Origin of the sequence: Nocardioides sp. J54 (assembly GCF_000519005.1) — a bacterium.
Taxonomy (GTDB): Bacteria; Actinomycetota; Actinomycetes; order Propionibacteriales; family Nocardioidaceae; genus Nocardioides.
Genome location: NZ_JAER01000038.1, coordinates 1 through 42,185, shown reverse-complemented (window position 1 = coordinate 42,185; position 42,185 = coordinate 1). Strand labels below are relative to the sequence as shown.

Sequence of the window (42,185 nt, the reverse complement as noted above, 5' to 3'; positions counted from 1 at the left end):
ACTGCACGGTAGAGCTTGCCGATCTCTGTGGAGGTCAGCTCTCGGGGGGAGTGGTCCCGCAGGATCGCTGCCGCCTGATCGCACTCGATCGAGGCGACAGCCCGGAGGTGGTCCCGCTGCGGTGCGCCCCAGCTGCGCTCGAGAGCGCTCATCGCGATGCCTCCTCGATCGCCGCAGACAGGGCCTCCAGCAGCTCGCGGGCCTGCTCGATGGTCATGCCGTCCTCCGCGCGCGGGTGCGTCACCTGGATCAGCGGCTCCTCGGTCTGGTCCGGGGTGCCGTCGGGGTAGGCGACCCGGCTGTGCCAGACCGGCCCCTCGGTCGAGCGGTGGATGACGAGCCCTTCCCACTGGCCGAGGTCGGCCACGTGTGCGTCGTACCCCTCGGTGCACCAGTCGGGACAGACGATCGTCGGCCGCACGCCCGGCGGGATCGCGAGGACGGGCGGGCGGAGGGGGCCTTCCATTTCAGGCATACCCGTAGTACGTTCTGTGGTGTTCATTCTTTCCCCTTGTGGGACCTGGGCCCCGTTGGAGCGGCAACTCCGGCGGGGCCGTTCTGGTTTTCTCTGAGTCGAGAGGACGGCGGCAACCGCCCCTGAGGCTGGCGAGGGGGCCACGCTAAGCCGAGGTCTGGCTTCGCGTGCCCGTTTCTGGAGGATTCAGCGAAGGGCACCCCTCCTCGCGGTCGACGCGGCAAAGAACTCCTCGTAGGCGGCGACGTGCTCGGCACCTCGGTCGACGTGCCAGTCCCGCCCCTCCGGGTGCCTGTGTGCGCACACCATCGCGAGGCCAGCCTCCTCGAGGGCCAGGTCCTGCCGGCGGTAGAGCTCGTCGCGCGTCAGCGGCGAGAACGGGAGCGCGTTCACGACGCGTCCCCGGTGGCTCGGGCGATCGAGTGGTCGACGCGCTCGATCAGCGGCTCGGACTCCATCGAGGAGGCGAGCAGCAGGCAGGTCGCCATGACTGCGGCGAAGATGGTCACGAGGACCAGTGCGGTAACGAGCTTCATTGGGACCTCGGATCTCACCCGATAACCTGACCCACAGCGCTTGTCCTACGGCCCGCTTGTTCCGCTCAGTCGCACAGCGCTTTCACGGTAGGCACCCCGAAGATGCCGGGCGAGCCGCCGCGGGTGCAGCCCAGCAAGAAGGTCGCCGAGCACTGGGACGAGGACGGCAACCGCATCGAGGGCACCTGACCGAGGGTGTCAGCCGGGGTGGCCGGCGCCGCGCACCGCGACGACCTCGCAGGAGCGGGCCAGCTCGTCGCGCGCGCCGGCGGGCAGCTCGGGCACGGCCTCGGCGAGCAGCAGCTGGAGCGCGGTGCGGGTGGTGCGGCCGAGGTGGGGGAGGCCCAGGGCCGGGACCTCGGCGAGCGTCCAGCGGCACAGCTCGATGACGAGCTCGATGCGCAGCGGCTCCAGCGGCGCCCCGTCGATCGTGTCGACGACCTTGCTCCGGAGCTCGCGTGCGGTGACCATGCCGGGTCAACGACCGCGCGCCGGCTGCCGTTACGTGGCCCGGCCGGCGGCGCGGGTCACAGGCCCTCAGGCGCCGGTGACGCCCTCCCCGCCGCCCGCCTGGGCCGCGGGTGCCTCGTGCTCGAGCAGGTGCAGCACCGGGACGCCGAGCTTGCGGCGCGCCCGCGAGGTCCAGTCGACGTGGAAGAACTCGGCCACCAGGTGCGGGCGGGTGAGGATGATCGCCTCGCGCCCGTCGACCTCCCGGACCTTGCGGATCAGCGCGTCCACGGGCGGGTCGGTCACGATGCAGCGGCTCGCCACGTGCGCGCCGGTCGCTGCGAGGACGTCGGCGGTGGTGGCGAGGTCGCGGTCGGCCTGCTCGCGGTACTCCTCGCGCAGGTGGTCGATCTCGTCCGGCGAGGGCGTGATCGGGGGAGCGATCAGGTCGGCCCCGCCGATCACCCCGAGGGAGGCCTCGACGGCTGCGGCGGCGTCGGCCATCGGCAGCAGCACGTGGTAGACGACCTCGATGGTCGGGTCGTCGTCCAGCTCGACGTGGAGGCTCCGGACCTGTTCGGCGTCCGCGGCAGTCAGCGCCTGCTCGACCAGCAGGACGACGTCGTACGGCTCCTCGCGCGGAGCGGGCTCGGTGGTCATGCCACCATCCTGCCGCGCCGCCGGGCGCGGGTCGAGGATCAGCCGCCCAGCACGTCGGCCAGGTCGTAGCGCACCGGCTGCTCGAGCTGCTCGTAACCGCAGGACTCCGGGTCACGGTCGTTCCGCCAGCGCTTGAAGTGCGCGGTGTGCCGGAAGCGCGGGCCCTCCATGGCGTCGTACTTCACCTCGATCACCCGCTCGGGGCGCAGCGGGGTGAAGGAGAGGTCCTTGCCCTGGCTCCAGCGGCTCTGCGTGCCGGGCTGGCGGCCCGGGTTGGCGACGAGGAACTCCTGCCACCGCCCCCACGGGTGCTCCTCGATCGGGCAGACCAGCGGCTGCAGCTCCTGCCACAGCTCGGCGCGCCGCTTCGCGGTGAAGCTCGCGCTCACCCCCACGTGCTGCAGCTCGCCGTCCTGGTAGAGCCCCAGCAGGAGGCTGCCGATCAATGGGTTCTCGGGCGTGCTCGTCTTGTGCTCGCGGTAGCCGGCGAGCACCACGTCGGCGGTGCGCTCGTGCTTGATCTTCAGCATCGTGCGGGCGTTCTGCGCGTACGGCGCACTCATCGGCTTCGCGACGACGCCGTCGAGGCCGGCGCCCTCGAACTGGTGGAACCACTCCTCGGCGACGGCCGGGTCGGTGCTGGTGCGGGTCAGGTGGCAGCGCCCGCCCGTCGCGCCGAGGTGGGCCAGCGCCTGCTCGAGGGCCGCGCGCCGCTCGGCGAACGGTCGGTCGACGTACGACTCGTCGCCCAGCGCCAGCAGGTCGAAGGCGACGAAGTCCGCCGGCGTCGTCTCCGACAGCATCGTGATCCGCGACGCGGCCGGGTGGATGCGCTCCTGCAGGACCTCGAACTGGAGGCGGCCCTTGCCGTCCTCGCCGTCGAGCGCCACGAAGATCTCGCCGTCCAGCACGCACCGCTCGGGCAGCTCGGCCCGGGCGGCCTCGACGAGCTCGGGGAAGTAGCGGGTCAGCGGCTTGGTGTTGCGGCTCGCCAGCTCCACCTCGTCGCCGTCGCGGAACAGGATGCAGCGGAAGCCGTCCCACTTCGGCTCGAAGCTCAGCCCCTGCGGGTCCACCTTCGCCGGGTCGGGCACGCCCGACACGGACTTGGCGAGCATCGGCTGCACGGGCGGCATCACGGGGAGGTCCACGCACCTGAGACTAGTCAGCCGCCCGACACTCATCGGTGCGTCGCGGCTGGAGTCGCGGATGACCGCATGTCGACGAAGGGTGGCCGAAAACCGGGTGCTGCGACGTGGTGGTGCCCCCTAGATTCGTCAGGTGACCTCGCCTGCCACCGACACCGCACCCGACGGCACCGACGGCACCGAGGTCACCGGCCCGCCGGCCTGGCAGCCGGTCGCCGCGCTCGGCGTCACCCTGGTCTTCTGGGCCTCGGCCTTCGTCGCGATCCGGCACCTCGGTCACGAGGTCACCCCCGGCGCGCTGTCCCTGGGCCGGTTGCTCATCGCCGCCGTCGTGCTGTCGGCGCTCCTGGTGCGGGCGCCGCGCCACCGGTTCACCCGCACCGAGCTGGTGCTCCTGGCCTGCTGCGGCGTCGCGTGGTTCGGCGTCTACAACCTCGCCCTCAACGACGCCGAGCGACGCATCGACGCCGCCACCGCCGCGATGGTGGTGCAGGTCGGCCCGATCCTCATCGCCCTGCTCGCCGGCCTCTTCCTCGGCGAGCGGCTGACCGGCTGGCTGCTGCTGGGGATGGCGGTCGCCTTCGGCGGCGTGGTCATCATCGGCAGCGCCATGCGCGGCGACGGTGGCTCCGACCTGGCGGGCGTGCTGCTGGCCCTGCTCGCCGCCGCGACGTACGCCGTCGGCGTGGTCTGCCAGAAGGTCCTGCTGTGCCGGCTCTCCGGCCTCGAGGTCACCTGCTACGCCTGCTGGATCGGCGCGCTGGTCTGCCTGCCGTGGCTCGGCGACCTCGGCGACGTCCTGAGCACGGGCAGCACCGAGACCCTGCTGCTCATCGCCTACCTGGGCGTCTTCCCGACCGCCGTCGCCTTCAGCACCTGGGCCTTCGCGCTGCGCCACACCGACGCCGGCAAGCAGTCGCTGACCACCTTCCTGGTGCCGGTCATCGCCGCGGTCATGGCGTGGGCCCTGCTCGACGAGGTCCCGCCCCCACTGGCCTTCCTCGGCGGCGCGCTGTGCGTCGTCGGCGTGCTGCTCACCCGGCGCAAGCCGCGCGTCCCGGCGGCTGCTGCCTGACAGCGGGAGGCCGGACGGGCGTGGAGCCGCGTGTCGGAGTCGAACCGACGACATTCGCATTACAAGGGCGACGCTCTGCCAACTGAGCTAACGCGGCGTGCACTCCTCGGAGCGCGCGCCAATCCTAGTCAGCGCAGGCGGCGGGCCTCGAACCGCTCCTGCGGGTGGGCGATCGCCTCCTGGGCGTCGATGAGCCGCAGCTCGCGCTCGCCGGACTCGAGGGTCATTGCGAGCACGTCGTACACGGACGCGACGGTGCGGCTCAGCGCGGTGGCGGGGGAGCCGGTGCTGTGCAGGTGGGCGGTGAACAGGGCGGCGGTGATGTCGCCGGAGCCGTTGGCCTTCATCGGCAGCCGCGGGGTCTGCACGATCCACGCGCCCTCGCCGGTGACGGCGACCATCTCGATGACGTCCGCGGGGGCGTCGGCACGCTCGACCGAGGTCACCAGGATCGTGGCGGGGCCCATCGCACGGACCTCGTCGGCGGCCTCGAGCACCGCCTCGATCGGGGCGGGGGAGCCGAGGGTGTCGCGGCCGGTGATGAAACCGAGCTCGAACTGGTTCGGGGTGAGGATGTCGGCGACCGGCACGACCTTCTCGCGGATGATCGGCGGGATCTCCGGGTTCACGAAGCAGCCGGACTTCGCGTTGCCCATCACCGGGTCGCAGGTGTACGACGCCGCCGGGTTCGCGGCCTTGACCCGCTGCACGGCGTCGACGATCACGCCGGCGACCGCGGGGGAGCCCTGGTAGCCGGAGAGCACCGCGTCGCAGCCGGGGAGCACGCCGCGCTCCTCGATGCCCGTGATCACGTCGGCGACGTCGGCCGGGTCGAGCAGCGGGCCACGCCAGGCGCCGTACCCGGTGTGGTTGGAGAAGTGGACGGTGAACACCGGCCACACCTCGTGCCCGAGGCGCTGGAGGGGGAACACGGCGGCCGAGTTGCCGACGTGGCCGTAGGCGACCGAGGACTGGATGGACAGGATCCGCACGGGTCCATCCTCCCGCCAGCGCCGGAGATCACGAAATGTGAAACCCTTTCGTGAAAGAACTAGAACGCGTTACAGTGAGCCGTCGCCAATGACGCACGTCACAGATCGAAGGATGGATGCCCCCATGGCCAAGCGCCCGTCGTACAGCAGTGAAGCCGACTACGTCGTCGTCGGGTCGGGCAGCTCCGGGGCCATCGTGGCGGGTCGCCTCGCGCAGTCCGGGGCGAGCGTGATCCTGCTCGAGGCCGGTCCGTCCGACGACAAGGGCCTGCACGGCTACATGGCGAAGGTGCCCGGGATGATCGGCCCGATGCACTCCGAGCCGAAGCTGGAGCGGCTCTTCGACTGGGGCTACCGCTCCGTGCCGCAGCCCGGCCTCGACGGCCGCCGGATGCCGGCTCCGCGCGGCAAGATCGGCGGCGGCTCGTCGTCGGTCAACGGCATGGTCTACGTGCGCGGCAACCGCGCCAACTACGACTCCTGGGCCGCCGAGGGCAACACCGGCTGGGACGCCGACTCCGTCAACGCCGCGTTCAAGCGCTACGAGGACTTCGAGGACGGCGAGAACGAGTTCCGCGGCGCCGGCGGCCCGATCAAGATCACCCGCAACAAGACGCCGCAGGAAGCCACCCTGCAGTTCATCCAGGCGACCGCCGACACCCTCGGCGTGAAGGTCCTCGACGACTACAACGCCGCCGAGCAGGAGGGCATCGCCCGGATGCAGCAGAACGCTGCCGACGGCCTGCGCTACTCCTCGACCCGCGGCTACGTGCACCACCTCGCGCCGCGCACCCTGGAGTTCCAGACCGAGGTCCACGTGACCAGGGTCGTCATCAAGGACGGTCGCGCCACCGGCGTCGAGGTCGTCGACCAGGGCCGCAAGGGCGGCACCCACCGCTTCATCAAGGCAGGCAAGGAGGTCGTCCTCTCTGCCGGCTTCATCAACAGCCCGCAGCTGCTGATGCTCTCCGGTGTCGGCCCCGCGGACCACCTGTCCTCGCTCGGCATCGACGTGGTCGCGGACCTGCCGGTCGGTGACAACCTGCACGACCACCTGTTCCACCCGCTGTCGTTCCACATCCCGACCATCACCCGCAAGGGCAACCCCTGGACCTTCGCGAAGGGGACGGCCCGCAACCTCGCCGGTCGCAAGTCCTTCCTCGACAACTCGGTCTTCGAGTCGGTCGGCTTCGTCCGCTCCAGCCTCGCCGCCGACGTCCCGGACATCCAGCTGCACGCGCTGCCGTGGACCTACCCGAGCCCCAACCAGGACGAGCCGATCCGGCACATGCCCGACCCGCGCCCGGGCCTGACCGTCTTCTCGACGCTGATCTACCCCAAGAGTCGCGGCACGATCCGCCTCGCGTCCGCCGACCCGATGGCCGCGCCGCTCATCGACTACGGCTTCTTCCAGCACCCCGACGACGTCGAGGTCCTCGCCCAGGGCACCGAGATGATCCGCGAGATCATGGCGTCGGCCGCCTTCGGTGGCTCGGTGAAGGCCGAGATCCACCCCGGTCCGTCGATCCCGAACGGCAAGGAGCTGCGGATCGCGCTCAAGGAGCGCTCGACGTCGGTCTACCACGGCGTCGGCACCTGCCGGATGGGCGTGGACGACCGTGCGGTCGTCGGGCCGGACCTCAAGGTGCGCGGCATCGAGGGCCTGCGCGTCGCGGACGCCTCGATCATGCCGAGCATCACCGGCGGCAACACCAACGCGCCGTGCTACATGATCGGCGAGAAGGCCGCCGAGCTCATCCTGGGCGGGGCGGACTGGTGACCGGCGACGAGCGCCGCGTCCTCGGCACGGGTGCCGACGTACGCCGTCCGGCGAGCATCACCGAGGACCTGCTGCAGCGCCTCGTGGGCCGGGTCCGCGGCTCCACCGGCAACACGTGGAAGCTCACCGAGGTCTACACCGGTGACGTCCTCGTCGAGCTGCCGCAGTCGTCCCCCGAGGACATCGAGGCCGCCTTCGAGGAGGCCCGCGAGGCGCAGCGCCTGTGGGCGCGGTGGCCGGTGGAGAAGCGGTTGGAGGTGTTCGACCGCGCGCACACGCTGCTGGTCGACAACGCCCACACCACTGCCGACCTGATCCAGGCCGAGAGCGGCAAGAACCGGCGGATGGCCATCGAGGAGACCTGCGACCCGCCGATGATCATCAGCTACTACCTCAAGCGGGCGGCGAAGCTGCTCGCGCCGAGGAAGCACGGCGGCCCGGTGCCGTTCGTGTCCTCCTCGACCGAGGTCCGCGTCCCCAAGGGCGTCGTCGGGATCATCGCCCCGTGGAACTTCCCGTTCGCGACGGGCCTGTCGGACGCGATCCCGGCGCTGATGGCCGGCAACGCGGTCGTGGTGAAGCCGGACAACAAGACGGCGCTCTCGCCGCTTTTCGGCATCTCGCTGCTCGAGGAGGCGGGCCTGCCCAAGGGCCTGTTCCAGGTCGTCTGCGGCGAGGGCCCCGACGTGGGCCCGACGCTGATCGACAACGCGGACTACATCATGTTCACCGGCTCGACCGCGACCGGTCGCGTCATCGGTGAGCGCGCCGGCCGCAACCTCATCGGCTGCTGCCTCGAGCTCGGCGGCAAGAACCCGATGATCGTGCTCGACGACGTCGACGTCGAGGAGTGGGTGGAGTCGGCGTCGTTCGGCGTCTTCGGCAACACCGGCCAGATCTGCATGCACATCGAGCGGATCTACCTCCCCGACAGCCGGTACGACGAGCTGAAGGCCGCGTTCGTCGAGCGCGCCTCGACGCTGACCATGGGGGCGGCGTACGACTTCGGCCCGGAGCTCGGCTCGCTGGTCTCCCCGGACCACAAGGAGCGGGTCGCCTCGCACGTCGAGGACGCCGTCGCCAAGGGCGCCACGGTGCTCACCGGCGGCCGGGCGCGCCCCGACGTCGGGCCGGCGTTCTTCGAGCCGACCGTGCTCGAGGGCGTCACCACGGACATGGTCTGCGGCGTCACGGAGACCTTCGGCCCCGTGGTGGCGCTGCACCGCTACCGCACGGTCGACGAGGCGATCCACCTCGCCAACGACACCGACTACGGCCTCAACGCCTCGGTCTGGAGCGGCGACCTCAAGCGCGCCCAGGCGGTGGCCGCGCGGATCGAGTCGGGCAACGTCAACATCAACGACGCGCTCGCGACGGCGTACGCCTCCAAGGGCTCGCCGTCGGGTGGGGTGAAGAACTCCGGCGTCGGCGCCCGCCACGGAGACCAGGGCCTGCTGAAGTACACCGACGCCAAGAACGTCGCGGTGCTGAAGAAGCAGGTCATGGGCGCCCGCCCGGGCCAGGACTACGACGCCTACGTCAAGCAGATGCTGTCGTCGCTGAAGCTGATGAAGAAGCTGCGGGTGCGCTGACGCGGCCCGCCGCCCTGCGCACGCAGGGCCGGCGAGGGAACTGGCACGGGACGGCCGGCGCGGTGACCGCGCCGGCCGTCCCTGTCTCCCACCCACCAGGAGCCCCGGGGTGCCGCCCCGGGGACGAGGGTCCGTCAGGCCTCGATGGCCTCGGTCCGCTGCTCGGTGGCCTGGCCACCGCTGATCTCGATCTTGCGCGACTTCGCGCGCTCGGCGACCGGGATGACCATGCGGAGCACGCCGTTGTCGTAGCTGGCGTCGATCCGCTCGAGGTCGAGGTTGTCGCCGAGGACGAGCTGGCGCGAGAACTGGCCGTGGACGCGCTCGGACGCGAGCCGCTGCCAGTCGCCGTTGCCCATGACGCGCTCGGCCTTGATCGTCAGCACGTTCCGCTCGACGTCGATGTCGATGCTCTCCCGGCTCACGCCGGGCAGGTCGAACTCGAGCACGAACTCGTCACCCTGCCGCCAGGCGTCCATCGGCATCACGGCCGGCCGGTTCGTGGTGCCCAGGGCCGAACCCAGGAGCTGGCTGGTCAGCCGGTCGAAGTCGCGGAACGGGTCGGTGGTGCGCAGCAACATGACATGTCTCCTCTCGAGGTTCGCCGGCACGGTGCCGGCCGCTTCATTGACCTGTAACGAACGTTATAGATAATCTGTTCCCGTGGATCAAGTCGCAATGGCGCGCGGGTCGGCCAGGGCGCGCACGCGGGGCGTCTACGCCATCTCGGTCGCTGCCGACATGACCTCGCTGCAGGTGCAGAACATCCGGGTCTACGAGCGGCGCGGGCTGCTGTGCCCCGAGCGCAGCGCCGGCGGCACCCGGCTCTACAGCCCGGCCGACATCGAGACCCTGCACCGCATCCGCGACCTGCTCGCCGAGGGCCTCAACCTCGCCGGGATCGCCAAGGTGCTCGAGCTCGAGGCCGAGGTCGCCCGGCTGCGGGCACGCCTGCAGCGCGGCTGAGCCGTCGTCGTACCGACGGCGGGGGAGGTTGCTGACGTCTTCTCGCGGTTGTCGGCCGTTGCAAACGTCGACAAGCGCAGGAATCCCCGCCTGGGCGGGGATTCCTGCAGGTGTCGTCGGGCCGGGTCAGGCGACCTGCAGCGACCGCTTGGACAGGCCCATCCAGAACTCGTCGCGGATGACCTGCTCGCCCGGCGTGGCGGGGTCGGTCGCGGCGCCGAGGGTGACGAAGAGCGGGCTGTAGTGCTCGACGGTGGGGTGCGCGTAGGGCATGCCCGGCGCCTTGTCGCGGTACGACGCCAGCTCGTCGACGTCGCCGCGGGCGAGCGCCTCGCCGGCCCAGGCGTCGAAGTCCTTCGACCAGCCGGGGGCGGCGGCCTCGATCCGGAACTCCCGGAGGAAGGGCAGGCCGTGGGTGAGGAAGCCGGAGCCGATGATGAGCACGCCCTCGTCGCGCAACGGGCGCAGGCGGCGGCCGATCTCCATCAGCCGGCCCGGGTCGTGGGTCGGCATCGACATCTGCAGCACCGGGATGTCGCCCTGGGGGTACATGATCTTCAGCGGCACCCACGCGCCGTGGTCGAGCCCGCGCGAGCGGTGCTGGTGGACCGGCTCGGTGCGCGGCATGGTCGCGGCGATCCGGCGGGCCAGGTCCGAGGCGTCGGGCGTCTCGTAGGTCATCTGGTAGTACTTCGGCGCGAAGCCGCCGAAGTCGTAGACGAGCGGCGCGTGGCTCGCGCTGAGCGACAGGGGAGCGGACTCCCAGTGCGCGCTGACGATGAGGATCGCCTTCGGGCGCGGCAGGTCCCGGGCCCAGGTGCGCAGCTGGCCCGACCACACCGGGTCGTCGAGCAGCGGCGGCGCGCCGTGCCCGATGTAGAGGGCGGGCATCCGGTCGGCCGGGGTGCCGGGGGTGGTGGTGTCAGTGCTCATGTCCGTCCCAACTAGTTGAGACTTCAACTTTATTCCGGACGCACGTCGCTGGCAAGGGTGAGCCGGGCCACCCGACCCGGCTGGCGTCGTACGACGGAGCTTGATGACGTCTTCTCGCGCTTGCTGGCCGTTGCAACCGTCATCAAGCGCGGGAATCCCCGCTCAGCCGGGGATTCCTGCAGCCCCGGCGACCCCAGCCAGACCCCAGGGTCAGCCCGGCCCTCAGCCCGCCCTCAGTCCGGCAGGGTCCAGTCCACCGGCTCGGCGCCGAGGTCGACGAGCAGGTGGTTGACCCGGCTGAACGGTCGGGAGCCGAAGAACCCGCGGTGGGCCGAGAGCGGGGAGGGGTGCACGGACTCGACCCACGGGATGGGGCCGAGGTGCGGCTTGAGGGTCTGGGCGTCCCTGCCCCAGAGGATCGCCGCGACCGGGGCACCGGCCTCGGCACGCCGGACGAGGGCCTGGATCGCACACGCGGTGACGTGCTCCCAGCCCAGGCCGCGGTGCGAGCCGGGCTCGCCGGGGCGCACGGTCAGCACCCGGTTGAGCAGCATGACGCCCTGGTCGGTCCAGGCGCCGAGGTCGCCGTGGGCGGGCGGGACGACGCCGACGTCGTTGGCGAGCTCCTGGTAGATGTTGCGCAGGCTCGGCGGCAGTGGCCGGACGCTGCGCTCGACGGCGAAGCACAGGCCGATCGGGTGGGCCGGGTTCGGGTAGGGGTCCTGGCCGACGACGAGCACGCGCACGTCGGCGAGGGGGCGCTGGAAGGCGCGGAAGATCCGGTCCCCGGCGGGCTGCCAGGCCCGGCCGGCGGCGACCTCGTCGCGCAGGAAGCGACCCAGCGCCTCGACGCGGTCCTCGACCGGCGCCAGCGCCTCGGCCCAGTCGGCGGCCATCAGGCCCTTCTCGACGAGTCCGGAGAGAGCACCCACGGCCGGAACCCTAGTGCGCCCGCGGGCGCGTGGTCCCCCCAGACCCACCATCCTCGGGTCCCGGCCGGGGTGCTGTTCTCGCCGCCGGTCGCGCTCTCCCTTCGCGCCGGCGGTCCGCTCCACCGTGTGGTGCCGTCCCTCTCCCTCCCAGGGACGCCACCCGGTGTCGCGGGGGTAGCTCCGACGCGGAACCCGAGCCGTCCTGGTCCTCCGGGGGCACTCCCGGCAATGGGGTGCCGGACCCGGTGGGGCTCCCTCCAGTGGACTTGGGGTCCGCGTCGGTGATGAGAAATCTACGGAACCGGGACCGGTCCCGGGATCGGGTGCCCGGCCGAGGTCCGGTAGTCCTTTGGGACTACCCGCCGCCCGCGAACGGGGCATGCCCGGACGGGACGCCGGGTGCGCCGCCCGGCTGCTCGGCGGGCAGCTCCGCCGGTCGGGCCAGCCGGTCCAGGAAGGTCACCAGCACCGCCTCGCGCAGTCGCGGGGGCGCGACGTCGAGGAGCGCGTTGACCGGTGCCATCCGCTCCGGCAGGCCGAGCTCGCCGCCCTCGCCGGCGAGCCCGCCGGCCGCCAGCAGCAGGTCGAACTCGGCGTCGCCCAGGGTCGCCGGGTCGAGCGTCTGCAGCAGCGCGACCACGCCCTCGTCGACCGGCACCGGCCCGGCGACGAGCGCCGCGGCCACCGACCCTGCGAGGGCGTCGAGGAAGCCCGCCGGGTCGGTCGAAGCGCTGACCGCGAGGTGGAGCGAGGCCGGCTGGCCGTCGTAGGACAGCTGCGCCTGCACGAACCACCCGCGCTGCGCCATCTCGTCGCAGACCGTGAACACGTCGAGCGGCCCGTCCGCGACGGCGGCGACCAGGGTCGAGTCGGGGGTAGCGACCAGGCTGAGACCCTCGGTGGCCTCGATGCCCGCGCAGATCCGGTCGGTCGCCTCGAGCGCGCGGCGGGTCAGGTCGAGGTAGCCGTCGTCGCCGATCGCCCGCACCGTCACCCACGCGCCGGCGACCGGGCCGCCCGAGCGCGTCGACTGCAGCGTGGCGTTGAGCATCGTGTAGCCCGGCCACCCGGCGTGCGCGAAGTACTGCGGCCGGCGCAGCTCGGGCGTGCGGTGCAGCAGCAGCGACGCGCCCTTGGGTGCGTAGGCGTACTTGTGCAGGTCGGTCGAGATCGACGTGACGCCCTCGACGGCGAAGGTCCACCGCGGCACCGGGCGGCCCAGCCGCGCCGCCCACGGCAGCACCCAGCCGCCGATGCAGGCGTCGACGTGGCAGCGGACGCCGCGGGCGGCGGCAGCCGCAGCGATCTCGGCGACGGGGTCCACCACCCCGTGCGCGTACGACGGCGCGCTGGCCACCACGAGCACGGTGCTGTCGTCGATCGCCTCGGCCATGGCCCGGGCGTCCGCGCGGTGGTCCGGCCCGACCGGCACCACGACCGCGCGGACCCCGAAGTAGTGCGCGGCCTTGTGGAAGGCGGCGTGCACCGTCTCGGGCACGACCATGGTCGGGCTGGTGACGTCGGGCCGGGCGTCCCGGGCGCCCTGCACGGCGAGCAGGCACGACTCGGTGCCGCCGGAGGTCAGCGTGCCGACCATCGTGTCGGGACCGTCGACCAGCGGGCGGGCGAACGCCACCAGGTCGTTCTCCATCGCCAGCAGGCTGGGGAACGCGGTCGGGTCGAGGCCGTTGCTGCCGGCGAAGGCGGCGACCGCCTCGCGGGCCAGCGCGTCCACCTCGGCCAGCCCGGCGTCGTACACGTAGGCCAGGGTGCGGCCGCCGTGCACGGGCAGGTCGTCGGCCTGCAGCGCGGCCAGTCGGGCACGCAGGTCGTCAGGCGCCAACGCGGTCCACCTCCGTCTCGTCGAGCGTGTAGCCCCGCAGCCACCACAGGCTCGCCAGCACGAGGGCCGCGGGGAGGATGGAGAAACCGAGGGCGATCGCGGTGACCGCGGAGTCGGGCTGCAGCACGCCGCCGGTGTCGCTGGAACGGTAGCCGCCGATCGCGAGGACGACCGCGAACAACCCGGGTCCGAGGGCCAGGCCGAGCGTCTCCCCGGCGGTCCAGACGCCGGTGTAGACGCCGACGCGCGACGAGCCGGTGTCCCGGGCGTCGACCGCCGCCACGTCGGGCAGCATCGCCAGCGGGAAGACCTGGATGCCGGCGTACCCGAGGCCCACGAGGCCGACCGCGACGAAGACGAGGACGGTCGGGCCGTCCGTCGCCGGCAGCACCGCCGCTGCCCCGGCAGCCAGCACGAGCGAGGCGACCAGGTAGCCGGTCTTCTTCCCGATCCGCTGCCCGACCGCGGCCCATGCGGGGGTGAGCAGGAGGGCGGGGCCGACGAAGCAGACGAAGAGGATGGTGGCGGCGCCGTCGCGCTCGAGGACGTCACCGGCGACGTAGTCGACCCCGGCGAGCATGCAGCCGGTGGCGAGTGCCTGCAGCACGAAGGTCGTCAGCAGCAGCCGGAAGTCGCGGGCGCCCGCGACCAGGCGCAGCTGGTCGCGCAGGGTCCCGGCGCCGGCCTCCACCGCGCCCACGGGCGCGGCCCGCGTGCCGCGGTAGGCGAGCAGCGCGCCGGTGAGGATCAGCAGGGCCATCGCCACGCCCATCACGCGGTAGCCGTCGCGGCCGCCGACCGCGTCGCGGATCGCGGGGGCGCTGGCGCCGGCGAGCAGGATGGTGAACGCGAGGATCGCGACGCGCCACGTCATCAGCCGGGTCCGCTCCTCGTAGGAGTCGGTGATCTCCGCGGGCATCGCGACGTAGGGCACCTGGAAGAAGGCGTACGCCGTCGCGCACGCCAGGAACGCGACCAGCACCCACGCCGCGTCGGCGGTGCGCGAGCCCAGGTCGGGCGCGGCGAAGAGCAGGGCGAAGCAGGCGGCGAGCAGCACGCCGGCGCGCAGCAGCCACGGCCGCCGCGGGCCCCGGGGGTCGACCGTGCGGTCGCTGATCCGCCCCGCGACCGGGTTCAGCACCACGTCCCACGCCTTCGGCAGGAAGACGATGGCGCCGGCGGCCAGGGCCGGCACGGCGAGGGTGTCGGTGAGGAAGGGCAGCAGGATCAGGCCCGGGACGGTGCCGAAGGCGCCGGTCGCGACCGAGCCGGCGCCGTACCCGACGCGGAGGCCGCGGCCGCCCGGGGCCGGATGGTGCCCGGCGCTCACCTGGCCAGGGACCGCGATGCCGACGAGCTCGTGCGGCGCTTGCGGTTGGTGCCGATCGGCACGGACGGCTCACCTGGCTCGGTGTCGTCCTCGGCGTCCGTCGACCAGCGGTTGATCCACTCGTCCATCGCCAGCCACGTGGTGGTGCGCGCCGCGCGGCCGGTCAGCATGCCGAGGTGGCCACCGGGCACGACCTCGAAGCGCACCTCGCGCGCGTTCTCGAGCAGGGGTACGACGGCGCGGACCGCCGGCACCGGCGCGATCCCGTCGGTGGCACCGCCGAACACCAGCACGGGCACCCGGATGTCGGCCAGGTCGATGGTGCGGTCGTCGAGGTCGAAGGTGCCGCTCGCGAGCTGGTTGCCCTTCGCGAAGCGGTGATAGAGCTGGCCGAAGGTCCGGCCGGGGTAGGCGATCATGTTGGCGGTGAAGTTGTCGACCGCCTCGACCTGCGCGAGGAACTCCCGGTCGTCGACGTGGGTCGCGAGCGCGATCGGCTTGGTCACCAGCTTCTGGAAGGCCGTCAGCTGGAAGGCCCACTTCACCAGCGGCTTCGGTGCGCCGCCGAGCACCTGGTAGCCCTTGGTGATCGGCCCGCGGCCGGCCGTGAGGTTCAGCAGCGGCCGGAAGGGCGCGAGCATCGGCACCTGGGTGACGTCGATGGGGGAGCCGACCACGGTCAGCGAGGCGACCGGCAGGTCACCCGAGCGCTGGTCGGCCAGCGCCAGCAGCGAGAAGATCCCGCCGAGGCTCCAGCCGATGACGTGGACGGGACGACCGCCGGCGTGCTCGGACACCGAGCGGATCGCGGTCGGCAGCACCTCGTCGACCCAGTGCTCCATGCCGAGGTTGCGGTCGCGGAAGGACACCTCGCCGTACTCCACGAGGTAGGTGGGGCGCCCCTCGGTCACGAAGTGCTCGACCAGGGAGCAGCCGCGGCGCAGGTCGTAGCAGGCCGACGGCGCCGCGAGCGGGGTGACCAGCAGGACCGGGTCGCCCTTCTCCTGGACGTGGCCGGCCGGGCGGTAGTGGTAGACCTCCCGCAGCGTCCCGTCGTCGATGAGCGTGCGGGGCATCGGCCGGAGGTCGGCGACGCCGCCGTAGAGCACCTTGTGGGCGACGTTGCTCGCTGCTGCAACGACCTGGTCGGGTCCGGGGAGCAGGCCAGCGCCGGGCAGCGAGCGCAGGGGCACCAGATCCATGGGCGAACGCTACCGCGCGGCGGGCGGTCGTGCGGCCCGTCTCCGTGGACGGTCCGGCGGGCCGGTCAGCCCCCCGGTCGGCTCCCGGTCAGCGCCCGGTCAGCTCCCGGTCAGCTGCGGTCGGCCGGTCGCAGCACCTTGGTGTGCGCCCGGCCCTTGTCCTCCAGCTCGGTCATGAAGCTGTCGGCCCACGCCTTCACGTCGTGCTGGCGGATCTGGCGGCGCATCGCCCTCATCCGGCGGGTGAGCTCCTTCGGCTCCGCCTCGTAGGCCTCGAGCAGGGCCGCCTTCATCCCGTTCATGTCGTAGGGGTTGACCAGCCACGCCTGGCGCAGCTCGTCGGCGGCCCCGGCGAACTCGGAGAGCACCAGCGCGCCGTCGTCCTCGACCCGGCAGGCGACGTACTCCTTGGCGACGAGGTTCATGCCGTCGCGGTACGGCGTCACGACCATCACGTCGGCGGCGCGGTAGAGCGCGGCCATCTCCTCGCGGGGGTAGGACGTGTGGAGGTAGCTGATCGCCGGACGGCCGATCCGCCCGAGGTCGCCGTTGAGCCGGCCGACCAGGCGCTCGATGTCGTCGCGCAGCTGCCGGTAGTGCTCGACCCGCTCCCGCGACGGCACGGCGACCTGGACGAAGACGGCGTCGTCGACCTCGAGCTTGCCGTCGCTGATCAGCTCGCCGAACGCGCGCAACCGGGCGTAGATGCCCTTGGTGTAGTCGAGCCGGTCGATGCCGAGGAAGATCTTCTTCGGGCTGCCGAGCGCCTCGCGGATCGCCTTCGCGCGCTCGGTGACGCTGTCGGAGCGGGCGAGGTCGTCGAAGCCGGCGGCGTCGATGGAGATCGGGAAGGCCGCGGCCCGGACCGTTCGGCCGTCGGGCAGGTAGACGAGGTCGCGGTGCGTCTTGTGGCCGACCCGCTGGCGGACCAGCCGCACGAAGTTCTGCGCCGCGCCCGGGAGCTGGAAGCCGACCAGGTCCGCGCCGAGCAGGCCCTCGAGGATCTGGCGGCGCCACGGCAGCTGCTGGAAGAGCTCCGCGGGCGGGAACGGGATGTGCAGGTAGAACCCGATCCGCAGGTCCGGGCGCAGCTCACGGAGCATCTGCGGCACCAGCTGCAGCTGGTAGTCGTGGACCCACACGGTCGCGCCCTTCGCGGCCAGGTCCGCGGCCTTCTCGGCGAAGCGCCGGTTCACCTTGACGTAGGTGTCCCACCACTCGCGGTGGAACTCCGGCTTCGCGACGACGTCGTGGTAGAGCGGCCACAGCGTGGCGTTGGAGAAGCCCTCGTAGTGCTCCTCGATCTCCTCGGCCGACATCGCGAGCGGTACGAGCGACAGCCCGTCGTCCTTGAACGGCTTGAGCCGTTGCTCCGTGCCACCGGGCCAGCCGACCCACACGCCGTCGTGGGCGCGCATGACCGGCGAGATGGCCGACACCAGGCCGCCGGGAGAGCGCCGCCAGGAGGCCCTCCCGTCCGGAGTCCTGACGCGGTCGACGGGGAGCCGGTTGGCAACGATCACCAGGTCGTGGGCCACGCGGCAACCCTATCGGGGTGGTCCGCACGGGGTGCGGGTGTCGGGCTGGCCCGACACCAGGTGTCCGGCTGGCAGGATTCCGGGGAGGCCGCCCGCGGACGACGCTGGTGGCATGACCGAGACCCAGGCGATGCACGAGCCGACCCACGAGCCGACCGACCAGCCGACCGACCAGCCCGCAGGCCGGCCGGGCGAGCACCCCACGAGCGAGCTGATGACACCGACCACCGGACCCGACCCGCACCCCCCGGCCGCAGCGCCGGGCCGGCGCCGCCGCGGCCTGGTCGCCCGCACCCTGCACGAGTCGGCCTACGCGCTCGTCGCGTTCCCGGTCGCCCTGGTGGCGATGGTCGTCGTGGTCACCCTGGTCGCCACCGGGGTCGGCCTGGTCGTGGTGGTCGGCGGCATCCTCATCCTGGTCGCCGCGGCCCTGGTCGCCCGCGGCTTCGCCGTGCTCGAGCGGATCCGGCTGCAGGTGCTGCGGGGTGAGCCGGTGCCGTCGCCGACGTACCTGCGGCCCCGGCCCGGTGACGGCTTCTGGGCCCGCTCGCTCACCGCGCTGCGCGACCCGCAGTCCTGGCTCGACGTCGTCTGGTCGGTGGTCGGGCTGCTCACCGGCACGATCGCGTTCTCGATCGTGCTGGCCTGGTGGGCCGCGGTGCTCAACGGCGCGACCTACTGGTTCTGGGAGCGCTTCCTGCCCGACGGCGGCGACCCGCGCGGGCTGGCCGAGCTGATGGGCCTCGGCGACGGCCGGGGCGCCGACATCGCCGTGAACACCGCCATCGGCGTGCTCGCCCTGCTGACCCTGCCGCTCGCCACCCGCTTGGCGGCGCTGCTTCACGGCAGCCTCGCCTCCGTGCTGCTCACCAGCCGCGCCGAGCTCCAGGGCCGCGTCGCCCGGGTCGAGCAGAGCCGCGAGTCCGCCCACCGCGCCGAGGCCGAGTCGCTGCGCCGGCTCGAGCGCGACATCCACGACGGGCCGCAGCAGCGCCTGATCCGCCTCGGCATGGACCTGGGCCGCGCCCGCGTCCAGCTCGGCCAGGACCCCGAGACCGCCGCCCGCACCCTCGACGAGGCCGTCGCCCAGACCCGCGCCGCCGTCGAGGAGCTCCGCGCCCTGTCCCGCGGGATCGCCCCGCCGCTCCTGGTCGACCGCGGCCTGGCCGCCGCCGTCGCCGAGATGGCCGACGGGCAGCCGGTGCCGGTGAAGGTCCTCGCCGACGTGCCCCGCGGCCTCCCGCTCGCCGTCGAGACCGCGTCCTACTTCGTCGTCGCCGAGGCGCTGACGAACGTCGTCAAGCACAGCGGGGCCACGCGCGCCGAGGTCGTCCTCGCCGTCGCCGACGGCCGGCTGCAGGTCACCGTCGTCGACGACGGTCGCGGCGGTGCCGTCCAGGTGCCCGGCCACGGCCTGCGCGGGCTGCAGGAGCGCCTCGACGGCGTCGACGGCGACCTCGTGGTCTCCTCGCCGGAGGGCGGCCCGACCCGGGTGCACGCCGAGATCCCGGTGCCGTGAGGATGGCCTGATGCGGATCGTGGTCGCCGACGACTCGGTGCTCCTGAGGGAGGGCCTCCAGCTGCTCCTCGCGGAGGCCGGGCACGAGGTCGTCGCCGCCGTCGGGGACGGGCCGGCGCTGGTCGCCGCCGTCCTCGAGCACCGGCCCGACCTCGCCATCGTCGACGTCCGGATGCCGCCCAGCCACACCGACGAGGGCCTGCGCGCCGCAGTCGAGGTCCGCCGGACCTGGCCCGGTGCACGGGTGCTCGTCCTGTCGCAGTACGTCGTCGCGTCCTACGCCGACGAGCTGCTGGCAGCGGGGGAGGGCGGCGTCGGCTACCTGCTCAAGGACCGGGTCAGCGACGTCGCGGACTTCCTCGAGGCGCTGGTGACCGTCGCCGGGGGCGGCACCGTGCTCGACCCGATGGTCGTGCGCCAGCTGATGACCCGGCGCCGGGACCCGCTGGCCGAGCTCACCCCGCGCGAGCAGGAGGTGCTGGCGCTGATGGCCGAGGGCCGCTCCAACGCCTCGGTCGCCGAGGCGCTGGTCGTCTCGCTGGCCGCGGTGGAGAAGCACACCCAGCGGATCTTCGCCAAGCTCGGGCTCTCGCCCGACGACGACCAGTCGCACCGCCGGGTGCTGGCCGTCGTGCGCTACCTGCAGGCCGGCGGGGCCGGGGCCTAGGCGCGCGACGGCTCAGCGCCGGTGTCAGGAGCCGGAGGTCAGGCGGGGTGGGGCGCCGCACCGACCTGGGCGCGGACGTCCTCCACCTGCCCGAGGATGGTCAACGTCTGCGCGGGCGGCACCCACGGCGACGCGGTGAGCCCCTCGCGCAGGCACTGCTGCACGTGGGCGGCCTCGTTGCCGTAGCCGGCGCCGATGACCGGCTCCGGCGGCTCGTGCACCACCCGTCGTACCGGCTGGTGGCGGCGCTCGATGGCGTTGAAGGTGAACCCGGACGGTGCGTGGAAGTCGCCGGTGATCTCCACCCAGCCGGCGTCGGTGGTGATCCGGGCGCCGTTGGCGGCGTGCGAGCTGAGCCCGGCGGTCAGGGTGGCGAGCGTGTCACCGGGGTAGCGCCCGGCGATCGCGACGTCGAGGTCCACCTGCCCGCCGGCGACGGTGCCGACCGCCTTCAGCTCGACCGCCTCGCCGAGCATCAGGTGGGCGAAGGTGAGCGGGTAGATGCCGATGTCGTGCATCGCCCCACCCCCGAGCGCCGGGTCGAGCAGCCGGTGCGTCGGGTCGGCCGGTGCGGTGAAGTGGAACTCCGCCGACAGGTGGCGCGGGGTGCCGAGCTCGCCGGCCCGCAGCCGGCGGGCCAGGTCGCGCCACACGGGGTGGCACGCGCTCCACATCGCCTCCATCAGGAAGCGGTCCTGCTCCCGGGCCAGCGCGAACAGCCGCTCCGCGCCGGCGCGGGTCAGCGTGAGCGGCTTCTCGCACAGCACGTGCTTGCCGGCAGCCAGCGCCAGCTCGACCTGCGCGGCGTGCGCGACGTGCGGCGAGCCGATGTAGACGACGTCCACCTCCGGGTCGGCGAGCACGGCGTCGTAGTCTCCGTACCGCTCGGCGCCGTGGCGCTGGGCGAAGGCCGCCGCCCGCTCCGGCGTGCGCGAGCCGACGTGGACCAGCCGGGCGTCAGGCACCAGGGCCAGGTCGGTCGCGAACTGCCCGGAGATCCCGCCGGGCGCGAGCACGCCCCAGCCGATCGGGGTCGTGGCGCTCATGGCCGCAGCCTAGACCGGCCCCGCCCCGGTCCCGGGGCCGTCGGCGCGGTCGAATGACATCGTTGTGATTCGGGGGCTAGAGTGAGCCCCGTAGACCTGCCGAACCCACACCCGAGTGTCGAGGAGACCTCATGAGCGCCGAGCGAAGCCACCAGGACGCCACCCCGGTCGTTCCGGCCGACCTCAGCGACCGGGACCGCGCGATCCTCGAGTTCGAGCGCCAGTGGTGGAAGTACGCCGGCGCCAAGGAGAACGCGGTGCGCGAGCAGTTCGACATGAGCGCCACGCGCTACTACCAGGTCCTGAACGCCCTGATCGACCGTCCCGAGGCCCTCGCCCACGACCCGCTGCTGGTCCGGCGCCTGCGCCGACTGCGCTCCCAGCGCCAGCGCCAGCGCTCCGCGCGGCGCCTCGGCTTCGAGATCTGACCCGAGGAGAGAGGCGGCCATGACCTTCCCCACCTGGCCTGCTCGCACCCGCACCGACCGAGGCGCCGTCCTGCCCTCGCCCGTCGTCCTGCTGAGTGTCGTCGCCGTGCTGCTCGCCGCCGTCGCCTTCGTGGCGACCCGCGGCGACGAACCGGTCGAGCGCGACATCTCCGCCACCAAGGCCGCCGCGACCCCGACCGGGACCGCGTCCGACGACACCGATGACGCCTCCGACGACCCCACCGCCGAGGAGTCGGAGACGCCGGTCAAGGAGAAGCCCAAGCCCAAGCCCGTCGTCCGCGGCGAGCACTCCGTCGTCGTCTTCAACAACACCCGCATCACCGGCCTCGCCGGCCGCGTCGGGGAGCGGGTCAAGGAGGCCGGCTGGCAGCTGGCCGCCGCCGACAACTGGTACGGCACCGTGCCCGCCACCACCGTCTACTTCCCCAAGGGCCAGAAGGCCGCCGCCCAGCTCCTCGCCCTCGACCTCGGCATCGCCCGGATCAAGCCCGCCGACATCGACAGCGACATGTCCGCCGACAAGCTGACGCTGATCCTCACCGGCGAGCTCGACTAGTTTCGCGCGAGCGCGTCGCCTGTCGAGGGCTGCGCGCAGGCCTCGCAAGCTCGGCCCGCACTTGCCCTCGACGCGGCTTCGCCGCGGGCGCCGCGCTGCCGCGCCGCAGTTGCCTTGCGTAGGTCCTGCCCCCGCCTGGCGGCAAGCCCTGCGTTCCCTGCGTGCGACTGCCCATGATTGAGGTTGCGACGAGCGCCAGCGAGGAGCCTCGAGACCTCCGGGCCTGACGGGCGGGCTGTGGTCGGCAGGGTCGGGTGTGCCGGGGCCGCTGGTTTCGAGGCTCGGCCGTGGGCGGCCTCGCACCTCAACCAGCGGCGGCTGGCGACGAGCGCCGGCCCGCCCGGTGGTTGAGGTGCGACGAGCGCCGGCCTGACGGGCGGGCTGTGGTCGGCAGGGTCGGGTGTGCCGGNGCCGCTGGTTTCGAGGCTCGGCCGTGGGCGGCCTCCCACCTCAACCAGCGGCGGCTGGGCGACGAGTGCCCGCCCGGTGGTTGAGGTGCGACGAGCGCCAGCGAGGAGCCTCGAAACCTCCGGGCCTGACGGGCGGGCTGTGCCCACTACGGTCGGGTGTGCCGGGGCCGCTGGTTTCGAGGCTCGGCGCTGGGGCGCCTCGCACCTCAACCAGCGGCGGCTGGTGGCCGCAGGCGCCGGGTCGGGTGCGCGAGCCCCGCGGAGGGATGGGATCGGCCCCACCGGACACCGTGCCCCTGTGCGGACATGGTGGGATGGAGACGTGAGGTACACGTCGATCGAGGCCGAGCAGCGGTACGACGCCGTGGTGGGTGTTGCCCCGCGCACGGTCGTCGGGCTCGACTTCGACGGCACCCTGGCCCCCATCGTCGACGACCCCACGCGGGCCCACATCCACCCCGACGGGGCGGAGGTGCTCGTCGAGCTCGCCGCCGAGGTGGCCGCGATCGCGGTCATCACCGGCCGGCCCGCGCGCCAGGCGCTCGACCTCGGCGGGCTGGAGGCGGTCGGCGACGCGCTGCAGGCCGCCGGCAAGGAGCTCTTCGTGTTCGGCCAGTACGGCAACGAGCGCTGGAGCTCGGGCCGCCGCCGCATCCTCGGCGCCCGTCCGCCACGCGGCCTGGCGGCCTTCGAGCGTGACCTGCCGCGCACCCTGCGCCGGGCCGGGGCGAGCGAGGCCTTCGTCGAGGACAAGGGGCTCGCCGTCGCGGTCCACACCCGCCGCCTGCCCGACCCGGACGCCGCCTTCGAGCGGCTGCTCCCGCCGCTCCGCGAGCTCGCGCACACCCACGGACTCGTCCTCGAGCCCGGCCGCGCCGTCATCGAGGTCCGCTCGCCGGGCTCCCACAAGGGCATGGTCGTCAACCGCCTCGCCGCGGTGCTCGACGCCGAGGGCTTCGTCTTCGCCGGCGACGACCTGGGTGACGTCGAGGCCTTCGAGGCCGTCGACGAGCTGGGCAAGCAGGGCGTGGCGACGCTGCGCGTGTGCTCGGCCTCCGACGAACAGAGCGTGCTCGTCGAGATGTCCGACGTCGTCGTACCCGGGCCCGAGGGCGTCCTCGACCTGCTGCGCAGGCTGGCGCGGGACGCCCGCGACCGTCGCGCCTGATCCCACATCCCGGACGCTCGTCTCGACATTCGGGACCCGATTCGTGGCCGGGGCCGGGTCACCCCTACTCTGATCCTGCTCATCCAGAGGGACTGAGGGAACGGCCCTGTGAAGTCCCGGCAACCGCCGCGAGCTCCCGGACGCACCAGCACAGCTGGGGTCCGTCGCGGAAACGGTGCCAAATCCGACCCGAGGCGAGAGTCGCGCGGGACAGATGAGAAGGAGGATTTCCATGAGCGCCGCCGTGACCGAGGCCCCCCGGACTGCCGGACTTCGAGAAGGTGCCTTCGGGCACGCCACCGCCCTCTCCTGCCGGGAGTGTGGCCACCGGGTCGACCTCGGCCCCTTCTACGCGTGTCCGGAGTGCTTCGGACCGCTCGAGATCGCCTACGACTTCCCGGCCGTCACCCGCGAGGAGATCGAGGCCGGCCCCCGCAACATCTGGCGCTACAAGGCGCTGCTGCCGGTCCCGACCGACATCGAGGCCAGCCCCAACACCGAGCCGGGCTTCACCCGCCTGCTCCAGGCCGACAACCTCGCCCGGGAGATCGGCATCAGCAAGCTGTGGGTGAAGGACGACTCCACCAACCCGACGAACTCGTTCAAGGACCGCGTCGTCGCCTGTGCGCTCAGCGCCGCCCGCGAGCTCGGCGCCACGGTGTTCGCCTGCCCCTCGACCGGCAACCTCGCCAACGCCGTCGCCGCGGCGGGCGCCCGCGCCGGCATCAAGACCGTCGTGTTCATCCCGAGCAACCTCGAGCAGCCCAAGCAGGTCAACTCGGCGATCTTCACCGAGAACCTCGTGGCCGTCGACGGCAACTACGACGACGTCAACAAGCTCGCCTCAGAGATCGCCGGCGAGGAGGACGGCTGGGCGTTCGTCAACGTCAACGTCCGCCCCTACTACGCCGAGGGGTCGAAGACCCTGGGCTACGAGATCGCCGAGCAGCTCGGCTGGCGCCTGCCCGACCAGGTCGTCATCCCGGTCGCCTCCGGCTCGCAGCTGACCAAGGTCGACAAGGCTTTCCAGGAGCTGATCAAGCTCGGCCTCGTCGAGGACAAGCCGTACCGGATCTTCGGCGCCCAGGCCGAGGGCTGCGGCCCGGTCGCCACGGCCTACAAGGCGGGCGTCGACGCGATCCGCCCGGTCAAGCCGGACACGATCGCCAAGAGCCTGGCCATCGGCAACCCCGCCGACGGCATCTACGTCCTCGACATCACCCGCCGCACCGGCGGTGCCGTCGAGGAGGTCACCGACGACGAGATCCGCGCCGGCATCGTGCTCCTGGCCCGCACCGAGGGCATCTTCACCGAGACCGCCGGCGGCACCACCGTCGCGGTGACGAAGAAGCTCGTCGAGACCGGCCAGCTCGACCCGGACCTCGAGACGGTCGTCATCAACACCGGCCACGGCCTCAAGACGCTCGACGCGGTCTCCGGCCAGGTCAGCGCCGCCGCGACCATCGCCCCGACCTACAGCGCCTTCAAGGCCACGGGTCTCTGAGCCACCACCCCAGCAGCAGAAGGAAGAACCCATGGCAGTCAGCGTCCGGATCCCCACCATCCTCCGCACCTACACCGGCGGCGAGTCCGAGGTCACCGCCAACGGCGCCACCGTCGCGGAGATCCTGGACGACCTCGACGCCAGCTACAGCGGCATCAAGGGGCGCATCGTCGACGAGGACGGCAAGCTGCGCCGCTTCGTCAACGTCTACGTCAACAACGACGACGTCCGCTTCGAGCAGGAGCTCGCCACCCCGACGCCCGACGGCGCCGAGGTGTCGGTGATCCCCGCCGTCGCCGGCGGCTGCTGACGTCGTACCCCTGACGCACGACGACGCCGGGCCCGCAGCAGCGGGCCCGGCGTCGTCGCATGTGTGTGGGTCAGCGCACCTCGCGCCAGCCGTCCGGCACCGGTCGTCCCTCCTTCAGGCAGTCGGTGCCCTCGTCCTCCGCGCCGATCCGCTCGATCTCGGTCCAGCCCCAGCGGTCGTGGCACTCGAACGGCCGGTTGCCGAGCGGGTCCCACTGTGCCCCCTCGGGGAGCTCGGAACCCTCGGCCGCGCAGGCCGTGCCGCCGTCGGCGAAGTGGTAGGGCGCCTCGCCCTCGCTGCACTGCCACTCGTCCCAGAACGGCGTCCCGCTGACGACGAAGTAGCCGACGACCGCGCCGACCAGCAGCACGGGGACAGCGAGGACGGCCAGGACGATGAGGACGATCGTTCGAGTACGCATGGCCCGATCGTCCGCCCCCGTCGTCATGACGTCATGAGCACAGGTGCTCAGTCGTGCCCGGCCTCAGCCGAGCAGCTGCGTCGCGAGCTCGGCGCTGGCCGGGTAGTCGACCTTGCTGACGGGGGTGCGCGGGACCTCCTCGATGAAGAACACCGACTTCGGAACCTTGTAGTTGGCGATCAGCGACCGGCAGTGCTCACGCACGTCCTCCTCGGTGATGCTCGCCCCGTCGCGGCGCTGGACCAGCGCGGTGACCTGCTGGCCCCACCGCTCGTGCGGGGTCCCGACCACGACGGCGTCGAACACGTCGTCGTGGCGCAACAGCACCGCCTCGACCTCCTCGGGGTGCACCTTCTCGCCGCCGGTGTTGATGCAGACCGAGCCGCGGCCCAGGACGGTGACCGACCCGTCCTCCTCGCGTCGCGCGAAGTCGCCGGGCAGCACCCAGCGGACGCCGTCGACCTCCTTGAAGGTCGCCGCGGTCTTCACCGGGTCCTTGTAGTAGCCGAGCGGGACCGGGCCCGTGCGGCCGAGCAGGCCGTCGACGCCTGGCGGGCACGGCTTCATCTCCGGGTCGAAGACCTCGACCTGGTCGTTGACGGTGAACCGCGGGGCGGCTGCACCACCGTCGGTGCCGTCGTCGATGCGGGAGCCGGCGGCGCCGGACTCGGAGGAGCCGTAGGAGTCGAGGATGAAGCGGCCCGGCAGGGCGCGGCGGATCTCCTCGCGCACGCCGTCCGAGAGGGGGGCGGCGCCGTTCGAGACCGCGGCCAGGCTGGACAGGTCCCAGCGGTCCGGCTCGGCGAGGATCGCCTCCGCGACCGGGCGGCCCATCGCGTCGCCCAGGAAGGTCAGCGACACGACCCGCGCCTTCTCGACCAGGTCGAGGATGCCGGTCGCGCTGAAGCTCGGCTCGGTGTAGAGCGCGACGGTGTGGCCGGCGACGTGGCCGTTGCCGACGATCCACTGGCTGCCGCCGTGCATCATCGGGCCGCAGGCCAGCAGCACCATCGGGGTCTCGACCGCGACCGCCTCCTCGACGAGCTGCTCGACGGAGTCGAGCGGTGCGCCGTAGCGGCCGGCGTTGAGGGCGGCGCGGATGAGGTCCTCGATCCGCCACACCACGCCCTTGGGGCTGCCCGTGGTCCCACCGGTGTAGAGCACGTAGTGGTCGTCGCCGGAGCGGCCGTTGTCGAGGCGCTCGGCCGACGCGGCGGCCAGCGCGGCGTCGTACTCCTCGCCGAGGACGACCATCTCGCGCAGTGTGGGGGTGTCCAGCGCCTCGACCGCGTCGACGAACTCCGGCGCGATGATCGCGGCGACGCAGTCGGCGTTGTCGTAGAGGTAGGCCAGCTCGTCGTGCAGGTACTTGTAGTTGATGTTGATCGGCACCGCCCGCGCCTTGAGGCACCCGTAGAGCGCGTCGATCCACTCGATCCGGTTCGTCGCGTGCACGGCCACGTGCTCGCCCGGCTGCACGCCCAGAGACACCAGGTGGTTGGCGAGCCGGGTGGCGCGGTCGTCGACCTCCGCGAAGGTCCAGGTGCGCTCCATGGTGACGATGGCGGCGCGGTCGGGGAGCGCGTCGGCCATCGCCTCGAGGACGTCGGCGAGGTTGATCGGTCGCGGCGAGGACGGTGTGGTGGGAGTCACACGCGTAGCCTGCCAAACGAGAACGTGTTCCATCCAGCGTTCCGCGGTTTCGGTCCGGTGGCCGGGACACTGTCCCGGTGACCGACCACCACTACGCACTCGACCTGACCTGGCAGGGCAACCGCGGGACCGGCACGTCCGGCTACCGCGACTACGGGCGCGACGTCCTGCTCCGGGCGGAGGGCAAGCCCGACCTCGCCGGTTCCGCCGACCCCACCTTCCGCGGCGACGCGACGCGCTGGAACCCCGAGGAGCTGCTGCTGGCGGCGCTCGCCCAGTGCCACCTGCTGTCGTACCTGCACTCGGCGGTCAGCCACGGCATCGTCGTCACGGCGTACGACGACAGCCCCACCGGCACGATGGCCCAGGTCGGCCAGGGCGGGCACTTCACCGAGGTCGTGCTGCGCCCGCGGGTCACCATCACCGACCCGGCCCTCGTCGGGCTGGCCCGCGAGATCCACGAGGAGGCCAGCCGCAACTGCTTCATCGCCGCGTCGGTCAACTTCCCGGTGCGGCACGAGCCGGTCGTCGAGGTCGCCTGACCCGCCCGCGCGACTCGGCCGGGTCGGTCCTCCAACCTTCTGGCCCGGGTGTGCGTTGATGGGGTGTGACCACCGACGAGGAGGCGTTCCGCAGCTGGGCGGCGCGTGCGCAGCAGGACCTGCTGCGCACCGCCTTCCTGCTCACCGGTGACCGCCACCGCGCCGAGGACCTGGTCCAGGAGGCGCTGGCGAAGGTCGCCCTGCGCTGGCGCCGCCTGCGTGACGGCAACCCGACCGGCTACGCGCGGCAGGTCGTCGTGCGCGACAACATCTCGGGGTGGCGCAAGCGCCGCCGGGAGGTGCTCGGCACGGACCCGGGCCGGGGCGGCCCCGGGACGCAGGTGCGCGACCACGCACCGGCCACGGAGCGGCGGATCGCGCTCGACGCCGCCCTCGCCGCGCTGACACCGCGGCAGCGCGCGGTGGTCGTGCTGCGCTACTACGACGACCTCCCCGAGCGAGCCGCCGCCGAGGCCCTCGGGGTGAGCGTCGGCACCGTGAAGAGCCAGGCCCACCTGGCCCTGGCCCGCCTGCGCGAGGCGGCGCCCGAGCTGGCCGAGCTGCTGGGGGAGGAGGTCTGAGATGACCGGCGAACGACTGCACGAGGTGCTCCACGAACGCGTGGCGGACCTGCCCGGGGCCGACCTGGTCGACGCCGCGTGGGCCCGCGCGCGCCGGACCCGCCAGCGGCGGGCGGTGGGGCTGGCCAGCGTGGCCGTGGTGGCCGTGGTCGCCGTCGGCGGCGGGGTCGTCGCCGGCCTCGGTGGCGGCGACGACGCCGAGCGGGAGCCGGCGGCACCGGCGTCCAGCGGTGCCACGTCGACCCCGGCCGGGGCGGAGCCCCGGGGTTCGTACGCCGGCGCGCAGGTCTGGCAGGCGCCCGACGTCGCCGACGAGCCGAACCTGCCGCGGCTGCAGGGCGGCCCGCTGCCGGCCGAGGTCGACCTCTCCGGCGCCGGGCCGGTGGCAGCCGGGATCGGGCGGGCCGTCGCGGTCTTCGAGGTCGACGACGACCGAGGCCTCGACCGGGTCGTCGCGGTGGGGGAGGACGGGACGTCGTACACGCTCGACGTGGCGGGCATCGATCCGTGGGCGGACAGCGGGGGCAACCGGCTCAGCCCGCTGTCGAGGGCAAGCCTGGCGCCGGACGGCGAGCGGGTCTTCCTGCGCCAGACCGGCGCGCTCGCCGTCTACGACTTCGGCACCGACGAGTGGACCCGCATCGACCTCGACGGGCGGGACCCCGAGGACACCTGGTGGGCCACCGACCGGTTGCTCGTCGTCCCGGCCGAGGGCGCCGCGCCAGGCCTCGTGCTCGACGCCGACGGCACCCGGGTCGACACGCCGGCGGTCGACCCGCCCCCGCCGGTGCGCCTGCTCACCGACGACGAGCCCTACGGGGTGCCGGTCGACGCCCGGGATGCCATCGCGCAGGGCCTCGTCCTCTCCGGCGACCCCTCCCGCGCCGGGCCGGACCTCCGGTCCCGGGAGGGCGTCGCGGTGCGGTGGGGCGGGCAGAGCGCGGTCCTCGTCGTGCCCGACGGCCCCGGCCGTCGGTGGCTCCAGTGCTGCCCCGTCGTGGGCTGGCTCGACGAGGCGACCGTGCTGCTCGAGTCGCGCCACTCCCGGGCCCGGGTGCTGGCCTGGCGTGCGGGCACCGAAGAGCTCAGCCGGGTCGCCGACATCCGCGGCTGGCGGGCCGGGGACGAGGCCTTCGTCGGCAGCTACGCGATCCCGTGAACCGCCCGGTCCCGGCCGCCGTTCCGAGGCCCGAGATTCACCCGACCAACTCCTGCTCTCTCCTTGCACTCGCCATGGGCGAGTGCTAAACATGATGCTGGCACTCTCGCCTTGAGAGTGATAACGGACATCGCGAAGGAATCGCAGGAGTTATGTCGAAGCTGATTGCTTTCAACGAGGAGGCCCGGCGTGGCCTCGAGCGTGGCATGAACACGCTCGCCGACGCCGTCAAGGTCACCCTTGGCCCCAAGGGCCGCAACGTCGTCCTGGAGAAGAAGTGGGGCGCCCCCACGATCACCAACGACGGTGTCTCCATCGCCAAGGAGATCGAGCTCGAGGACCCCTACGAGAAGATCGGCGCCGAGCTGGTCAAGGAGGTCGCGAAGAAGACCGACGACGTCGCCGGTGACGGTACGACGACCGCGACCGTCCTCGCCCAGGCGCTCGTCCGCGAGGGCCTGCGCAACGTGGCCGCCGGCGCGAACCCGATGGGCCTCAAGCGGGGCATCGAGGCGGCCGTGAGCGCCGTCTCCGAGCAGCTCCTGGGCATGGCCAAGGACGTCGAGACCCGCGAGCAGATCGCTGCCACCGCGACCATCTCCGCCGGCGGCGACGCCACCGTCGGTGACGCCATCGCCGAGGCGATGGACAAGGTCGGCAAGGAGGGCGTGATCACGGTCGAGGAGTCGAACACCTTCGGCATCGACCTCGAGCTCACCGAGGGCATGCGGTTCGACAAGGGCTACATCTCGGCCTACTTCGTGACCGACCCCGAGCGCATGGAGACCGTCCTCGAGGACGCCTACGTGCTCATCGCCAACAGCAAGATCAGCAACGTCAAGGACCTGCTGCCGCTGCTGGAGAAGGTCATGCAGTCGGGCAAGCCGCTCGTCATCATCGCCGAGGACGTCGACGGCGAGGCCCTGTCGACCCTGGTCGTCAACAAGATCCGCGGCACCTTCAAGTCGGTCGCCGTCAAGGCCCCCGGCTTCGGTGACCGCCGCAAGGCCATGCTGCAGGACATCGCCATCCTCACCGGTGGCCAGGTCATCTCCGAGGAGGTCGGCCTCAAGCTGGAGACCGCCGGTCTCGAGCTGCTCGGCCAGGCCCGCAAGGTCGTCATCACCAAGGACGAGACCACCATCGTCGAGGGTGCCGGCGAGCAGTCGCAGATCGAGGGCCGGGTCAACCAGATCCGCGCCGAGATCGAGAACTCCGACTCGGACTACGACCGCGAGAAGCTGCAGGAGCGCCTCGCCAAGCTGGCCGGCGGCGTCGCCGTCATCAAGGTCGGCGCGGCCACCGAGGTCGAGCTCAAGGAGCGCAAGCACCGCATCGAGGACGCTGTCCGCAACGCGAAGGCGGCCGTCGAGGAGGGCATCCTCCCCGGTGGTGGCGTCGCGCTGGTCCAGGCCGGTGCGAACGCGTTCGACAAGCTTGAGCTCGAGGGTGACGAGGCCACCGGCGCGAACATCGTGAAGGTCGCGCTCTCCGCCCCGCTCAAGCAGATCGCCATCAACGCCGGCCTCGAGGGCGGCGTCGTCGCGGAGAAGGTCGCCAACCTCCCTGCCGGTGAGGGCCTCAACGCGGCCTCCGGCGAGTACGTCGACCTGCTGGCCAACGGCATCATCGACCCGGCCAAGGTGACCCGCTCGGCGCTGCAGAACGCCGCGTCGATCGCCGCGCTGTTCCTCACCACCGAGGCCGTCGTGGCCGACAAGCCGGAGAAGGCCGCCCCCGCGGGCGACCCGACCGGCGGCATGGGCGGCATGGACTTCTGAGTCCAGCCCCACCCGCACCACAGCGAGGCCCCCGCCCACGGCGGGGGCCCGTTGTGCTTTTCCACCGCTCCGCAAGGACGGTCGAGACGTCACTTCTGGCCTGTTGAAGCGTCACTTCTGGCCCGTCGAGGCGTCACTTCCGGCTCGTCGAGGCGTCAGTTCTGGCTCGTCGAGACGTCAGTTCTGGCTCGTCGAGACGTCAGGTGCAGCGCTGCGCAATCCGGGTGCGGCGACGCCCGGTCCCGAGCAGGATGGGCGCATGCCTGTCGAGCTGCTGCGTGCCCCTGCCCTCGCCGACGACGTCCCCTACGCCTACGCCGCGCGGGCCCACGGCCTCGTCCTCACTGCGGGTGCCTGCCCGCTCGACGAGAGCGGTGCGGTCGCCCACGTGGGCGACGTCGCGGGGCAGGCACGCCTGGTGATGGCCAACCTCGTCACCGCCCTGGAAGCGGCGGGGTGCACGCTGGCCGACGTCGCCAAGTCCACCGTGTACGTCGCCTCGTCGGACCGCGCCGATCTGGTCGCGGCGTGGGGCGAGGTGCGCGCCGCGTTCGGCGACCACGACGCCCCCAGCACGCTGCTCGGCGTCACCGTGCTCGGCTACCCCGACCAGCTCGTCGAGGTCGAGGCGATCGCCGTCGCCCCCTGACGGTCCGCGCCTGATCGGCGCGAACCGGGACGGAGTCCCGCCCGGTGCCACCCGGACGGCCCGGGTCCTCGGCCCCGGGGTCGTCCCCGCCCCAGGTCATCTCCGCCTCAGGGACTTTTGCCCTGTTGCCGAGGGCCGTCCATGGGCCATGGTGGATGTCGAAGCTGTGGGGCCGGTCGAGGGAGCCCGGCACCCGGAGGAGGCGACGATGCGGACCACCGGACGAGCGCAGGGAGCCACCAGGGCGGCACGCCACACATCCGCCACCCCCTGGGTGATGCTGGGCATGGCGACGCTCGGCTTCGTCGTGAACTTCTGGGCGTGGGCCCTGCTGAGCCCGCTCGGCCCGCTGTTCCGCGACACCGGTGACCTGGGCGACCTCAGCGAGTCGGACGTCTCGCTGCTCGTGGCCGTCCCGGTCGTCGTCGGTTCGCTGGGACGCATCGTGGTCGGCGCGCTCACCGACCGCTTCGGCGGGCGGGTGATGTTCCCGCTCGTCTCGCTCGCGACCGTCGTGCCGGTCCTCTTCGTCGCGTTCTTCGCGCTCGACTCCTACGCGCTGCTGCTCGTCGGGGGCTTCTTCCTCGGGATCGGCGGCACGGCGTTCGCGGTCGGCGTGCCCTTCGTCAACGCCTGGTTCCCGCCGGAGCGTCGCGGCCTCGCGGTCGGCATCTTCGGCGCCGGCATGGGCGGCACCGCCATCAGCGCGCTGACGACCGTGCCGCTGTACGACGACGCGGGGGAGCGCGCGCCGTTCCTGATCGCCGCCGCCGTGCTCGTCGTGTACGGCGTCGTGGCGTGGCTCGTCCTGCGCGACGCGCCCGGTCGCACGGTGCCCTCGGCGCCGCTCGGGCAGCGGCTCGCTGCGACGGCGAGGCTGCGGATCACCTGGCAGGCGTGCGTCCTCTACGCGATCGCGTTCGGCGGCTACGTCGCGTTCTCGGTCTACCTGCCCGCCTACCTCAAGACCGCGCACGGGCTGACGGCGGCCGACGCGTCGAACCGGATGGCCGGCTTCGTCGTGGTCGCGGTGCTGATGCGTCCCGTCGGCGGCTGGCTCGCCGACCGGATCGGCTCGGTGCAGGTGCTCGGGGTCGGGTTCACCGTCGTCACGGTCTGCGCCGCCGTGGCCGCGGGGACGCCTCCCCTGGAAGCCGGCGGGACGGTGGCCTTCCTGGCCATGGCGGCCGCGCTCGGTGCGGCCAGCGGTGCGACCTTCGCCCTCGTCGCGCAGGTCACCGAGCCGAGCCGGGTCGGCGGTGTCACCGGGCTGGTCGGTGCCGCGGGCGGCCTCGGCGGGTTCGTGCCCCCGCTGGTCATGGGCTACGTCTACGGCCGCACCGACTCCTACGCGATCGGGCTGTGGCTGCTGGCTGTCGCTGCCGGCGCCGCGCTCGTCCTCACCTTCACCATCGTCAGCCGCACTGCCACCGCGCCGAAGGAGACTGTCGCATGACCGACCTCGAGTCCCGACTCCAGCGGGTGGCCATCGGGTCGCGCCGGTTCTTCACGAAGGCGGAGGTCAGCGACGACGCCCGGGCGCTGTTCAGGAGCGGTGGCCGCGAGGGCGACGTCTTCTACCGCGACCGCTGGAGCCACGACAAGGTCGTGCGCAGCACCCACGGCGTCAACTGCACGGGTTCGTGCTCGTGGAAGGTCTACGTCAAGGACGGGATCATCACCTGGGAGGCGCAGCAGACCGACTACCCGAGCGCTGGTCCCGACCGACCGGAGTACGAGCCCCGTGGCTGCCCGCGCGGGGCCGCCTTCTCCTGGTACACCTATAGCCCGACCCGGGTGCGCTACCCGTACGTGCGGGGCGTGCTGCTCGACATGTTCCGCGCCGCGAAGCAGCAGTACGGCGACCCGGTGGTCGCCTGGGGCTCGATCGTCCAGGACGCCGAGAAGGCCCGGGCCTACAAGCGAGCCCGGGGCAAGGGCGGCCTGGTGCGGGCCTCCTGGGACGAGGTGGTCGAGCTCGTCGCCGCGGCCCACGTCTACACCGTCAAGCGCTGGGGCCCGGACCGGATCGCCGGCTTCTCCCCGATCCCCGCGATGTCGCCGGTGTCGTACACGTCGGGGGCGCGCTTCCTCGAGCTCATCGGCGCGCCGATGCTCTCCTTCTACGACTGGTACGCCGACCTGCCGAACGCCTCGCCGCAGATGTTCGGCGACCAGACCGACGTCCCCGAGTCGGGGGACTGGTGGGACGCGGGCTACCTGATCATGTGGGGCTCGAACGTCCCGATGACCCGCACGCCCGACGCGCACTGGATGACCGAGGCGCGCTACCGCGGGCAGAAGGTCGTCGCGGTGGCGCCGGACTACGCCGAGAACGTGAAGTTCGCCGACGAGTGGGTCAGCCCGGCGCCCGGCACCGACGGCGCCCTCGCCCTCGCGATGGGACACGTCGTGCTCAAGGAGTACTTCGTCGATCGCGAGGTGCCCTTCTTCACCGACTACAACAAGCGCTACACCGACCTGCCCCACCTCGTCTGCCTCGAGCCGACCACGGACGGCGCCTGGCGTCCCGGGAAGTTCCTGGTCGCCGGCGACATCGACCACCCCGAGGGAGGCACCGAGAACGCGATGTGGAAGCCCGCCGTCCTCGACGCGACGACCCGCGAGGTGCGCATCCCCAACGGCGCCCTCGGGCACCGCTTCGGCGAGGAGGGGATGGGCCGCTGGAACCTCGAGCTCGGCGACATCGACCCCGCGCTGAGCGTGCACCAGCTCCGCGACGACGCCGTCGAGGTCGAGCTGCCGCGCTTCGACGCGGCGGACGGCAAGGTCCGCCACCACCGCCGCGGCGTCCCCGTGGTCCGCGTCGGCGACCGCCTCGTCACCACCGTCCTCGACCTGGCGCTGGCCCAGTACGGCGTCGCGCGCGACGGCCTCCCCGGGCAGTGGCCCGCCGGTGACGACGACCCGGACGGCGTCGCCACGCCGGCCTGGCAGGAGCAGCACACCGGCGTACCGGCCGCCCAGGTCCGGCGCCTGGCCCGGGAGTGGGCGCAGAACGCGATCGACACCCAGGGCCGCGGGATGATCCTGATGGGCGCCGGGGTCAACCACTGGTACCACTCCGACCAGATCTACCGGGCGATGCTGGTCCTGACCACGATCACCGGGTGCCAGGGCCGCAACGGCGGCGGCTGGGCCCACTACGTCGGCCAGGAGAAGGTCCGCCCCCTGATGGGCTTCCAGCACCTCGCCTTCGCCCTCGACTGGCACCGGCCGCCGCGCCACATGAACCAGACCGCGTACTGGTACGTGAACACCAGCCAGTACCGCTACGACACCTTCAGCGCCGACGACCTCGACGCCGGCACCGGCATCTTCGCCGGCAGCAGCGTCATGGACCTGCTGGCGCAGTCGGTGCGGCTGGGGTGGACGCCGAGCTACCCGACCTTCGACCGCAGCAGCCTGCAGGTCGCCGACGACGCGGCCGCCGCGGGGATGGAGGTGCCGGCGTACGTCGCGCAGCAGCTGAAGGAGGGGACGCTCCGCTTCGCGGTCGAGGACCCCGAGCACGAGGACAACCACCCCCGGATCCTCGACCTGTGGCGGTCCAACCTGCTCGGCAGCTCGGCCAAGGGCAACGAGTACTTCCTGCGCCACCTGCTCGGCACCGACAGCGCCGCGACCGCGCAGGAGGCGGCGCCCGACCAGCGACCGCGCACCGTCCGGTGGGCCGACGAGGCGCCCGAGGGCAAGCTCGACCTGCTGATGACCATCGACTTCAGGATGACCAGCAGCACCATCCTCAGCGACGTCGTGCTGCCGGCGGCCACCTGGTACGAGAAGCACGACCTGTCGACGACCGACATGCACCCCTTCGTGCACTCCTTCAACCCGGCGATCCCGCCACCGTGGGAGACCAAGTCGGACTGGGACGCCTGGCTGCTCGTCGCCAAACGGTTCTCCGAGCTCGCGGTCGACCACCTCGGCACCCGCCGCGACGTCGTCGCGAAGCCGCTGTGGCACGACACGCCCGAGGCGATGGCGACCGAGCACGGCGTGGTCAGGGACTGGCGGCTGGGCGAGTGCGAGCCGGTCCCGGGGCGCACGATGCCGGTGATCGCGGTCGCCGAGCGCGACTACACGGCCGTCCACGACAAGATGACGACGGTCGGCCCGCTGCTGGAGGGGGCCGGGATGCTCACCAAGGGCGTGCGGTACGACGTGCACCGCGAGGTCGACATCCTGCGCCAGCGCCACGGCGTGGCGGGCGCCGGCGCGGGTCGGGGCCAGCCGCGGCTGGAGACCGACGTGCAGGTGGCGGACGCGATCCTCCACCTCGCCGGGGTCTCCAACGGCCACCTGGCGACCCAGGGCTTCCGCTTCCTCGAGCAGCGCACCGGCACCCACCTGGCCGACCTGGCGGCCGAGCACGAGGGCAAGCAGATCACCTTCCGCGACACCCAGGTCGCGCCGGTCCCGGTGATCACCTCGCCCGAGTGGTCGGGCTCGGAGTCCGGTGGCCGCCGCTACAGCCCGTTCACGATCAACATCGAGCGGCACAAGCCCTTCCACACCCTCACCGGCCGGCAGCAGCTCTACATCGACCACGACTGGTTCCTCGGCACCGGCGAGATGCTGCCCACCTACCGACCACCGCTGGACATGACGGCCCTGTTCGGGGAGCCGCGGATCGGGGAGCAGGGCGAGCTCGGCGTCGCCGTGCGCTACCTGACCCCGCACAACAAGTGGTCGATCCACAGCGAGTACCAGGACAACCTCTTCATGCTCTCGCTCTCGCGCGGCGGCCAGTCGGTGTGGATGTCCGACCGCGACGCCGCGAAGATCGGCGTGCGCGACAACGACTGGATCGAGATGGTCAACCGCAACGGCGTCGTCGCCGCCCGCGCGATCGTGAGCCACCGGATGCCGGAGGGCACGGTCTACATGCACCACGCCCAGGACCGGCTCATCGACGTCCCGCTCACCGAGCGGGACCGCAAGCGCGGCGGCATCCACAACAGCCTCACCCGGATCCTGCTCAAGCCCAACCACCTGGTCGGCGGCTACGCGCAGCTCGCCTACTTCTTCAACTACATCGGACCGATCGGCAACAACCGTGACGAGGTCACGACGATCCGCAAGCGCACGGTGGAGGTCGAGTACTGATGCGAGTCATGGCCCAGATGGCGATGGTGATGAACCTCGACAAGTGCATCGGGTGCCACACCTGCTCGGTCACCTGCAAGCAGGCCTGGACCAACCGCACCGGCACCGAGTACGTCTGGTTCAACAACGTCGAGACCCGCCCCGGGCTCGGCTACCCGCGCACCTACGAGGACCAGGACCAGTGGCAGGGCGGCTGGATCCGCAAGCGCAACGGGCGGCTCGCGCTGCGCAGCGGCGGACGGCTGAAGAAGCTGGCGACCATCTTCTCCAACCCGAAGCTGCCGTCGATCGAGGACTACTACGAGCCCTGGACCTACGACTACGAGACCTTGCTCAGCTCGCCGCAGACCGACACCTTCCCGGTCGCCCGGCCGAAGAGCCTGCTGTCCGGCAAGGAAATGGACGTCGAGTGGTCGGCCAACTGGGACGACGACCTCGGCGGCTCGCCCGAGCACGCGGCACGCGACGTCATGCTCCGCGGGATCGAGGACAAGGTGCGCCTCGAGTTCGAGCAGACCTTCATGTTCTACCTGCCGCGGATCTGCGAGCACTGCCTCAACCCGTCGTGCGCGGCCTCCTGCCCCTCGGGCGCGATCTACAAGCGCGCCGAGGACGGCATCGTGCTCGTCGACCAGGACCGCTGCCGCGGCTGGCGGATGTGCGTCTCCGGCTGCCCCTACAAGAAGGTCTACTTCAACCACAAGACCGGCAAGGCCGAGAAGTGCACCTTCTGCTACCCCCGGGTCGAGGTCGGCATCCCCACCGTCTGCTCGGAGACCTGCGTGGGCCGGCTGCGCTACCTCGGCCTGGTCCTCTATGACGCCGACAAGGTGCTCGAGGCGGCGAGCATCGAGGACGAGCACGCGCTGTACGACGCCCAGCGGGCCTGCTTCCTCGACCCGCACGACCCCGCCGTCCGGCAGGCGGCGGCCGACGCCGGCATCCCCGCCGACTGGATCGAGGCCGCGCAGCGCTCGCCGGTGTGGCGGCTCATCAACGAGTACGAGGTCGCGCTGCCGCTGCACCCGGAGTACCGCACCATGCCGATGGTCTGGTACATCCCGCCCCTCTCCCCGGTCGTCGACGCCGTCCGCGACACCGGTGAGGACGCCGAGGACCGGGGCAACCTGTTCGCTGCCATCGACGCACTGCGGATCCCGGTCGAGTACCTCGCGAACCTCTTCACCGCAGGCGACACGGCCCCCGTCGACCGGGTGCTGCGCAAGCTCGCCGCGATGCGGTCCTACCTGCGCGACATCAACCTCGGCCGGGAGGTCGACGAGTCCATCCCCGCCGCGGTCGGGATGACGGGGGAGCAGCTCTACGAGATGTTCCGGTTGCTCGCCATCGCCAAGTACGACGAGCGCTACGTCATCCCGCCGGCGCACGCCGAGCAGGCGCACGCCCTCGAGGAGCTCGTCACCGACTGCCCGGTCGCGGAGCACGACGGCCAGTCGGGCCTGTTCGGCGAGGGCTCGGGCTACCCGACCCCCGTCGCGATCGAGAACTTCCGCATGCTGCAGGAGCGCCAGACCAGCGACACCCTGGCCGCACCGGACGACAAGGCGAGCCGCGTCAACCTGCTGAACTGGGACGGCAAGGGCGTGCCCGAGGGGCTGTTCCCGCCACGCAGCGACGGGAGCTCCGGAGGGAGGCCGGCATGAGGCGCCGTCGCAGCCGCCGCGACGTGCGGCCGGTGTGGGCCGCGTGCGCAGCGCTGCTGGACTACCCGACGGCCGGGCTGCAGGCCGCGCTCGACGACATCGAGGCGCTGGTCCCCGGGGACGCCGACCTCGCCGGCCTGGCCGACCACCTGCGGCGTACCCCGCTCACCGCCCTGCAGGAGCAGTACGTCGCGACCTTCGACCACACCCGCAAGTGCGCCCTGCACCTGACCTACTTCGCCCACGGCGACACCCGCCGGCGTGGCCGGGCGCTGCTGCGCTTCAAGGAGGTGTACCGCAACGCCGGCGTCACGTGGGACGACACGACCGGCGAGCTGCCCGACCACCTGTGCGCCGTGCTCCAGCTCGGTGCCACGGTCGACGTGGACGTGGCCGCGCAGCTGCTCGCCGACCACCGGGCCGGCGTCGAGATGCTGCGGCTCGCCCTGACCGGGTGGCGCAACGACGACGGCACCACCGGCTCCCCGTGGGCCGGCGCCCTGGTCTCCCTCTGCGCCACGCTGCCGGAGCTGCGCGGCGACGAGGCGGAAGCCGTGCGCCGCCTGGTGGAGCAGGGGCCGCCGGCCGAGGAGGTCGGCCTCGACGGCTACGGACCGCCGCTGATCGCCCCTGCGACGCTGAAGGTGAGGGCCTGAGCATGGACGTCTTCTTGTGGGTGATCGTGCCGTACCTCTGCCTCGCGACCTTCGTCGTCGGGCACTTCTGGCGCTACCGCTACGACAAGTTCGGGTGGACCACCCGGTCCTCGCAGCTCTACGAGAACCGCCTGCTGCGGCTCGGCTCGCCGCTGTTCCACTTCGGCATGCTGGGCGTCGTGGGCGGCCACGTGATCGGCCTGCTGGTGCCCCGCAGCTGGACCGAGGCCATCGGCGTCGACGACCACCTCTACCACCTCGTCGCCGTCGTCGGTGGCCTCGTGGCGGGCGTGATGACGGTGGTCGGGATGGCGATCCTCGTCTACCGGCGACGCACGGTCGGGCCGGTCTTCTCCGCCACGACCCCCATGGACAAGGTCATGTACGCCTTCCTGGGCGCCGTGATCGTGCTGGGGATGTGGAACACCGTCGCGGGGTCGATCTTCACGCTCGGCGGGGAGTACAACTACCGCGAGGGCGTGTCGATCTGGTACCGCTCGTTCCTCGCCTTCCAGTCCGACGCCGCCCTCATGGCCGACGCCCCGATCGGGTTCCAGCTCCACGCCCTGGTTGCCTTCGGCCTGTTCGCGCTGTGGCCGTTCACCCGGCTGGTGCACGTGTTCAGTGCCCCGCTCGGTTACCTCACCCGGCCCTACATCGTCTACCGGAGCCGCGACGAGCGGTTCGGAAGGAGCACGCCATGGAGTCCACGAACCTGACCGACCTCGCCGTACGGCAGCTCGACGCCGCGCGGGAGGCGTCCAGCGGCCGGGCCGCGGTCACGGTGCACGGTGGCCGGGAGCACCGGTTGCGGCAGACCGTCATCGCCCTGCGCGCCGGGGAGCGGCTCGGGGAGCACGACGCACCGGACGAGGCAACGCTGCAGGTCCTCGAGGGCGAGGTCGCCCTGCACGCCGGCGGTGACACCTGGCGCGGACGCGTTGGCGACCACCTCGCCATCCCGCAGCAACGCCACGACCTCGAGGCCCTCAGCGACGCCGCGGTGCTGCTCACCGTGTCCAACCACGAGCGCTGAGGTCCGGCCGCCAGCCGGCAGGCCTGTCCGGAGTTGCCGGGCGGCATAGGCTCGGCCACGTGGCCCACGGACTGCTGCTCGCGGCCGGCGCCGGCACCCGGATGGGGATGCCGAAGGCGCTCGTGCGCGACGACGCCGGGCGGCCCTGGCTGACCCGGGCCGTCGCGGTGCTGCTCGACGGCGGCTGCCCCCAGGTGACCGTCGTGCTCGGCGCCGCCGCCGACGAGGCGCAGCAGCTGCTAGCGCGGAGCGAGCCGGGGGACGAGCTGGTGGACGCGCGGGTGCACGTCGTCCGTTCCCGGGCGTGGCAGTCCGGGATGGGCGCCTCGCTGCGCACCGGGCTGCGCTCGCTCGCCGACGCCGGCACGACCACCACTGCCGCGCTCGTGCACCTCGTCGACCTGCCCGACGTCACCGCGGAGGTGGTGGCGCGGGTGCTCGAGCACAACACCGGCGACCCGGCGGCGCTCGCCCGGGCGTCGTACCTCGGCCGGCCGGGGCACCCGGTGCTGATCGGCCGTGACCACTGGGCCGGCGTCAGCGACTCCGCAGCCGGCGACCGTGGGGCGCGGCGCTACCTCTCCGTCCACGACCCGTGGCTGGTCGAGTGCGGCGACCTGGCGTCCGGCCGGGACGTCGACGAGCCAACCTCGGACCAACGGCCGGCTCAATAGCCTCGCGCCATGGACGCCCGTGTCGCCGAGCTGTCGCGCCGGTTGGGGGAGACCGGCTACCTGTGCGACGACGACCTCGCGACGGTGCTCTTCCTGTCGCTGGAGATGGGCCGCCCCCTGCTGCTCGAGGGCGAGCCGGGCACGGGCAAGACAGCGCTGGCCGAGGCGATCTCGACCGCGCTGGAGCGGCCGCTCATCCGGCTGCAGTGCTACGAGGGCATCGACGCCACGCAGGCGCTCTACGACTGGGACTTCCCGCGCCAGATCCTGCACCTGCGCGCGATCGAGGCGGTCGTCGGCGGTGGGGGCGAGCGCGGGGCCGCGCAGGTCGAGGAGGCCGAGAAGAGCCTGTACGACGAGCGCTTCCTGCTCGCCCGGCCGGTGCTGGCCGCGCTGCAGCAGAGCCCGGCGGTGCTGCTGATCGACGAGGTGGACCGGGCCGACGACGAGTTCGAGGCCTTCCTGCTGGAGGTGCTCTCGACCTTCCAGGTCACCATCCCCGAGCTCGGCACGGTGCAGGCCGCGGTGCCGCCGACGGTGGTGCTGACCTCCAACCGCACCCGCGAGCTGCACGACGCGCTGAAGCGACGCTGCCTCTACCACTGGATCGACCACCCCGGGCTGGAGCGGGAGGTCGCGATCGTCCGCTCCCGCGCGCCGGAGGTCAGCGCCGAGCTGGCCGGGCAGGTGGTCGGTGTCGTGCAGCAGCTGCGGGCCGGTGGCGACCTGCTCAAGCCGCCCGGGGTCGCGGAGACCCTCGACTGGGCCCGCGCGCTGCAGCACCTCGGTACGGTCGAGCTCGACGTCGAGACCGCTGCCCGGACGCTGGGGGCGCTGGTGAAGTACCGCGACGACGCCGCCCGTGTGAGCGCCGCGCTGGACCGGATGCTCGCGCGATGAGTAGCCCTGTGTCAACGTCAGGCCGCTTCGACACCGCTGAGCAGTGCCTGGAGGGCGCCGTGCTGGTGGGGGTCGTAGGCGGTCTGGTTCTGCCAGCATCGCCAGATCACGCCGAGCCAGGCGCGGGCCAGGATGCGGGTGGCGTGGGGGTGGTCCTTGCCGCGGGCGAGGGCGTCGTTGTAGATCTTCGCGGCCCAGGGGTTGGCTCGGCGGGAGTCGCCGGCGAAGTCGCAGACGGCGTCGCGGAGCTCTTTGTTG

42 protein-coding genes, 1 tRNA gene and 1 riboswitch are annotated in these 42,185 nt (G+C 72.4%); of the genes, 24 read left to right on the top strand and 19 right to left on the bottom strand.

The features are described from left to right. Positions 1 to 148: 148 nt before the first annotated feature. From NOCJ54_RS0118840 to NOCJ54_RS0118810, 6 genes are all read right to left on the bottom strand, one after another. Positions 149 to 466, bottom strand: coding sequence for a hypothetical protein (locus NOCJ54_RS0118840; protein ID WP_028656733.1), 318 nt, complete (start codon positions 464 to 466; stop codon positions 149 to 151). Positions 467 to 661: 195 nt separating this feature from the next. Beyond that, on the bottom strand, positions 662 to 868 hold the full coding sequence (locus NOCJ54_RS0118835) for a hypothetical protein (RefSeq protein WP_028656732.1): 207 nt from the start codon (positions 866 to 868) through the stop codon (positions 662 to 664). Next, positions 865 to 1,011 (bottom strand): hypothetical protein, encoded by a 147-nt coding sequence (locus NOCJ54_RS29575; protein ID WP_157514968.1) that lies wholly within the window; start codon positions 1,009 to 1,011, stop codon positions 865 to 867. The genes NOCJ54_RS0118835 and NOCJ54_RS29575 overlap by 4 nt, the downstream gene beginning before the upstream one ends. Positions 1,012 to 1,209: 198 nt before the next feature. Next, the gene (locus NOCJ54_RS0118820; RefSeq protein ID WP_028656731.1) at positions 1,210 to 1,482 is read right to left on the bottom strand and encodes a hypothetical protein; all 273 of its coding nucleotides are present in this window, start codon (positions 1,480 to 1,482) and stop codon (positions 1,210 to 1,212) included. 66 nt (positions 1,483 to 1,548) lie between these two features. Continuing rightward, positions 1,549 to 2,121 carry a hypothetical protein gene (locus tag NOCJ54_RS0118815; protein WP_028656730.1) on the bottom strand — a complete coding sequence of 191 codons (573 nt, stop codon included), beginning with the start codon at positions 2,119 to 2,121 and terminating at the stop codon, positions 1,549 to 1,551. Between the two features lie 38 nt (positions 2,122 to 2,159). Next, the gene (locus NOCJ54_RS0118810) at positions 2,160 to 3,272 is read right to left on the bottom strand and encodes an ATP-dependent DNA ligase (RefSeq protein WP_028656729.1); all 1,113 of its coding nucleotides are present in this window, start codon (positions 3,270 to 3,272) and stop codon (positions 2,160 to 2,162) included. Between the two features lie 130 nt (positions 3,273 to 3,402). On the opposite strand from NOCJ54_RS0118810, the gene NOCJ54_RS26915 reads away from it, so the two are divergent. After that, positions 3,403 to 4,344: a DMT family transporter gene (locus NOCJ54_RS26915; RefSeq protein WP_036518672.1), complete on the top strand. Its 942-nt coding sequence runs from the start codon at positions 3,403 to 3,405 to the stop codon at positions 4,342 to 4,344. 21 nt (positions 4,345 to 4,365) lie between these two features. Here the strand turns inward: NOCJ54_RS26915 and NOCJ54_RS0118800 are convergent. Both NOCJ54_RS0118800 and pdxY read right to left on the bottom strand, forming a co-directional pair. Next, a tRNA-Thr gene (locus NOCJ54_RS0118800) sits at positions 4,366 to 4,441 on the bottom strand. Between the two features lie 31 nt (positions 4,442 to 4,472). Beyond that, positions 4,473 to 5,336 carry a pyridoxal kinase PdxY gene (gene pdxY / locus NOCJ54_RS0118795; protein ID WP_028656728.1) on the bottom strand — a complete coding sequence of 288 codons (864 nt, stop codon included), beginning with the start codon at positions 5,334 to 5,336 and terminating at the stop codon, positions 4,473 to 4,475. A 124-nt stretch (positions 5,337 to 5,460) separates the two neighbouring features. Between pdxY and NOCJ54_RS0118790 the strand changes: the two genes are divergently transcribed. Together NOCJ54_RS0118790 and NOCJ54_RS0118785 are read left to right on the top strand one after the other, a co-directional pair. After that, positions 5,461 to 7,116: a GMC family oxidoreductase gene (locus NOCJ54_RS0118790; protein WP_028656727.1), complete on the top strand. Its 1,656-nt coding sequence runs from the start codon at positions 5,461 to 5,463 to the stop codon at positions 7,114 to 7,116. Next, complete coding sequence (locus NOCJ54_RS0118785; RefSeq protein WP_051486077.1) at positions 7,113 to 8,708, top strand: succinic semialdehyde dehydrogenase; 1,596 nt, start codon at positions 7,113 to 7,115, stop codon at positions 8,706 to 8,708. The genes NOCJ54_RS0118790 and NOCJ54_RS0118785 overlap by 4 nt, the downstream gene beginning before the upstream one ends. A 134-nt stretch (positions 8,709 to 8,842) precedes the next feature. On the opposite strand, the gene NOCJ54_RS0118780 is transcribed toward NOCJ54_RS0118785, so the two are convergent. Continuing rightward, positions 8,843 to 9,289: an Hsp20/alpha crystallin family protein gene (locus NOCJ54_RS0118780; protein ID WP_028656725.1), complete on the bottom strand. Its 447-nt coding sequence runs from the start codon at positions 9,287 to 9,289 to the stop codon at positions 8,843 to 8,845. 82 nt (positions 9,290 to 9,371) lie between these two features. Here NOCJ54_RS0118780 and NOCJ54_RS0118775 point away from each other — a divergent pair, with 82 nt between their 5' ends. Then, positions 9,372 to 9,674: a MerR family transcriptional regulator gene (locus tag NOCJ54_RS0118775; RefSeq protein WP_232221833.1), complete on the top strand. Its 303-nt coding sequence runs from the start codon at positions 9,372 to 9,374 to the stop codon at positions 9,672 to 9,674. 126 nt (positions 9,675 to 9,800) lie between these two features. Here the strand turns inward: NOCJ54_RS0118775 and NOCJ54_RS0118770 are convergent, their stop codons facing one another. The 6 genes from NOCJ54_RS0118770 to NOCJ54_RS0118745 form a co-directional block, all read right to left on the bottom strand. Further along, complete coding sequence (locus NOCJ54_RS0118770) at positions 9,801 to 10,607, bottom strand: dioxygenase family protein (RefSeq protein WP_232221832.1); 807 nt, start codon at positions 10,605 to 10,607, stop codon at positions 9,801 to 9,803. Between the two features lie 233 nt (positions 10,608 to 10,840). Then, positions 10,841 to 11,503 carry a uracil-DNA glycosylase gene (locus tag NOCJ54_RS0118765; RefSeq protein ID WP_198020270.1) on the bottom strand — a complete coding sequence of 221 codons (663 nt, stop codon included), beginning with the start codon at positions 11,501 to 11,503 and terminating at the stop codon, positions 10,841 to 10,843. A 391-nt stretch (positions 11,504 to 11,894) separates the two neighbouring features. Beyond that, positions 11,895 to 13,382 (bottom strand): pyridoxal phosphate-dependent decarboxylase family protein, encoded by a 1,488-nt coding sequence (locus tag NOCJ54_RS26910; protein ID WP_084255444.1) that lies wholly within the window; start codon positions 13,380 to 13,382, stop codon positions 11,895 to 11,897. Further along, a complete protein-coding gene (locus tag NOCJ54_RS26905) occupies positions 13,372 to 14,712 on the bottom strand; it encodes an MFS transporter (RefSeq protein ID WP_036518670.1) in 1,341 nt (446 codons plus the stop codon). Before NOCJ54_RS26905 ends, NOCJ54_RS26910 begins: the two co-directional genes overlap by 11 nt. Further along, positions 14,709 to 15,914, bottom strand: a complete 1,206-nt coding sequence (locus NOCJ54_RS26900) for an alpha/beta fold hydrolase (protein WP_084255442.1) — start codon at positions 15,912 to 15,914, stop codon at positions 14,709 to 14,711. The genes NOCJ54_RS26905 and NOCJ54_RS26900 overlap by 4 nt, the downstream gene beginning before the upstream one ends. Before the next feature lie 110 nt (positions 15,915 to 16,024). Further along, positions 16,025 to 17,452: an alpha,alpha-trehalose-phosphate synthase (UDP-forming) gene (locus NOCJ54_RS0118745; protein ID WP_028656721.1), complete on the bottom strand. Its 1,428-nt coding sequence runs from the start codon at positions 17,450 to 17,452 to the stop codon at positions 16,025 to 16,027. A 112-nt stretch (positions 17,453 to 17,564) separates the two neighbouring features. On the opposite strand from NOCJ54_RS0118745, the gene NOCJ54_RS0118740 reads away from it, so the two are divergent. After that, complete coding sequence (locus tag NOCJ54_RS0118740; protein ID WP_051486073.1) at positions 17,565 to 18,971, top strand: sensor domain-containing protein; 1,407 nt, start codon at positions 17,565 to 17,567, stop codon at positions 18,969 to 18,971. A 10-nt stretch (positions 18,972 to 18,981) separates the two neighbouring features. Further along, the gene (locus NOCJ54_RS0118735; protein ID WP_028656719.1) at positions 18,982 to 19,638 is read left to right on the top strand and encodes a response regulator; all 657 of its coding nucleotides are present in this window, start codon (positions 18,982 to 18,984) and stop codon (positions 19,636 to 19,638) included. Positions 19,639 to 19,676: 38 nt separating this feature from the next. On the opposite strand, the gene NOCJ54_RS0118730 is transcribed toward NOCJ54_RS0118735, so the two are convergent. Next, entirely contained in the window at positions 19,677 to 20,684 is a 1,008-nt protein-coding gene (locus NOCJ54_RS0118730; RefSeq protein ID WP_028656718.1) for a Gfo/Idh/MocA family protein, read from the bottom strand. 131 nt (positions 20,685 to 20,815) lie between these two features. Between NOCJ54_RS0118730 and NOCJ54_RS0118725 the strand changes: the two genes are divergently transcribed. The 5 genes from NOCJ54_RS0118725 (at position 20,816) to NOCJ54_RS0118705 (ending at position 25,081) form a co-directional block, all read left to right on the top strand. After that, the gene (locus tag NOCJ54_RS0118725) at positions 20,816 to 21,112 is read left to right on the top strand and encodes a DUF3263 domain-containing protein (RefSeq protein ID WP_028656717.1); all 297 of its coding nucleotides are present in this window, start codon (positions 20,816 to 20,818) and stop codon (positions 21,110 to 21,112) included. Positions 21,113 to 21,131: 19 nt separating this feature from the next. Next, a complete protein-coding gene (locus NOCJ54_RS0118720; RefSeq protein WP_028656716.1) occupies positions 21,132 to 21,689 on the top strand; it encodes a LytR C-terminal domain-containing protein in 558 nt (185 codons plus the stop codon). 732 nt (positions 21,690 to 22,421) lie between these two features. Then, entirely contained in the window at positions 22,422 to 23,267 is an 846-nt protein-coding gene (gene otsB, locus NOCJ54_RS0118715; protein ID WP_028656715.1) for a trehalose-phosphatase, read from the top strand. Positions 23,268 to 23,343: 76 nt separating this feature from the next. Next, positions 23,344 to 23,488: riboswitch (SAM riboswitch) on the top strand. A gap of 11 nt (positions 23,489 to 23,499) precedes the next feature. Then, positions 23,500 to 24,771, top strand: a complete 1,272-nt coding sequence (thrC, locus tag NOCJ54_RS0118710; RefSeq protein ID WP_028656714.1) for a threonine synthase — start codon at positions 23,500 to 23,502, stop codon at positions 24,769 to 24,771. 31 nt (positions 24,772 to 24,802) lie between these two features. Next, positions 24,803 to 25,081 (top strand): ubiquitin-like small modifier protein 1, encoded by a 279-nt coding sequence (locus NOCJ54_RS0118705; protein WP_028656713.1) that lies wholly within the window; start codon positions 24,803 to 24,805, stop codon positions 25,079 to 25,081. Positions 25,082 to 25,151: 70 nt separating this feature from the next. Here NOCJ54_RS0118705 and NOCJ54_RS0118700 read toward each other — a convergent pair whose 3' ends face one another. Both NOCJ54_RS0118700 and NOCJ54_RS0118695 read right to left on the bottom strand, forming a co-directional pair. Continuing rightward, the gene (locus NOCJ54_RS0118700) at positions 25,152 to 25,502 is read right to left on the bottom strand and encodes a hypothetical protein (protein WP_028656712.1); all 351 of its coding nucleotides are present in this window, start codon (positions 25,500 to 25,502) and stop codon (positions 25,152 to 25,154) included. Positions 25,503 to 25,565: 63 nt separating this feature from the next. After that, positions 25,566 to 27,155 (bottom strand): AMP-binding protein, encoded by a 1,590-nt coding sequence (locus tag NOCJ54_RS0118695; RefSeq protein WP_051486072.1) that lies wholly within the window; start codon positions 27,153 to 27,155, stop codon positions 25,566 to 25,568. A 77-nt stretch (positions 27,156 to 27,232) separates the two neighbouring features. Between NOCJ54_RS0118695 and NOCJ54_RS0118690 the strand changes: the two genes are divergently transcribed. The 13 genes from NOCJ54_RS0118690 (at position 27,233) to NOCJ54_RS0118630 (ending at position 41,927) form a co-directional block, all read left to right on the top strand. Continuing rightward, the gene (locus NOCJ54_RS0118690; protein ID WP_028656710.1) at positions 27,233 to 27,697 is read left to right on the top strand and encodes an OsmC family protein; all 465 of its coding nucleotides are present in this window, start codon (positions 27,233 to 27,235) and stop codon (positions 27,695 to 27,697) included. A 65-nt stretch (positions 27,698 to 27,762) separates the two neighbouring features. Further along, complete coding sequence (locus NOCJ54_RS0118685) at positions 27,763 to 28,278, top strand: SigE family RNA polymerase sigma factor (protein WP_028656709.1); 516 nt, start codon at positions 27,763 to 27,765, stop codon at positions 28,276 to 28,278. Between the two features lies 1 nt (position 28,279). Continuing rightward, a complete protein-coding gene (locus tag NOCJ54_RS0118680; RefSeq protein WP_028656708.1) occupies positions 28,280 to 29,437 on the top strand; it encodes a hypothetical protein in 1,158 nt (385 codons plus the stop codon). A 152-nt stretch (positions 29,438 to 29,589) separates the two neighbouring features. Then, complete coding sequence (groL, locus tag NOCJ54_RS0118675; protein WP_028656707.1) at positions 29,590 to 31,218, top strand: chaperonin GroEL; 1,629 nt, start codon at positions 29,590 to 29,592, stop codon at positions 31,216 to 31,218. A gap of 259 nt (positions 31,219 to 31,477) precedes the next feature. Next, positions 31,478 to 31,867 carry a RidA family protein gene (locus tag NOCJ54_RS0118670; RefSeq protein WP_028656706.1) on the top strand — a complete coding sequence of 130 codons (390 nt, stop codon included), beginning with the start codon at positions 31,478 to 31,480 and terminating at the stop codon, positions 31,865 to 31,867. 208 nt (positions 31,868 to 32,075) lie between these two features. Next, positions 32,076 to 33,323, top strand: a complete 1,248-nt coding sequence (locus NOCJ54_RS0118665; RefSeq protein WP_028656705.1) for an MFS transporter — start codon at positions 32,076 to 32,078, stop codon at positions 33,321 to 33,323. Continuing rightward, positions 33,320 to 36,997, top strand: a complete 3,678-nt coding sequence (locus NOCJ54_RS0118660) for a nitrate reductase subunit alpha (protein WP_028656704.1) — start codon at positions 33,320 to 33,322, stop codon at positions 36,995 to 36,997. The genes NOCJ54_RS0118665 and NOCJ54_RS0118660 overlap by 4 nt, the downstream gene beginning before the upstream one ends. Further along, a complete protein-coding gene (gene narH, locus NOCJ54_RS0118655) occupies positions 36,997 to 38,661 on the top strand; it encodes a nitrate reductase subunit beta (RefSeq protein ID WP_028656703.1) in 1,665 nt (554 codons plus the stop codon). The genes NOCJ54_RS0118660 and narH overlap by 1 nt, the downstream gene beginning before the upstream one ends. Next, positions 38,658 to 39,317 (top strand): nitrate reductase molybdenum cofactor assembly chaperone, encoded by a 660-nt coding sequence (narJ, locus tag NOCJ54_RS26895; RefSeq protein ID WP_036518668.1) that lies wholly within the window; start codon positions 38,658 to 38,660, stop codon positions 39,315 to 39,317. Before narH ends, narJ begins: the two co-directional genes overlap by 4 nt. Before the next feature lie 2 nt (positions 39,318 to 39,319). Continuing rightward, positions 39,320 to 40,036, top strand: a complete 717-nt coding sequence (gene narI / locus NOCJ54_RS0118645; RefSeq protein ID WP_028656702.1) for a respiratory nitrate reductase subunit gamma — start codon at positions 39,320 to 39,322, stop codon at positions 40,034 to 40,036. Continuing rightward, complete coding sequence (locus NOCJ54_RS0118640; protein WP_028656701.1) at positions 40,018 to 40,353, top strand: cupin domain-containing protein; 336 nt, start codon at positions 40,018 to 40,020, stop codon at positions 40,351 to 40,353. The genes narI and NOCJ54_RS0118640 overlap by 19 nt, the downstream gene beginning before the upstream one ends. Positions 40,354 to 40,412: 59 nt before the next feature. After that, entirely contained in the window at positions 40,413 to 41,027 is a 615-nt protein-coding gene (locus NOCJ54_RS0118635; RefSeq protein WP_036518666.1) for a nucleotidyltransferase family protein, read from the top strand. 9 nt (positions 41,028 to 41,036) lie between these two features. Further along, complete coding sequence (locus tag NOCJ54_RS0118630; RefSeq protein WP_028656699.1) at positions 41,037 to 41,927, top strand: AAA family ATPase; 891 nt, start codon at positions 41,037 to 41,039, stop codon at positions 41,925 to 41,927. A 17-nt stretch (positions 41,928 to 41,944) separates the two neighbouring features. Here NOCJ54_RS0118630 and NOCJ54_RS30045 read toward each other — a convergent pair. Continuing rightward, a partial coding sequence (locus NOCJ54_RS30045; RefSeq protein WP_028655970.1) for a hypothetical protein occupies positions 41,945 to 42,185 on the bottom strand: 241 nt, incomplete at its 5' end.

What these genes read in the sequence shown, in the direction of transcription:
- NOCJ54_RS0118840 (WP_028656733.1), bottom strand. Translation starts at nt 466, where the DNA reads ATGGAAGGCCCCCTCCGCCCGCCCGTCCTCGCGATCCCGCCGGGCGTG.
- NOCJ54_RS29575 (WP_157514968.1), bottom strand. Translation starts at nt 1,011, where the DNA reads ATGAAGCTCGTTACCGCACTGGTCCTCGTGACCATCTTCGCCGCAGTC.
- NOCJ54_RS0118820 (WP_028656731.1), bottom strand. Translation starts at nt 1,482, where the DNA reads ATGGTCACCGCACGCGAGCTCCGGAGCAAGGTCGTCGACACGATCGAC.
- NOCJ54_RS0118815 (WP_028656730.1), bottom strand. Translation starts at nt 2,121, where the DNA reads ATGACCACCGAGCCCGCTCCGCGCGAGGAGCCGTACGACGTCGTCCTG.
- NOCJ54_RS0118790 (WP_028656727.1), top strand. Translation starts at nt 5,461, where the DNA reads ATGGCCAAGCGCCCGTCGTACAGCAGTGAAGCCGACTACGTCGTCGTC.
- NOCJ54_RS0118780 (WP_028656725.1), bottom strand. Translation starts at nt 9,289, where the DNA reads ATGTTGCTGCGCACCACCGACCCGTTCCGCGACTTCGACCGGCTGACC.
- NOCJ54_RS0118770 (WP_232221832.1), bottom strand. Translation starts at nt 10,607, where the DNA reads ATGAGCACTGACACCACCACCCCCGGCACCCCGGCCGACCGGATGCCC.
- NOCJ54_RS0118765 (WP_198020270.1), bottom strand. Translation starts at nt 11,503, where the DNA reads ATGGCCGCCGACTGGGCCGAGGCGCTGGCGCCGGTCGAGGACCGCGTC.
- NOCJ54_RS26900 (WP_084255442.1), bottom strand. Translation starts at nt 15,914, where the DNA reads ATGGATCTGGTGCCCCTGCGCTCGCTGCCCGGCGCTGGCCTGCTCCCC.
- NOCJ54_RS0118740 (WP_051486073.1), top strand. Translation starts at nt 17,565, where the DNA reads ATGACCGAGACCCAGGCGATGCACGAGCCGACCCACGAGCCGACCGAC.
- NOCJ54_RS0118735 (WP_028656719.1), top strand. Translation starts at nt 18,982, where the DNA reads ATGCGGATCGTGGTCGCCGACGACTCGGTGCTCCTGAGGGAGGGCCTC.
- NOCJ54_RS0118730 (WP_028656718.1), bottom strand. Translation starts at nt 20,684, where the DNA reads ATGAGCGCCACGACCCCGATCGGCTGGGGCGTGCTCGCGCCCGGCGGG.
- NOCJ54_RS0118725 (WP_028656717.1), top strand. Translation starts at nt 20,816, where the DNA reads ATGAGCGCCGAGCGAAGCCACCAGGACGCCACCCCGGTCGTTCCGGCC.
- NOCJ54_RS0118720 (WP_028656716.1), top strand. Translation starts at nt 21,132, where the DNA reads ATGACCTTCCCCACCTGGCCTGCTCGCACCCGCACCGACCGAGGCGCC.
- thrC (WP_028656714.1), top strand. Translation starts at nt 23,500, where the DNA reads ATGAGCGCCGCCGTGACCGAGGCCCCCCGGACTGCCGGACTTCGAGAA.
- NOCJ54_RS0118705 (WP_028656713.1), top strand. Translation starts at nt 24,803, where the DNA reads ATGGCAGTCAGCGTCCGGATCCCCACCATCCTCCGCACCTACACCGGC.
- NOCJ54_RS0118700 (WP_028656712.1), bottom strand. Translation starts at nt 25,502, where the DNA reads ATGCGTACTCGAACGATCGTCCTCATCGTCCTGGCCGTCCTCGCTGTC.
- NOCJ54_RS0118680 (WP_028656708.1), top strand. Translation starts at nt 28,280, where the DNA reads ATGACCGGCGAACGACTGCACGAGGTGCTCCACGAACGCGTGGCGGAC.
- groL (WP_028656707.1), top strand. Translation starts at nt 29,590, where the DNA reads ATGTCGAAGCTGATTGCTTTCAACGAGGAGGCCCGGCGTGGCCTCGAG.
- NOCJ54_RS0118670 (WP_028656706.1), top strand. Translation starts at nt 31,478, where the DNA reads ATGCCTGTCGAGCTGCTGCGTGCCCCTGCCCTCGCCGACGACGTCCCC.
- NOCJ54_RS0118665 (WP_028656705.1), top strand. Translation starts at nt 32,076, where the DNA reads ATGCGGACCACCGGACGAGCGCAGGGAGCCACCAGGGCGGCACGCCAC.
- NOCJ54_RS0118660 (WP_028656704.1), top strand. Translation starts at nt 33,320, where the DNA reads ATGACCGACCTCGAGTCCCGACTCCAGCGGGTGGCCATCGGGTCGCGC.
- narH (WP_028656703.1), top strand. Translation starts at nt 36,997, where the DNA reads ATGCGAGTCATGGCCCAGATGGCGATGGTGATGAACCTCGACAAGTGC.
- narJ (WP_036518668.1), top strand. Translation starts at nt 38,658, where the DNA reads ATGAGGCGCCGTCGCAGCCGCCGCGACGTGCGGCCGGTGTGGGCCGCG.
- narI (WP_028656702.1), top strand. Translation starts at nt 39,320, where the DNA reads ATGGACGTCTTCTTGTGGGTGATCGTGCCGTACCTCTGCCTCGCGACC.
- NOCJ54_RS0118640 (WP_028656701.1), top strand. Translation starts at nt 40,018, where the DNA reads ATGGAGTCCACGAACCTGACCGACCTCGCCGTACGGCAGCTCGACGCC.
- NOCJ54_RS0118630 (WP_028656699.1), top strand. Translation starts at nt 41,037, where the DNA reads ATGGACGCCCGTGTCGCCGAGCTGTCGCGCCGGTTGGGGGAGACCGGC.